Annotated in this window: 30 protein-coding genes, 3 tRNA genes and 1 pseudogene; 23 read left to right on the forward strand and 11 right to left on the reverse strand. The window is 32.4% G+C overall.

Annotation, left to right across the window (positions count from 1 at the left end):
* The first annotated feature begins 162 nt into the window (after positions 1-162).
* The 8 genes from QLS31_RS14150 to QLS31_RS14185 all read left to right on the forward strand — a co-directional run bounded on the left by QLS31_RS14150 (position 163) and on the right by QLS31_RS14185 (position 7,894).
* Entirely contained in the window at positions 163-423 is a 261-nt protein-coding gene (locus tag QLS31_RS14150; RefSeq protein ID WP_282744395.1) for a hypothetical protein, read from the forward strand.
* Position 424: 1 nt separating this feature from the next.
* Entirely contained in the window at positions 425-814 is a 390-nt protein-coding gene (locus tag QLS31_RS14155; protein WP_282712164.1) for a VOC family protein, read from the forward strand.
* Positions 815-943: 129 nt separating this feature from the next.
* Complete coding sequence (locus QLS31_RS14160; protein ID WP_282744396.1) at positions 944-2,224, forward strand: chloride channel protein; 1,281 nt, start codon at positions 944-946, stop codon at positions 2,222-2,224.
* A gap of 6 nt (positions 2,225-2,230) precedes the next feature.
* The gene (locus tag QLS31_RS14165; RefSeq protein ID WP_282744397.1) at positions 2,231-2,836 is read left to right on the forward strand and encodes an HPP family protein; all 606 of its coding nucleotides are present in this window, start codon (positions 2,231-2,233) and stop codon (positions 2,834-2,836) included.
* Positions 2,837-3,028: 192 nt separating this feature from the next.
* Positions 3,029-3,568: a hypothetical protein gene (locus QLS31_RS14170; RefSeq protein WP_099715901.1), complete on the forward strand. Its 540-nt coding sequence runs from the start codon at positions 3,029-3,031 to the stop codon at positions 3,566-3,568.
* Positions 3,569-3,656: 88 nt separating this feature from the next.
* Positions 3,657-4,715, forward strand: a complete 1,059-nt coding sequence (locus tag QLS31_RS14175) for a nucleoid-associated protein (protein ID WP_099715902.1) — start codon at positions 3,657-3,659, stop codon at positions 4,713-4,715.
* Between the two features lie 199 nt (positions 4,716-4,914).
* A complete protein-coding gene (locus tag QLS31_RS14180) occupies positions 4,915-5,154 on the forward strand; it encodes a DUF1660 family phage protein (protein WP_099715903.1) in 240 nt (79 codons plus the stop codon).
* Positions 5,155-5,524: 370 nt separating this feature from the next.
* A complete protein-coding gene (locus QLS31_RS14185) occupies positions 5,525-7,894 on the forward strand; it encodes a GAF domain-containing protein (protein WP_282744398.1) in 2,370 nt (789 codons plus the stop codon).
* Here QLS31_RS14185 and QLS31_RS14190 read toward each other — a convergent pair.
* Positions 7,891-9,075 carry a Pycsar system effector family protein gene (locus QLS31_RS14190; RefSeq protein WP_282712172.1) on the reverse strand — a complete coding sequence of 395 codons (1,185 nt, stop codon included), beginning with the start codon at positions 9,073-9,075 and terminating at the stop codon, positions 7,891-7,893. The two genes, QLS31_RS14185 and QLS31_RS14190, sit on opposite strands and share 4 nt — an antisense overlap.
* A 25-nt stretch (positions 9,076-9,100) precedes the next feature.
* Here QLS31_RS14190 and QLS31_RS14195 point away from each other — a divergent pair, with 25 nt between their 5' ends.
* Positions 9,101-12,835 (forward strand): metallophosphoesterase, encoded by a 3,735-nt coding sequence (locus QLS31_RS14195; protein WP_282744399.1) that lies wholly within the window; start codon positions 9,101-9,103, stop codon positions 12,833-12,835.
* Here QLS31_RS14195 and QLS31_RS14200 read toward each other — a convergent pair.
* Positions 12,818-13,696 carry a hypothetical protein gene (locus QLS31_RS14200; RefSeq protein WP_282744400.1) on the reverse strand — a complete coding sequence of 293 codons (879 nt, stop codon included), beginning with the start codon at positions 13,694-13,696 and terminating at the stop codon, positions 12,818-12,820. The two genes, QLS31_RS14195 and QLS31_RS14200, sit on opposite strands and share 18 nt — an antisense overlap.
* A gap of 36 nt (positions 13,697-13,732) precedes the next feature.
* Positions 13,733-14,800 carry a hypothetical protein gene (locus QLS31_RS14205; RefSeq protein WP_282744401.1) on the reverse strand — a complete coding sequence of 356 codons (1,068 nt, stop codon included), beginning with the start codon at positions 14,798-14,800 and terminating at the stop codon, positions 13,733-13,735.
* Positions 14,801-15,206: 406 nt separating this feature from the next.
* Between QLS31_RS14205 and QLS31_RS14210 the strand changes: the two genes are divergently transcribed.
* The 6 genes from QLS31_RS14210 to QLS31_RS14235 all read left to right on the forward strand — a co-directional run bounded on the left by QLS31_RS14210 (position 15,207) and on the right by QLS31_RS14235 (position 26,139).
* Positions 15,207-17,036, forward strand: a complete 1,830-nt coding sequence (locus QLS31_RS14210; protein WP_099715909.1) for a PAS domain-containing sensor histidine kinase — start codon at positions 15,207-15,209, stop codon at positions 17,034-17,036.
* Positions 17,026-17,427, forward strand: a complete 402-nt coding sequence (locus tag QLS31_RS14215; protein WP_099715910.1) for a response regulator — start codon at positions 17,026-17,028, stop codon at positions 17,425-17,427. Before QLS31_RS14210 ends, QLS31_RS14215 begins: the two co-directional genes overlap by 11 nt.
* A gap of 66 nt (positions 17,428-17,493) precedes the next feature.
* Positions 17,494-18,390 carry an ABC transporter ATP-binding protein gene (locus QLS31_RS14220; RefSeq protein WP_282744413.1) on the forward strand — a complete coding sequence of 299 codons (897 nt, stop codon included), beginning with the start codon at positions 17,494-17,496 and terminating at the stop codon, positions 18,388-18,390.
* 70 nt (positions 18,391-18,460) lie between these two features.
* On the forward strand, positions 18,461-19,297 hold the full coding sequence (locus tag QLS31_RS14225; RefSeq protein WP_282744402.1) for an ABC transporter permease: 837 nt from the start codon (positions 18,461-18,463) through the stop codon (positions 19,295-19,297).
* A gap of 11 nt (positions 19,298-19,308) precedes the next feature.
* On the forward strand, positions 19,309-21,636 hold the full coding sequence (locus QLS31_RS14230) for a choice-of-anchor L domain-containing protein (RefSeq protein ID WP_282744403.1): 2,328 nt from the start codon (positions 19,309-19,311) through the stop codon (positions 21,634-21,636).
* 24 nt (positions 21,637-21,660) lie between these two features.
* Positions 21,661-26,139, forward strand: a complete 4,479-nt coding sequence (locus QLS31_RS14235) for a T9SS type B sorting domain-containing protein (RefSeq protein WP_282744404.1) — start codon at positions 21,661-21,663, stop codon at positions 26,137-26,139.
* A gap of 137 nt (positions 26,140-26,276) precedes the next feature.
* Here the strand turns inward: QLS31_RS14235 and typA are convergent, their stop codons facing one another.
* Positions 26,277-28,073: a translational GTPase TypA gene (gene typA / locus QLS31_RS14240; protein WP_099715914.1), complete on the reverse strand. Its 1,797-nt coding sequence runs from the start codon at positions 28,071-28,073 to the stop codon at positions 26,277-26,279.
* Positions 28,074-28,247: 174 nt separating this feature from the next.
* On the opposite strand from typA, the gene QLS31_RS14245 reads away from it, so the two are divergent.
* Both QLS31_RS14245 and QLS31_RS14250 read left to right on the forward strand, forming a co-directional pair.
* Positions 28,248-29,963, forward strand: coding sequence for a PAS domain-containing protein (locus QLS31_RS14245; RefSeq protein WP_282744405.1), 1,716 nt, complete (start codon positions 28,248-28,250; stop codon positions 29,961-29,963).
* The gene (locus tag QLS31_RS14250) at positions 29,963-30,367 is read left to right on the forward strand and encodes a response regulator (RefSeq protein ID WP_282744406.1); all 405 of its coding nucleotides are present in this window, start codon (positions 29,963-29,965) and stop codon (positions 30,365-30,367) included. The genes QLS31_RS14245 and QLS31_RS14250 overlap by 1 nt, the downstream gene beginning before the upstream one ends.
* A 68-nt stretch (positions 30,368-30,435) precedes the next feature.
* On the opposite strand, the gene rpsT is transcribed toward QLS31_RS14250, so the two are convergent.
* From rpsT to proS, 5 genes are all read right to left on the reverse strand, one after another.
* Positions 30,436-30,687, reverse strand: a complete 252-nt coding sequence (gene rpsT / locus QLS31_RS14255) for a 30S ribosomal protein S20 (RefSeq protein WP_035673520.1) — start codon at positions 30,685-30,687, stop codon at positions 30,436-30,438.
* Between the two features lie 32 nt (positions 30,688-30,719).
* Positions 30,720-30,791 (reverse strand) — tRNA-Glu (locus QLS31_RS14260).
* Positions 30,792-30,832: 41 nt separating this feature from the next.
* Positions 30,833-30,904, reverse strand: a tRNA-Glu gene (locus tag QLS31_RS14265).
* Positions 30,905-30,951: 47 nt separating this feature from the next.
* A tRNA-Glu gene (locus tag QLS31_RS14270) sits at positions 30,952-31,023 on the reverse strand.
* Positions 31,024-31,101: 78 nt separating this feature from the next.
* Positions 31,102-32,580, reverse strand: coding sequence for a proline--tRNA ligase (proS, locus tag QLS31_RS14275; protein WP_282744407.1), 1,479 nt, complete (start codon positions 32,578-32,580; stop codon positions 31,102-31,104).
* Positions 32,581-32,680: 100 nt separating this feature from the next.
* On the opposite strand from proS, the gene QLS31_RS14280 reads away from it, so the two are divergent.
* The 5 genes from QLS31_RS14280 to QLS31_RS14300 all read left to right on the forward strand — a co-directional run bounded on the left by QLS31_RS14280 (position 32,681) and on the right by QLS31_RS14300 (position 38,326).
* The gene (locus QLS31_RS14280) at positions 32,681-33,664 is read left to right on the forward strand and encodes a hypothetical protein (protein ID WP_282744408.1); all 984 of its coding nucleotides are present in this window, start codon (positions 32,681-32,683) and stop codon (positions 33,662-33,664) included.
* 55 nt (positions 33,665-33,719) lie between these two features.
* Positions 33,720-35,300, forward strand: coding sequence for an outer membrane protein transport protein (locus QLS31_RS14285; protein ID WP_282744409.1), 1,581 nt, complete (start codon positions 33,720-33,722; stop codon positions 35,298-35,300).
* 262 nt (positions 35,301-35,562) lie between these two features.
* Positions 35,563-36,876, forward strand: a complete 1,314-nt coding sequence (rimO, locus tag QLS31_RS14290) for a 30S ribosomal protein S12 methylthiotransferase RimO (RefSeq protein WP_099715919.1) — start codon at positions 35,563-35,565, stop codon at positions 36,874-36,876.
* Positions 36,877-36,915: 39 nt separating this feature from the next.
* The gene (locus QLS31_RS14295; RefSeq protein WP_282744410.1) at positions 36,916-37,389 is read left to right on the forward strand and encodes a hypothetical protein; all 474 of its coding nucleotides are present in this window, start codon (positions 36,916-36,918) and stop codon (positions 37,387-37,389) included.
* Positions 37,390-37,423: 34 nt separating this feature from the next.
* A complete protein-coding gene (locus tag QLS31_RS14300; protein ID WP_099716369.1) occupies positions 37,424-38,326 on the forward strand; it encodes an N-acetylmuramoyl-L-alanine amidase in 903 nt (300 codons plus the stop codon).
* A gap of 329 nt (positions 38,327-38,655) precedes the next feature.
* Here QLS31_RS14300 and QLS31_RS14305 read toward each other — a convergent pair whose 3' ends face one another.
* Complete coding sequence (locus tag QLS31_RS14305; RefSeq protein ID WP_099715921.1) at positions 38,656-39,705, reverse strand: porin; 1,050 nt, start codon at positions 39,703-39,705, stop codon at positions 38,656-38,658.
* A gap of 625 nt (positions 39,706-40,330) precedes the next feature.
* On the opposite strand from QLS31_RS14305, the gene QLS31_RS14310 reads away from it, so the two are divergent.
* A complete protein-coding gene (locus QLS31_RS14310; protein WP_282744412.1) occupies positions 40,331-40,636 on the forward strand; it encodes a hypothetical protein in 306 nt (101 codons plus the stop codon).
* A 53-nt stretch (positions 40,637-40,689) separates the two neighbouring features.
* On the opposite strand, the pseudogene QLS31_RS14315 reads toward QLS31_RS14310, so the two are convergent.
* Positions 40,690-40,786, reverse strand: a pseudogene (locus tag QLS31_RS14315) (IS1595 family transposase); the annotation flags it as partial.

Genomic DNA, 40,786 nt, shown 5'->3' on the forward strand with positions numbered 1-40,786 from the left:
ATTACAATAACGATAGAATCAAGTCTAATTTAAACAAAATGAGCCCGATACAATATCGAGCTCATTATTATCAAAATTAATTATAAATTTGTCTAAACTTTTGGGTGCAGTCTATCAACTGATTAGGCTTTCTTCCTTTTACACCTCATCAATTCAATAAAAATGCCACATTTATTAGCAAAACTTAAAAATGTTCCTATTGCGGTCATTAGCGAGATTTTAGAAAAAGACAAAATCTTTCATGCCGAAAATAATATGTTTCTGGAGCATCTTTGGCAAAATGCCGATGATGAAGACGAAGTGTTTTTTCTTTTTCGAATAAATGATATTGATGAAACCAAAGCGCTGATACATCAACTTCATGCTGATGCTTTGACCCAAGATGCCAATGCAAATCTTCCAATAATGACTTATTTAAAATAACATGCTACAACTTAATAAAGTTCACCACATCGCCATTATTTGTTCTGATTATCAGAAATCAAAAACGTTCTACACAAATATTTTAGGACTAACAATTGTTCAAGAAATTTATCGCGCAGAAAGACAATCGTATAAACTGGATTTGGCTTTAAACGGAAATTACATCATTGAGATTTTTTCGTTTCCAAATCCTCCGCAACGCCCTTCAAAACCTGAAGCGGCAGGATTACGCCATTTAGCCTTTGAAGTGGATGACATTCAATTAACCCGCGATTTTTTAGTCAATAACAATATAAGTTCAGAAGAAATCCGTGTTGATGAACACACTAAAAAACGCTTTTTCTTTATTGCAGATCCAGATGATTTACCGATAGAGTTTTATGAAAAATAAGTCATTTTTGTTTATGAAAAAGTAAAAACAATGTATTAATCGCAAAAGAAAATAGTCCAATCCTTTTTTCAATTCAAATCTGATTTTGTTTCTTTAATTTTGTAATACTCAGACACATTACTTTTTCAAATGAACAATACCGCACAAATTAAAAAGAACTATCAATTCATTAAACTTCAAAAACTTGTTGTTGTATCCATTTTAATTGGTTTTCTTTCTGCTTTTTTGGGTGTTATTTTAAAAAACACAACTGAATATTATGAAGAAATCTTTTTTCACCAAACGATTGTAAATCCAATATTTTTTGTTGTTTTCCCCGTTTTTGGATTGTCAATTATTTATTTTCTTAGGGAGTATTTATTTAAGAAAAAGGAAAACAAAGGCATAAAAGAAGTTTTTGAAAGCACTAATTCCAATTCGAAGAATTTACCAAGCTATAAAATTCCTTCCCATTTCATTAACGGTTTATTGACCGTGGTTTTTGGTGGCTCTACAGGAATAGAAGTTTCAACAGTTGTCGCTTCGGCTACTATTGGTTCTGTTGCACAAAGGAAACAAAATGTATTCCGACAATACAAAACCGAGTTAATCTGTGCGGGAGTTGCGGCCGGAATTACGGCATTATTCAGCAGCCCAATAGCCGGAATTTTATTTTCTCTTGAAGTGATTTCAAAAAAAGTAACTCGAGCGTTTGTACTAACAAACCTGATAGCTGTTTCAATCGCTTTTGGACTCATTTATTTGCTGGACGAAAAACCATTGTTTGCAGTGCACATAACTACTTGGCATTTAAGAGCTATTCCCTACTTTATACTATTGGGAATTATTGCAGGAATAAATTCTGTTTATTTAACCCGTTGTGTGTTATTTTTTAAAGAACAATTTTCGAAAATAAAAGTACCCTATTTCAAAATTATCTTCGGGTCTGTGATTTTAAGTATTTCCCTTTTTGTATTCCCTCAGCTTTATGGCGAAGGACATCATGCTATTAAAACTATTTTTATCAATCCAAATGGAATAGTACTTTCACTTTCATTAGTACTAACTTTCATTGGAATTTTAGTTTTGAAACCCATTGTTACTTCAGTTACGCTAGCCTCAGGAGGAGATGGTGGCGTTTTTGCTCCAAGCTTGTTTATTGGTGCTTTTTTAGGACTTTTAGTTGCTTTAGTTTTAAACAGATATTTTAATGCAAATGTAATACCGCTAAACTTCATCATAATAGGAATGGCAGCCGTTTTGAGTGCCAGTATTCATGCACCTTTCACAGCACTATTTCTGGTTTGCGGATTAACCAATGATTATACGTTGTTTCTTCCAATTCTAGTGGTTTGTTTGATTTCAAAATATACGGCTAAAATGATTTATCCGTTCACTGTTTACTCCTATTCCCCAAGTTTAGTAAAATAATTACCTATGCCTGTTCAAAAAATAAAAAGGAGTTATCGCAAAACCAAATACATTCTTTACAAAGAAACTTTAATTGATTTTAAGGAACATTTTTGGGCTTTTCTGGGTTCATTTATCGGCATCGGATTAATCGCTTACATGCAATCTAAAACTTTATTGCATGTAGATGTAGTCTATTTAATTGGGTCTTTTGGAGCTTCAAGCGTACTGGTTTATGGAATTATCCAAAGTCCATTGGCACAACCGCGAAATCTGGTGGGCGGACATATTGTTTCTGCACTTGTAGGCGTTACTGTCGCTAAATTGATACCTGATATTTTATGGATAGCTGCTCCACTGGCCGTTTCGTTATCTATCGTTTTAATGCAAATGACAAAAACGCTTCATCCTCCGGGTGGTGCTACTGCTTTGATTGCCATCATTGGCACACCAAAAATTAAAAATCTTGGCTATTGGTATGTACTTTATCCGGTTTTGACTGGCGTACTAATTCTATTGGTTGTCGCTCTAATTTTCAACAATATGACGCCAGACAGATCTTATCCAAATCATAAGAAGTACAATATCATTAGAAAAAAACTCGTTGGTAAGATTAAAAAAAGTATCTCTTAACATACACCCAAAACAAAGCACAATTAGCACATTTATTTTATACAAAAATCTAAATACTCATAGAATAAATGACAATCAATCACTTATTTCCTTTGAAAGTCATACACAAAAATCTTATCAACAAATCGAAAATCTAAAATCTAAATCTAAAAATTAAATTTTACCTTTGAGCTTTCAATAAAAACAAAGATTATGGTTTATAAATTTAGAGTGATTCTAGACGCGGAAGAAGATGTTTTTAGAGACATTGCAATACTTGAAGACGATACTTTAGAAGATTTGCACAATGCAATTTTCAATTCCTTCGGATTTGACGGAATGGAAGTGGCTTCGTTTTATACTTGCGATGAAACTTGGAATCAAGAAGATGAAATTTCACTTTTTGATACCGGTGATATTCCAGGGGAGCAAAAAATCATGAGCGATTACCAATTGTCAGATATTTTAGATAAGGAAAATACTAAAATCATCTATGTTTATGATTTCATCAATATGTGGACATTCCTTGTAGAACTGGCTGCAATAGAAGATCAACTGGCTGGAAATACCTATCCGGAAACTATTTTTTCTCATGGTGAAATGCCAGATGAAGCGATGGAAAAAAACTTTGAATCAGATAATGCCGATGACTACAATGATGAATTTGAAGACGGATTAGACGACGATGATTTGGATATGTTTGAAGGAGACGATAGTTTTGAAGATTTTGGATTTGAGGAAAACTGGAATTAAAGCATTATACAATTAAGAATCAAGAGCCAAGATAAAAGACCTTTTTGCTGTCTTTCATCTTGGTTCTTTTATCTAAAAAAATAAAAATATGATCAATTTATATAATACACACATCGAAAATTTATCAATTCACAGAGTTGGTAATAAAAGTAGAAATGAAGCGATTTTTTTATCAGAGCAACCTTTTAATCTGAATGATGAGATAGTGCCATTGATGAAAGAATTTTTCTTTAAACCATTTAGAGAAAAAGAAGAGAACTATTTTCAGTTTGCCCATGAAATTGATTTGGATTACAATGACATGTTCAAATTTGCAACAGAAATTTTTGAGAATCCAAATACGATTCATGAAGTTTCTCAAAAAATCACAAAACATTTATTTGAGCAATCTAATCATCCTCACATCAAGAATGGTGAAGTATATGTTACCTATTTAACCAACGTAAGCATTGATAATAATGTCGTGGATGCGATTGGAATTTTCAAAAGTGAGATTCAAGCTGACTTTTTACAATTTGAAGAGAAAGAAACTCACTTAGAAATGATTTTGCAACAAGGTGTGAGTTTGAATAAATTAGATAAAGGGTGTTTAATCTTCAATTATAAGAAAGAAGAAGGTTATAAAATCTTGACGGTAGACAGCAACCGCTATGATGCCAGATATTGGTTAGAGCATTTCTTATCCGTTGATGCCTTTGAAGATGAAAACTTTATCACTAAAAAGTATTTGAAATTCTGTCAGAACTTTGCTAAAGATGTTGTTTTCCCTGCTGAGGACAAGAAAGAAGAAGTGATGTTCATGAACCGTTCTGTAAACTATTTTGCAAAAAATGATCAGTTCGAGGAAACAAATTTCTTAAACGAAGTTTTAGACAATCCAGACTTAATTCCTGAGTTTAAAAACTATAAAGTAGACAAAGGAGAAAAATACAGTATTGAAGATGTTACGTCATTTCCTATTGCAAATGCAGCAGTTTCTGATGCCAGAAAATCAATCAAGAACGTGATTAATTTGGATACACACATCCAAATTAAAATGGACTTCATCAATCCTGAAAGTGCTGAGAAATTTGTAGAAAAAGGCTGGGACGAAGAAAAACAAATGTATTACTACTTAGTTTATTTCAATAAAGAAGAAAAAAGCTAGTTTATAATTTTTACTTCTAAATTTTTAATCCTCAACTACTTAAGTAGTTGAGGATTTTTTTTTTTTAAAATTCATTTTTTATAAGAATTTTATTGTTTTTATTAACTTAAAGTGTATTTCATCGATTTTATTTGATATTTAATCGATTATTAATTAAGTTTAATCCCCTTTAATCCCCAAATCTAAATAACCAAATAGTATGAGTACAACCGAAATCAAAGAAAAATTTCTCAGTAAAAAAATTCTGTGCTCGCTATTTGGTCATAAAATAATTACAACCCGAAATGTCACAAATCATTTCAAAGAATTTAAATGCACTGTTTGTGAACTCGAATTAACTAACGATGAGAAAGGTCGAAAAACGTTTCTTACACCTGAACTAAAAGAAATAAATGAAACCCTCATAGGTTTCTACAATAAAAGAATTCATTCAGTCTAAAATTAATCCCAAAATTTATTACAATTCATTTGATTACCAAAACAACCAATTATTACTTTTTATTCTTGAAAAAAATATACTTACAAGAATAAAGATTCAATTATGTCTAACGTTACAAAAAAACAAAACCATGCTAATTCTTCTATTAATAAAATCAATACTGATATTGAGACAGAAAAACAATCAAAAAAAACTGCTTAGATACAATAGCATTTCTATTAGATAATTTCAAAAAAACACACTCACATTTTGTAACACAAAACATTTGATTTTCTAAATTAAAATCAAAGTAATTCTTTAGAAAAAAGAACCGGAAATTTGTCAATCCAATTTCGTTTATTAGTAATTTTGTATTCTAAATAAACTTCAGATGGATTATCATTTGTTTAAAGAAAGCCCGTTCAAAACTCTAATTTCGTTCCATAAACTCATTGAAGCTTTAGAGAAAATCGCAGTCACTAATGTCGATTACCGCTCAAATTATGCCAAAGCTTTATTGAAAGAAATAGAACCTTTCCCTGAATTCAAAACAGGAATCGAGGATTTGAATTTAATTCCTGAAAACGAAACTCTGATAAACTATTTATTAGCTGATCTTTTCCCTACCGCGCTGACTCAAAACGAAATTAAAGCGGCTACCATTCCTTTTCAGAACTTTACGTTCAATTACTCCGAAAGATTCAAAAAAATACTTCAAAATGCCGGAAGAACATTTGATATGACAATCAGGGATTTTGATCAAAATCAATTCTACATTATGAATTGCATTTTGATTTTGAATACCTTTTATAATCAACATTTTGATTTCAACAGACCTTTATTTTACGATATCCCAGATGCAAATGGCATCATGAAGCATTATAGAATTTTATATAATGCTGATTTTATGGAAATCATCCCTACTGATAAATCGATAACATTATCTGCTGAAGATATTGATTTATTGATGGACAATTATGATAATATCGATTTGTGGAAAGAAAAATTCCCTTCTGAAAGCTGGATTTTAGAAGGCTTTGGTATCGTATCACTATTTGATGCATCTATTGAAAGTGCAATCTCAAATTTGAAAAGCAGTCTTTTAAAATCAGAAAAACATCAGACGGATAGTAGTAATGATTTTGAAACTATTTTTCGTTCTATTTTTAAAGTTTCAGATTTGAAAGTTGGTTTTATCATTTACAATGAAGAAGATGAAAAGTTTGTTAAGCCTCCCTATGATGATAAAAAAATAGACAGTTTTATTCTACACGACATGCAAGAAGTCGATTGTAAAAATGCACTTTTTGGTTGCTCATTGGAAAATATTTTGGAACAAAATAAACCGTTTGTAATTTCAAATGTTGAAAAATTTGCCAAAACATCAGAAAATGAAAAACTGGGAGAACATTTTTTAAAACTCAATATTCAAAGCTGTATTCTTGCTCCGGTGATAAAAAACGGTAAACTTTTGGGCATCATAGAATTAGTTTCGGGAAAACCAAGAGAACTTAACAGCATTAATGTAAACAATCTGGATTTGATTTTACCATACGTGGTAGACACATTAGAGCGTTACAAAAATGATATGCAACACCAAATAGAAGCTATCATTCAAAGAGAATATACAGCCATACACCCAAGTGTTTATTGGAAATTCAGAAGAGAAGCGCTTAAATATTTTCAGACTAATAATCCAAATAAAGACTATATTTTCAAGGAAATCGTGTTTAAGGAAGTATACCCTTTGTATGGTCAAATAGACATTAAAGGTTCATCTAATCATAGAAATGAAACGGTAAAAGAAGATTTAAAAAATCAACTGGGTGCTCTTATAAAAATCTTTGAAAATCAAAATTCAAATACTAATTTGGTTTTATTGGAACAACGAAAATTTGAATTGCAATCATTTTACAATCAACTGGAATTCCCTTTAAAAGCGGATACTGAACAACAAATTCAACTTTACATAGAAAAAGAAATTCATCCTATTTTAAGGAATACAAAAACTAATGCGCTAGGTGAAACGCTGGAGCAAAATTACTTTGAAAGTCTAGATGAAAAAACAGGCATGTTTTACCATTCGAGAAAGAAATTTGACAATGCCATGTCTATTGTCAATAAAAAATTAGCTTCTATTCTGGATAAAAAACAAGTTGAAGCACAAAATATTTTTCCGCATTATTATGAGCGTTTCAAAACCGATGGTGTGGAACACAATCTTTATATAGGTTCATCAATTACGCCAAGCAAAGATTTTGATAGTATGTATCTTCATAATTTGAGATTATGGCAATTGCAAACCTTGTGCGAAATGGAGCTGGAACACCATCAACTCAAATCTACTTTGCCTTATGAACTTGATGTAACTTCGTTGATTTTAGTGTTTAGTTCTGCTATTTCTATCCGATTTAGAATGGATGAAAAACGTTTTGATGTTGACGGTACCTACAATGCCCGTTACGAAGTAGTAAAAAAACGTATTGACAAAGCCAATATCAAAGGAAGCAAAGAGAGAATTACCGAAAAAGAAAAAATTACAATTGTCTATTCCCATAATAATGAGGAAACAGAATATTTGAATTATATCAAATTTCTACAATTTAAAAAAGTATTGGAACCAACCATCGAACAATTTGAAGTGGAAGAATTACAAGGCGTTTCGGGTCTAAGAGCAATCAGGGTAAAAGTGATTAATGATATTAAAGAACAAACGCCCAAAAACTTTTCTTACCAAGATTTACTGGATGAATTGAATTAAGTACCAACCATTTTAAACGCAATTACAAAAGCAATTACCGAGATTATAATTCCTATCATGAAAAAATTATAGGCAACTCTTAATAAACGGTATTTTTTCTCGAGAACTAATCCCAGAAAATATAAATCCTTAATCATGGAGTTATAAAGGTATTCCCTATCTTTCATCATTTCGTTCATAGCCCATTGGTATTCATCCAAAGGCATTTTATAGAAGTTTCCAAAGAATAGTAAATTCACTTTTTTATTTTCAATATCTTGTCGTGTAAAAACTCCTTTCGTCACTTTTGGTCGTGTGGAAAGTATGGCGAAAATAATAGTAATAACACTGGAAATCAGCATGATGAAAGTAGGAACCATCAGATGAACATTTTTTGGACTGTCTAATTTTGGAATCAACGTAGAAAGCGCTATCGAAATAATAATAGCATTTACAGAGAGTAAAATATTGGCTTTACTGTCAGCAATTCCGCTTAAACTGGTATGATTATTCAATGTTACCCTAAATAAAGTATCAACCGCTCGTTCCGGTTTTTCTTCTTTTTCTCTTTTTTTATATTCTTTATCTGGTTCGTTATTCGTTTTCAAGTTCATTTTTTTTATTTTTTTCTGAAGACGTTTTATGTTTTTCTCCTTTAAAGGTTGCCAATTTTCAATGGCATAATCCGTATAAAACCGATGAATATTAGCTAAAAAATTGAAGTTCTCTACAGCCCAATCTTTATCAGTAAAAGATTTTCCTTCTATATTTCTCCATTCGTTTCTTAACCCTTCACAGCTAAAAATATAATCATCACTCAAAATATGGAAATAATCGGCATCTTTTATTATTCTTTCAAAAAGGGTTTTGGGAACATACTCCTTTTCGGTGGCTTTGATTAATCCTGCCACTTTCTCAATATAGTCCGCAGATTTTCCGTTTTTTGTTAAAAAATCAGAAGCTATTACAATGCTTGAATCTTCATGATTACTGCAACCCGTTATATATCCTGTGTCATGAAACCAAGCGGCAACAACTAAAACCTCTTTATCATAAGTAGTTATACCTTCACTATCAGCAAGTGTAACAACAGCATTAACTACATCACGGGTGTGATTAAAATTATGGTAAGTATATGAATGAGAAAGTTTATCTTTGAGTAATTTACTAACAAAATTTTCTACTTGTTCAATAAGGTTCATACAGGAATTTTTACACTACTAAAATATGAAATTGTTTTCGGATAATCGTTTTATAACTTCAAATAAAGCAGTTTTTATATTATTTGCTTCGGGATTCATTTTTCAATCGTGTGCAACACATCACGCACAATTTGGTAAAAAAATCAAAAATCCGGTACTACAAAACGGAACAGATAGCTCAAAAATTGCACATACTTTTTATTTAATTGGTGATGCAGGAAATGCCAATGAAGAAAAAGCACAACAAACAATGGGTTTACTGGAAGATCGATTAAAAAAAGCAAACAATAATACAACTCTTTTATTTCTTGGCGATAATATTTATCCAAAAGGATTACCCAATACGGATCATACAAATGAGCGAATTATTGCTGAAACCAAATTAAAAAATCAACTTCAATTATCTAAAGACTTTAAGGGTAAAACTATTTTTATTCCCGGAAATCACGATTGGTACAGCGGAATAAAAGGTCTGGAACGCCAAGCAAAATTTGTAACGGAATATTTAAACGATAAAAAATCATTTTTGCCCAGAAAAGGCTGTGGGATTGATGATGTAGAAATCAATAAAAACCTAACTTTGATTACTATCGACAGTCAATGGTTTCTGGAAGACTGGGATAACAGCCCCACTATAAACGATGATTGCACTATAAAATCAAGAGAAGCTTTTTTTAATGAGTTAGAAGATATTCTGAATAAAAATCAGGAGAAAACAATAATTCTGGCGTTACATCATCCACTAATGAGTAATGGAACACACGGTGGCCAGTTTTCATTGGAAAAACAACTATTCCCATTAGAACAAAAAATTCCGCTTCCTGTGTTAGGTTCCGTTATCAACTTTGTCCGAAAAACATCTGGAATAAGCCCGCAAGACATTCAAAACAAAGACTATACTGTTTTCATAAAACGCATAAAAACACTATTGCAGAGTCAGGATAATGTTATTGTAGTTTCTGGTCACGACCATAATTTACAATACATTGAAAAAGACAATATCAAACAAATTATAAGTGGTGCCGGATCAAAATCAGAGGCTGCAAAAGCCGTTTATCCAAATGATTTTTCTTATGGTGGAAATGGGTATGCCGCATTAAGCATTTATGAAAATGGAGCTGCAAAAGTTTCTTTTTACGGGAAGGAAAACAACAAAGAAAAACTGATTTTCGAACAATTTATAGTGGCTAAAAAAGATGATTTCAGCACCAAAAATTTTCCTACTTCATTTGCTAAAACTACCTCTGCTACCATCTATTCAGAAAAACAAACAGATAAAAATGCATTTTATAGATTCCTTTTCGGAAAGCATTATCGAAAGTATTACAGCTTACCAATAGAAGTAAAAACAACAACGATTGACACTCTTTTTGGTGGTTTAAAACCAAAACGTGCCGGTGGCGGACATCAATCAAGATCTTTGCAAATTGTTGACAAAAACGGAAAAGAATATGTAATGCGCGCCTTGAAAAAAAGCGCTTCTCGTTTTCTGCAATCGGTAGCATTTAAAGACCAATTTATCGAAAATGAATTTGAAGATACGTATGCCGAGAATTTTTTACTTGATTTCTATACCACTTCACATCCTTACCTGCCTTTTGCTGTTGGGAATTTAGCCGAAAAAATTGGTGTCGCACATTCAAATCCTGTTTTGTATTATATTCCTAAACATAAAGCTTTAAAAGATTTCAATGCAAATTTTGGTGATGAATTGTATATGGTGGAAGAGCGTCCTACTGACAGTCAAATAGACGTAAAAAGCTTTGGGAACCTTACAGCAATAATCAGTACAGAAGATGTATTGAAGAACCTTCATAAAGATGAAAAATATGTCATTGATGAAGAGGAATATATTAAAGCACGATTATTTGATATGCTCATTGGAGATTGGGACAGACATGAAGATCAATGGCGTTGGGGAGAATATAAAGTGGGCAAAAAAATAATTTATAAACCCATTCCTAGAGATCGTGATCAGGCATTTACAAAATATGATGGAGCATTGCTTACTCTTTTGATGAATATGCCGTCATTGCGCCACATGCAAACCTTTAATGAAAAAATTAAAAATGTAAAATGGCTAAATCGTGAACCTTATCCATTGGATCTTGCTTTTCTAAAAACTGCCAATGAAAACGATTGGTTACAACAAGCCAAATACATACAGGAAAACCTTACGGATAGTGCTATAGAAAATGCCTTTGATAATTTGCCAAGAGAAGTTCAGGACGAAACTATAGCAGACATAAAACGTAAATTAAAAATACGAAAAACAGAATTACAGCGCTATGCATCTGACTATTATAGAGTGCTGCAAAAAACAGTTTTAATTGTTGGTACCGATAAAAAAGACAAATTTATAATTCGCCAGACTGCAAAAAATAAGATTGATATTGAAGTGTATCGTTTAAAAAATGAAGGAGATGAATTGCTGTACACAAAAGATTTTGTTGCTGCAAACACAAAAAATATTTGGATTTATGGATTGGATGATGATGATATTTTTGAAGTAAAAGGAAACGCTAAATCAGACATAAATATTCGATTAATTGGAGGACAAAACGAAGATTCCTATACTGTAGAAAATGGAAAAAAGGTAAAAATTCATGATTTTAAATCAAAAACGAATACCTACGCTTTAGATTCAAAAACCAGAGTTCTTTTGTCAGATGATTATGAAGCCAGTCTTTATGATTATGAAAAGCCCAAATACAATGCTTTTTCAGGATTACCAAATATTGGTTTTAATCCTGATGATGGTGTCAAAATAGGTTTTATCACCAACTACACCATCAATAAATTCAATCAAAATCCATACACGCAAAAACACATTTTGAAAGCAAATTACTTTTTTGCCACAGATGGATATGAACTGGTTTACAATGCACATTTCCCAAAATCAATTGGCAAATGGGATTTAGATTTGGGAAGCCAATTCACGAGTCCAAATTTTACAATTAATTATTTTGGCACTGGAAATGAAACCGTAAACAATGATGAAACTTTCGGAATGGATTACAACCGCGTGCGCATCCGAATGCTGAAAGTTCTGCCATCAATCAAAAAAGTGGGTAAATATGGAAGTACAATCCATTTCCAAACTTCCTTTGAGCAAATCAGCGTGGAGGAAACCAATAATCGATTTATAAACATTCCCGGAATCGTAAATCCTGCTATTTTTGACAGTCAACAATTTGCAGGAGCAACACTTAAATACAGTTTCGAAAATTATGACATCCCTTCATTTCCTTCTATCGGAATGGGATTTTCTATAGCTGGAACATGGAAAATGAATTTGAATGATGCAAAAAGAAATTTTCCTTCATTAGAAAGTAAACTGAATTTCAACCATAAAATTGATGCCAATGGCAAAGTAGTTTTGGCGACTATTTTGAAAGGGAAAATGTTGCTAAATAACAATTTCGAATTTTATCAAGCTGCGGTTTTGGGAGGTGATTATGACTTAAGAGGCTTTAGAAACGAACGCTTTTTAGGCAATCAATCCTTCTATCAAAGCAGTGATATCCGATGGAATTTAGGAAAAATCAGAAGAAGCGTTTTGCCTATGACTTACGGAATTCTGGGTGGTTTTGATTATGGAAGAGTTTGGCAAAAAGGCGAAGATTCAGATAAATGGCATCAATCTTTTGGAGGTGGATTATGGCTCAACGGTCTGAATGTAGTTACAGCCAGAATCACCTATTTTAAAACTGCCAATGAGGAAGCCCGAATTGCTTTTGGTTTAGGATTTGGGTTTTAGTTTTTTGACACTTACCTCATAAACATTCCCTCCTATGCTTTTAGATCTTTCATCGGCAATAAAAAGTCTGTCATTATCAATAAAAGAAGCTGCTTCTTTTTGAGAAAAATGGTCTAATTCTAGGATAGTTTTTGTTCCCTTCAGAAAATTATCACCTTCGAAACTTTCGAATAAAAAAACTTTATCATGGGTCAAAACAGCAACTTTGGACTCATCTGGACTTATCGTTGCAGCTGTAATTGCACAATGATTGTAGTTGTCACAGGTTTTGAATTCCCCCATTAAAACCGCCTGATGAAAACCTGCCGTATTGGGGATTTTGTATAAAAAAGCGGTTCCGTCAAAACCTTTGCTTCGATTTTTGGTGAAGAGATAGAAATTATTTTTAAACTCAAAAAAACCTTCTACATCATAGAACATTTCTGTTTTTTTAGGAGGAAAATCTTTTTGTTCCGGATACGCAAATGAAACTTTGTAAGCCGGAATTGCACTTTCAGTAGCTAAAGAATTTTTATCGATTTTATAAATACTCAAATCCTTTCTTTCATTGTCATTGTTTCCAAAATCTCCAATATATAGATTTCCGTCTTTGTCTTTTGTAATATCTTCCCAATCGATATTCTCTGTGTTTTCGATGGTTATCGTTTTTTCAATTTTGCCGTTTTTAAAATTCAGTCCATAAATTTCATTCGCATTGCCGCTGTCTTCAAGTGACCAAAGCAAATTACTTGATGTCAAATAAGTAATTCCCGAAACTTCTTTTAGCTTTTTAGGCAGCGAATAAACTGTTGTCAAAGCACCTGAATCTTGTTGACAAGACAGAAAAGTAAAAACAGATAAGATGAAAATATAGTTTCTCATAGTTGAATTCATGTAAATTATAAATTTATAAAAAGACTAAAATTCCGTTTTAAATAAATTTGTGTTTTTAAAGTTTCTCGTAATAAATTCAAAAGCAGCACTCATGATATTACCCATAGATTTTGCTTTTTTAAAATTCAAATCATTCGTGTAACGGTACAATTCTAACTGCAATTGCTTCAAATGTTCCTCTGGAGCAATAACATCATTTCCCATAATTTGCAATAATCTTTTGATACGATTCTCGGCAGAATGAATTCTTTTGGCAAGAACCGCTCTTTCTTCATCTTTGTATTGCTCGATTGAACTGTTTTGAAGTTTGTCCTTAACTAATTTTACCATTGGATAATTTTCTTTGAAAAATTGAGGTCGGTAGACTTTAAAATTCCCTTCATAACACTGCTGGTCAAAATCGATGGCACGTATTTTATAAACTACGTGGTCAAAATCGTGTGTAGGAACAATTACATAATTATAGGAGCGCATATCTCCCAATAATCGTATCATACAACGCTCGTTGAATTTTACAAACTCTTTTGCAATTTGTGATTTTTCAGTTTCGGTACAATATGCCAAAAGTGTTTTTATAAAAACATCTCCAGGAATTCCCATGATATGCTCCTCTATTAAAGTGTCGTTGTACACTAAAAAATTTATTTTATCCGGAGATAAAATATGCTCTAATTCAAGTCCGTAAATACGGGAAGCATCTGCTTTCTTGACATAAAAATGAGTGTAATTGTCATTCAGAATATTTCGGACTTTTATACGAAATGGCTTCGAGTTTCCAAAAGTGCAGTAGTCAATTGAATCCACATTCAAAAATTTAATAATCCCCAAATTACCATCAGAATGGAGCAAGGAATAGATTTTTTTTAGATTCAAATCAATTTCTTGTCTTTCAAATTCATTATAGTACACTCGAATCCATAAAGTATCCTCCTCGTTTTTATCATAAACGTTCACAGATCCTGAAAAACGCAATAAGTCATCGTAAAAAATAGAAACTTTTGATAAACGGTCAAAACGCTCCAAGTATTCCAAAAGTGATTTATTTATGGGATACGATGGTTTTTTAAAAAGCATTACTGGCTCACTACTCATTTGAAAAATAATTTATTACAAAATTACAATAAATTAAGCCGTTGAAGGGTATTCCTTTTTAAATATGTGTTTTCAAACTACTTAGTAATCAGAAATGAAAAAGGATTTCGAATACCATTTTGATTTTCTGTTTTAAAACCAAAATATTTTTATCTGATAAGACCTAAAAAAGAGTAAAAATTCAAAAATAAATCGCAACTACTTAATTATTAGATAAAAACTGACTTTTTATATTTTTATTGAAATTTAGCATACAAACCTAAAGCACTAAAAACAAGCACATTACTATTATTTAGTAAAAAAAAATTACAAGGAAGCTGTTTTTTATGTTAAAAATAGCTAGCTCCAAGATTTAAATTTTATATTTGGTTGTCCCCAAGACTATTAAAATATTTAAACCCTACTAATGATAGATAAGCTTGAACTCTATTTCAAGGCTGCACAATCAGCTAAAATTGGAATATGGAAAATGAATCTGCAAACCAATGAAGTATATTGGGATGCTGTTACGAAATGTATACTTGAAGTTCCTGAAGATTTTGAACCTGTAAATGGAAACGGCATAAGTTTTTATACAGAAGGCGAAAATAGAGATCGAATTAAAGTACTTATCGAAAGAGCAATCAATGAAGGAATTTCATTTGATGATAAATTTCAGATTACCACAGCTAAAAACAACATCAAGTATATTGAATGTATTTGTCAAGTAGAAATTATTGACGGAAAACCCATGAATTTATTGGGTACATTTCAAGACATCACAAATGAGCAGAATCTAATCAATGAACTACAGTTAAATGTAGAAAAATTTTCTTCGATTTTTTCCAGCGCGAATGATGCAATTTTTATTATTGACACGTCAAATGGGGTAATCACTGACTGTAATCCCCGATCATCAGAACTTACAGGATACAATAATTCTGAATTGAAAGGTTTACATAATTCAAAATTATTTCCGGTTGAGTTAAGGACAGAGCTTCGGTTATTCTTGAAATATAATCTAACCCGAAATGAATATACCGTCAATGAAACGTATATCAAAACAAAATTAGGAGAAACAATTCCTGTTGAAATAGCTTCCGGAAAAATATTTCAAGTCGACAACATAAAGTATTTAGTTTGTTTCATTAGAGACATTAGCGAACGAAAGAACGTTGAAGCTAAATTGAGTTTGCTATCGCTTGCGGCTTCAGAAACTACAGATACCATTGTAATTGCAAATGAAAAAGGAGAAGCAGTTTGGGCAAATCAAGCCTATTTAGATCTTACCGGTTTGAATATGGAGGAAATAATAGGCAAAAAACCAGGTTATTTATCCAAAGGTCCTGAAACTGATTTAAGCGCTTCATCATTAATGAGAAAAGCAATTAAAAACAAAGAAAGTATCAAAATCACAATACTAAATTATAATAAAAATAAAGAGAAGTATTGGTTTGAATTAAATATAACTACCGTATTTGACAGTAATAACAATTTCGTTAATTTTGTTGGTGTTGGTCGAAACGTAACCCAACGAATTGAAAAAGAGTTTGAACTTAAACGATTATTGGATGTAACCAGTAGTCAAAACAATAAATTATATAATTTTACCCATATTGTTTCCCACAACATACGCTCCCACACGAGTAATTTATCAATGGTAGTTGATGTAATTGAAAATACTGATGATATTGATGAGAAGCTTTCCTATTTTGATTTATTCAAAGAAGGAACTGAAAAACTATCAGAATCAATTGAATATTTGAATGAAATTATTACCATTCAACAAAAAACAAATATTGAAAAGACTAAGATTCAGTTAAAGAGTGAAATTGAAAAAACAAGAATGGCTTTGAGTTTAGCCATAAAGGATAGTCAAATAACGATTACGCATACAATTCCAGAAAATTTGATTGTTAATGCAATTCCAGCTTACTTAGATAGTATTTTGCTAAATTTATTTACAAATGCCATTAAATATAAATCTCCCGAACGGAAGGCTACTTTAGAAATTGGTTACAAAATCATAGATGACTATACCGTTATCAACTTTAGAGACAATGGCTTAGGTTTGGATTTGAAAAAGAATAAGCATAAACTTTTTGGAATGTATAAAACCTTTCACGGCAACGAAGATGCAAAAGGAATTGGATTATTTATAACCAAAAACCAACTCGAAGCTATGGATGGAAAAATTGAAGTTGAAAGCGAAGTAGGTCATGGCTCTAATTTTAAAATTTATTTAAATGAAAAATAAATTAACATACATTATCGATGATGACAAACTAACCGTGAAATTGATGAGTATTCTCATCTCTAAAAGTAAGTTTTGCGAAGAAATCCATTCCTTTAATAATGCTCAATTTGCCATTGATAAATTAAAAGAAAATTGGGATGATAGTGAAATTCTACCTGATGCTATTTTACTTGATTTAAATATGCCGGTGATGGATGGATGGCAGTTTTTGGATGAATTTATTCATTTACCTATAAAAAAAGAAATTTCAATTTTTATCATGACCTCGTCAATCGACCCTGCTGATATAGAAATGGCAAAAAAATATGATGTGATAAAAGATTATATCATGAAACCTATCACTGCAAACAAATTAGATATGCTGTGCAAACTAATTTCTAAAATAAACTAATTTAAGTTTAGCGGTAACAATTTCCTATCTTGTTCGTCCTATTATTAAATCAAAAAGATGAACCCATTGGAAACTATACTTTCTATCAAAAATCTCAACAAACGTTATGGCTCACTTCAAGCCTTAAAAAACGTTTCTTTCGACATACATAAAGGCAATGTATACGGAATTCTAGGTCCTAACGGGAGCGGAAAATCAACAACTTTAGGCATAGTTTTAAATGTAGTTAACAAAACGTCCGGAGAATACAGCTGGTTTGGCGGTTCAATGGAAACGCATGAGGCTCTAAAAAAAGTAGGTGCCATTATAGAAAGACCAAATTTCTATCCTTACATGACTGCTAAGGAAAACTTAGAACTGGTTTGTAAAATTAAAGGAATCAACTTTGCAAAAGTCAATGAAAAACTTGAATTAGTAGGTTTAGTTGATCGACAAAACAGTAAATTCAGTACTTTTTCTTTGGGAATGAAACAGCGGTTAGCCATCGCTTCTGCCTTACTGAACGATCCTGAAATTTTAATTCTTGATGAACCTACAAACGGCTTAGATCCTCAAGGGATTCATCAGATAAGAGATATCATCAAACAAATTGCCTCAAAAGGAACTACTATTTTACTCGCTTCTCATTTATTGGACGAAGTAGAAAAAGTATGTACCCATGTTTTGGTTTTAAGAAAAGGCGAAATCCTATACACTGGTTTAGTGGATGGTATGTCAGCAAATGAAGGCTTTTTTGAATTACAAGCTGATGATACTGAAAATTTAATCCTAGCGGTTATAACTCATCCTGCAATTAAAAATGTAGTAAATGAGGAAGGGAAAGTTTTAGTTTATTTAAAAAATGATTTGGAAGCTAAGGAATTGAATCGATTTCTTTTTGAAAAAAATATCGTACTAAATCATTTGGTAAAACGTAAAAACAGCTTAGAGGAACAATTTTTAGAACTGACTAAAAATCAATAACAATTTCAATTAGAATTTCAATACAAATAAATTCTAAAAATCCAATAGTCTAACAATCTAATAATCTAAAATGAAAAGATTACTCTCAATAGAATTACAAAAAATTTGGAAAAACAAAGCCAGTCGTGTTTTAACATTGGCTTATTTTATTCTCTTAACTTTCATAGCTTTAATAGCTTCCATAAAATTTGATCTTGGTATTTTTAAATTTCACCTTGCTGAAATGGGAATCTTTAATTTCCCTTTTATATGGCATTTCAACACCTATATCGCGGCCATATTAAAATTATTTTTAGCGATAGTAATTGTCTCCATGATGGCAAATGAGTATAGTTATGGAACACTAAAACAAAACTTAATTGATGGAATGAGTAAAAAAGAATTTATTCAATCTAAATTTCTAACGGTAGTTTTGTTTGCTACAGTATCCACTATTTTTGTTTTTATAATGTCACTCATTTTAGGGCTTAGCTATTCTTCCTACACTGAATTTAGTATCGTTTTCTCTGATTTAGAATACCTCTTGGCTTATTTTGTCAAACTGGTTGGTTTTTTCTCATTCTGTTTATTTTTAGGAATATTGGTAAAACGTTCTGCTTTTGCACTCGGATTTCTTTTGCTTTGGAATATCATAGAAGGAATTATCAATGGCGTTTTGACTTTTAAAGTATTCCCAAATAGTACAACGGCAGCATCAATTACTCAGTTTTTGCCTTTGCAATCCATGTCGAATTTAATAGTAGAACCTTTTAGCAGATTATCAGTCGTAAAAAATCTGGGGACACAAATTGGTTTGGATAATATTAAAGAATACGATGTGAGTATATCGTCTATTATTATTGTATTATTTTGGACTGCGATTTTTATTTTCCTTTCCCATCGATTATTAAAAAATAGAGATTTGTAGTATCTTTACACATGATGAAATGTGTAAAAATAATATTATTTTATATTTTTATTAGTTGCGCTGTATGTGATGCAACCGCACAATCTATTTCAGTAAATGACTCTTTTACAGCGCAACAACTTGTTGAAAATATTTTAGTTAATAGTTCTTGCGCCAATGTTTCTAATATTAATGTAAAAGGAGATACATTTTTCGGCAGTCAAAACAGCTACGGGTATTTTAATTCCGGAGCAAGTAGTTTTCCTTTTACACAAGGCGTTCTTTTGAGTACTTGGAGTAGCAAGAATTCTGAAGGGCCTTATGTTTCCACTCGAGGAGGAGGAAATAAATCGTGGTTAGGTGATTCGGATTTAGAGCAAGCATTAGGAATAACAAATACAATAAATGCCACAATTTTAGAATTTGATTTCGTTCCATTAACTAATTTTATAAGTTTTAATTACATCTTTGCATCTAATGAGTATCAATCTTATTTTCCTTGTGAGTATTCTGATGGATTTGCCTTTTTAATCAAAGAAATTGGCACAAGCACTTATCAAAATTTAGCCGTGCTACCCAATACTACAACTCCTGTTTCATCCGTAAATGTTCACCCCTTAATAAATCCAATTACTGATACTCAAGGAAACGTTAGACCTGGTTGTCCATCAATAAACGAAACTTACTTTAACGGATTTAACAATCTCTCCAGTCCTATAAATTACAGTGGGCAAACTAAGGTATTAACAGCGCAAACAAATGTTGTAGCAGGAAAAACATACCATATAAAACTAGTAATTGCTGATGATGAAAATGAGGATTATGACTCAGCAGTTTTTCTTGAAGCAGGTAGTTTTTTACCAAAAATTGATTTGGGACCAGACCGATTATTAGCGACAAACAATCCTATTTGTTTTGGCGAAAGCTATATTATAAACCCTAATTTACCATCTGGCTATACTTATAAATGGTTTAAAGACAATGTTGAATTGACAGATACTTCTCCTACTTATACCGTTACAAGTCCCGGTATTTATAGAGTTGAAGTACTATTGACACCCAGCTGTATTGCTACCGAAGACATAAAATTTGAATTTACTTCAGAAATTGATTTGAATGACACCTCGCTTTCGCAATGCGACATTGATAATGACGGAATATCTATTTTTAACTTAACTAAAGTCGATGCCATTGTAAAAAACAATAATAGCAATTTAAGTCCTGTTGTTTATTATGAGACTTTGGTCGATGCTCAAGGACAAATTAATCCAATTGCTAATCCCACAACATATAGCAACAAATTAGTTAACCAGTCTGTATTTGCAAGAGTGAGCAATTCATTTAAATGCGCAAATTATGCCGAGGTAAGGCTGATTATTTCCAATAACGCTATTGCAGTTCAAAATCCAATTTCAACTTGTGACACTGATGGTACAAATGATGGTTTATCACAATTTGATTTAAACACTCAAGTAACGCCACAAGTAGTTATGGGTTTACCAGCCGGCTTAATTGTAGAGTATTATTTAAACCCAACGGATGCCATAGCCCAACAAAATCAGTTATCAAATATTTTTAAAAACACTGTGGAAACCCAACAAATTATTTATGCCCGAATCGTAAATGGTCCTGACTGTCATGCAATTACTCCCATTACACTTGTAGTAAACACCTTTGACCCTCCAAATTTTCAAGATGAAACTTTTGTTTTGTGCGAGACTAGCTCGATTAACCTAACCGTAAATTCTGGGTTTTCAAGCTATTTGTGGAATACTGGAGCGACTTCAAACACCATAACAGTTAATACTCCGGGCGATTATTCAGTAACCGTTACGAGTTTTGATGGTTGCCAAAAAACAAAAAAATATGATGTAGCTGTTTCGGGAATTGCTACAATTATCGGAGCAACAGTGAATGATTTTGAAAGAAATGAAAATTCAATATCAATTGAATATACTGGAATTGGAGATTATGAATTTTCTATAGATGGATCTTATTTTCAGAATAGTCCAATGTTTAACGGAGTTGCACCCGGAGAATATTTAGTTTATGCCAGAGATAAAAATGGCTGTGGTTTATCAATTCCGTTTGTGGCATATGTTTTAGATTACCCACGTTATTTTACGCCTAACAATGATGGTTATAATGATATTTGGCAAATTAAAAATCTGGATAATTTACCCCAATCAACTTTATTTATTTTTGACCGTTACGGAAAATTATTAAAACAATTAGTCTCTTCAGATATGGGATGGAATGGTACTTTTAATGGATTTGCATTACCCACAGATGATTATTGGTTTCATTTGAATTTAGAAAACGGCAAAATAATAAAAGGTCATTTTTCATTAAAAAGATAATCTAAATTTTGCTATTTTTAGCAAATGAAAAAAATATTACTATTACTCATTACCCTTTTTTCCATAAGTTGTTTTTCGCAGTTTAGCAAAACACACTATATACCGCCATTGACTTGTGCAACAAATTTAGCAGGTGATCATTATTTATATATATCAACACCAAGCACTTCCGATGTTAATTTTAAAATTATAGAAAACGGAGGTAGCATAATTACTGGTGTAGTCAAAAATACTACTCCGTATATCTATTCTATTGGTCAAGGACAAAACACACAGTTGTTCACTCCAAAAACTAATATTGGAATTGTAACTAACAAAGGATATATAGTTGAGGCCGAAGATTTAATTTATGTAAGTGTGAGGGTTAATGCCGGTTTTAGTTCTCAGAACAATTCCTATAATCATGCTGGTGGACTCGTTTCAAAAGGAAATAGCGCCTTGGGTAAAGAATTTAGATTAGGAGCTATGTTAAATCCGGTTTACGATCAAAGTGTATTAAATTTTGCTTCAATACTATCAACCGAGAATAATACTAAAGTAACTATTTCAAACATTCCAATAGGATCTGTACTATCAAACGGAACTATTATTACTGGACCCATAACTGTCACTTTAGGCAAAAATGAAAGTTATGTTTTGGCTTTGGAAAATTACAATAATACAGTTTCTAACAGTTCAACTATGATTGGTGCCTTAGTAGAATCTGATAAACCTGTAGTTGTCAATTCGGGTTCTTTTGGAGGTAGTAACAGTACTATTGTTAATACTCAAGGAAATCCCATTGGCAGAGATGTAGGTTTTGACCAAATTGTTCCAACCGAAAAAACCGGTACAGAATATATATTTGTAAAAGGACTTGGAACTGATGAATTAGAGCGAGTTTTATTAATTGCTAATGTTGACAATACCAAAGTTTTCGTTAATGGATCAGCGATAGCTTTTGCCACTATTAATAAAGGACAATATACCGTTATTGACGGAAGCCAATTTATAGATGGCAATTTACACGTCTTAACCTCTGAAAACGCATCTGCTTATCAGAGTATTGGTGGAGATTTTTCATCAGCAAATCAAAATTTATTTTTTGTACCGCCCTTAAATTGTGCTACGCCAAGCATTGTTGATAATATCCCTTCTATTGAATCGATAGGAAATACACTTTATAATGGTGGATTAAATATTGTAACCGAAGCAGGTGCAACTGTAACCATAAACAACATTGCTATCTCAAGCCCTCCTGTAGCTGTAACAGGAAATACAAATTATGTGAGGTATACCGTTTTTAATCAAACTGGGAATATTGCTGTAAAATCTACTAGGCAAGTTTATGTTTCTTACTTTGGAACAAATGGCGCGGCTACTTATGGCGGTTATTATTCAGGTTTTGATACGAAACCAGAAATAGTAACTGATAAAATTACAGTCTCTAATTCAGCATGTATCCCAAATGTTGTTTTAAAAATTAGTACTTTATCATCATACGATACTTTTCAGTGGTATTTTAATGACAATCCAATTATGGGTGCAAATTTAAATTCATACACCCCTACTCAACCTGGTTATTATCAGGTAAAAGGAAGTATTGTGGGTTGCCCGACTACAGTTCCTATTTTCTCTGACAAGATTCCGGTCAGCGACTGCCCATTAGATTCAGATAATGATGGAACTAATAATAATATTGATATCGACTTAGATAATGATGGTATCCTAAACAATCTTGAAGCCAATATTTCGCTGTTAAACCAGTCAAATACTACCTCAAGTTCTGATTATACTGCTACAATTACGGGAAGCGGAACCATTACGGGAAAACCATTTTACGGATTTGTTTCAGAAGTTCCTGCTGGTATAACAAATAATGTTACTTACAATCTGAATCTCACAAAAAATGAGACTATCAACATTAGCTATATAGCACAAGACAGTCCTACGCAAACTACCGCTATTACAGAATATATAAACGCAGATGGTGATTTTATTTTACAAGTGCAGGCAGATAAAACCATTACTTTGACTAATCCGCAAAATCAATTGCTTGTAGATACTAATTATGATGGGATTTTTGAAAGTGGCGTAACTGAATTTTCTTCCTTCGAAATAAGATTTCGATTAAATAGTACAACACCATTAACACCTGGTTTGGGGAGTTTTCAGTTTTCATCTTATCTCACTAATTCAGTGAAATTAACTCATAATAATCTATCCGAAACAGCTGTTAATAAAGCTATTTTCATGATAAACCGTACAGAAACTTTTGATTCTGATTCTGATACAATTCCAGATTTATTAGACATAGACAGTGATAATGATGGAATTCCTGACACTATTGAAGCACAAGGAAAAGGCTTTAAAATCTTTTCTGGAATTGATTCCAATAAAGATGGTCTTGACAATGCTTTTGAACCCGGACTAACACGAATTAATACAGACAATGATATTTTCAATACTTTTCCTGTTGTTTATGATTTATTGGACTTAGACAGTGATAACGATGGGATTTTTGACTTAATTGAATCTGGCAGTACTGCAATTGATCTTAATAACGATGGAATTATAGATGGTCCAGCTGCTGTTTTTGGTGCAAATGGTTTATTTGACGGACTTGAAACGAGTCCGGATAGTGGCAAACTAAATTATACCGTTACTGACACCGATTCAGATGGAACTTTTAATTACATCGATTTGGATAGTGATAATGATGTTTGTTTTGATGTTATCGAGGCAGGTTTTAATGACCCTGACAATGATGGAATATTAGGGAACAATCCCGTTACTGTTAACGCTAAAGGAATAGTTATGAGCGGTGTGGGTTATACAACTCCAAATAACAATTATGTAATTGCGGCACCAATAGAAATCACATCTCAACCTCAGGCAAAACCAACTTGTGAGCTAGAAAACACAACAATTACAGTTCTTGACAATGGTGGAAATACCTATCAATGGCAGTTGTCAACTGACGGAATAACTTGGAATAATATTATAAATAATGCTACTTATCAGAATGCAACAGCACAAACCTTAACACTGATAAAAGTGACTAACGCAATGAATGGTTATAAATACAGAGTGAAATTGGATAAAATTGGAAATTCATGTGGTTTGATTTCTTCCGAAACTACTTTGACAATTTATACTTTACCTGTTGTCAATACAGTCACAATAGTTCAATGTGATGACGATACAGATGGTTTCTCTGATTTTAATTTAACGGTAAAAAACAATGAGATATCGACTAATTATACTTCCGAGAATTTTACCTATTATACTTCGCTTTCGGGAGCTGAAACAGCTGATACAGGAAAATTAATATCTAATCCTTTAGCTTTTACAAATACAATATCAGGTGGCATGCCAATTTGGGCAAGAGTAAAAAACACTAATGAATGTAGTAGTATAGTTCAAATTAACTTAATAGTTTCTACTACTCAAATTCCAGCTTCATTCAGTCGTACTTTTTCTACTTGTGATGACTTAGGAGCTACTAATGACGATACTGATGGAATTGCAACTTTCGATTTTAGTAGTGTAACCACTGATATTTTAGATATTCTTCCTTCATCGAGTTCTTCTTATTCAATAAAATTTTATAAAAATGAAGCCGATGCCTTGTCAGAGAATGATGAAATAACAAATACATCAAATTATAGAAATACCGGATATCCAAACGAACAAAAAATTTGGGTTCGTGTGGAAAGCACATCAGACAATGCGTGTTATGGTTTGAGTCCAAGAGTAACTTTAACAGTAAATCCAAAACCTAATATTGATACAAACGCTGATTTTGAAGAAAATGAATTAGTATGCTCTAACCTTCCTACTTTCTTTGTGAGATTAGATTCCGGAATTCAAGATGGCACTTCCAGTACTGACTATACGTATGTTTGGACAAAAGACAATGTGGTTTTAACGAATGAGACTGGAGCAACATTGAATGTAAACTCAGAAGGTAATTATACCGTAGAAGTTAGTTCACTAGCCGGTTGTAGTAGAATCCGAACAATAAAAGTGACGGCCTCTGATATAGCAGTAATAACAAGTATTTCAATTATTGATTTATCAGATGTAAACTCAGTTACAATAAATGTAACCGGACAAGGACAATATGAATACAGTCTGGACGCTCCATCTGGACCTTTTCAAGATTCTAATTTCTTTGATAATGTAACTGCCGGAATTCATGAAATATACATTAATGATAAAAATGGTTGTGGAACTGTAAGCCAAACAATTGCAGTAATTGGTGTTCCAAAATTTTTCACACCAAATGGAGATGGTTACAATGACTATTGGAATGTAAAAGGAGTAAATGAAAATTTCAATGAAAATTCAATCATTTATATTTTTGATCGTTACGGTAAACTATTAAAACAAATTCTTGCTTCTAGTCAAGGTTGGGATGGTACCTTTTTAGGTTTGCCTTTATCTTCAGACGATTATTGGTACTCCATAAAATTAGATGATGGAAGAGAAGCGAAGGGACATTTTAGTTTGAAAAGATAATAAGAATTTCATTTATTACCTTAACTACTTTTTTAATCACATTTCTAATAATAAATTCGACAGAAGAAGTTACTAAACAAACATAAAAAAAGCCATTCAAATAAATGAATGACTTTTTCAATCTTATAAAGATAAAATTAGATTTTAAATCTTTTTCTATCAGTTTCTGTCAAATATATTTTTCTCAAACGAATAGATTTTGGTGTAACCTCTACATATTCATCTTTTTGAATGTATTCTAATGCTTCTTCAAGAGAGAAAATAATCGGAGGGATAATTCTAGCTTTTTCATCATTCCCAGAAGAACGAACGTTAGATTGTTTTTTCTCTTTAGTTACGTTTACACACATGTCATCGCCACGAGAGTTTTCACCAATAACCTGACCTTCATAGATTTCAGCATTTGGCTCAACGAAAAATTTACCACGATCTTGCAATTTATCAATAGAATAAGGAATAGCTTTTCCTTTTTCCATAGAGATTAATGAACCTTTGTTACGTCCAGCAATTTCTCCTTTGAAAGGCTCATACCCAATAAAACGATGTGCCATAATAGCCTCACCAGCAGTAGCAGTCAACAATTGGTTACGCAATCCAATAATTCCACGAGATGGAATATTAAATTTGATAATCATACGCTCCCCTTTAGTTTCCATAGAAAGCATTTCTCCTTTACGCAAAGTAACAAATTCCACTGCTCTTCCAGAAAGATTCTCAGGTAAGTCGATTGTTAACTCTTCAATTGGTTCACATTTTTTACCATCAATTTCTTTGATGATAACCTGTGGTTGACCGATTTGTAATTCATATCCTTCTCTTCTCATTGTTTCAATAAGAACAGATAAGTGAAGTACTCCACGACCAAAAACCATAAACTTATCAGCAGAATCAGTTTCACCCAATTTCATTGCTAAATTTTTCTCTAATTCTTTTGTCAAACGGTCTCTAATATGACGAGAAGTTACAAACTTACCCTCTTTACCAAAGAAAGGAGAGTCATTAATTGTAAACAACATACTCATCGTAGGCTCGTCAATATCAATTGTTTTCAACGCTTCTGGGTTTTCAAAATCAGCGATAGTATCTCCAATTTCAAATCCTTCAACACCAATAATTGCACAAATATCTCCAGCAATTACTTGTTGTACTTTTTTACGACCAAGTCCTTCAAAAGTATGAAGTTCTTTAATTCTAGATTTCATTACAGTACCATCTCTTTTTACTAATGAGATTGGCATACCTTCATTCAAAACACCTCTTTCAAGACGACCAATAGCGATACGACCTGTAAATGCTGAGAAATCTAATGATGTAATCAACATTTGTGGTGTTCCTTCAGAAACTTTAGGAGCTGGTACATTTTCAATAACCATATCCAATAATGCTTCAACATTATCAGTTACGTTTTCCCAATGGTCAGACATCCAGTTATTTTTAGCAGAACCGTAAACAGTTGGAAAATCCAATTGCCACTCTTCAGCACCTAATTCAAACATTAAGTCAAAAACTTTTTCATGAACTTCTTCAGGAGTACAGTTTTCTTTATCAACTTTATTGATTACTACGCAAGGTTTAAGACCTAAGTCAATAGCTTTTTGTAGTACAAAACGAGTTTGAGGCATTGGACCTTCAAAAGCATCTACAAGTAGACAAACTCCATCAGCCATGTTCAATACACGCTCTACTTCTCCTCCAAAATCGGCGTGACCAGGAGTGTCAATAATGTTGATTTTTGTTCCTTTGTATACTACAGAAACATTCTTTGAAGTAATGGTAATACCTCTTTCACGCTCTAAGTCGTTGTTATCAAGGATTAAGTCACCTGTGTTTTCGTTATCACGAAATAACTGACAGTGATACATAATTTTATCAACCAAAGTTGTTTTACCGTGATCGACGTGGGCAATAATTGCAATGTTTCTAATAGATTCCATCTGTGATTTTTAATGGGTGCAAAGGTACACTTTATTTTGATATAAAAAATATTTATGTAATAGTTTACATATTCTTAACCCATTAGACACAAAAATTAGGCCTTTAAAAAAAACTCGAAAAATAAGTTACAAATGTTGTTTAATAATTCAGCAATAATTAATTATATTTGAGTAATGAAAAGCAAAACCAATCAAGTAATCATCATCTACATTCTAATCTCAATGTTTGTAGCCATTGTTAGTCATAAATTATTAGCTCAATATATTTCTGATTCAAACTATCAATTTTACAATTTTACCAAAGACATTTTATTTATATTTTTGACTGGAATAATTTTCAAACTTATTTTATCAAAAAACGACAACCGAAATATATCCATTTTTGAAAAACTTAAGAATACAAATGACGAAATCAAGGAGTCGAATGAAAAATACGACATTGTAGCCAAAGCTACCAGCGATACTATCTGGGATTGGAAAATACAAGAAGACAGCTTTTCTTGGAATAAAGGAATTGAAAATGTTTTTGGTTATACTGAAGATGAAGTTGGAAATAGCTCAAAATGGTGGTTTGATAAAATTCACCCTGAGGATAGTATTAAAATGTCCATCAGACTCTACTCCTTTATAGAACAAAAAACTGAAAACTGGCAAGATCAATACCGCTTTAAATGTGCCAATAACTCCTATAAATACGTTTTAGACAGAGGTTTTCTATTGAAAGATGAAAATGGAAAAGCCATTAGAATGATTGGAGCTATACAAGATATCACAAAACAAAAAGAGGAAGAACAAAGGCTAAAATTACTGGAAACCGTATTTACACAGTCAAAAGATTCAATTATCATTACCGAAGCCAGCTCCTTTGACGGAAAAATCCCTAACGTCATTTATGCTAACCCCGCTTTCTCCGCTATGTCAGGATATGAGTTTGAAGAAATTTCAGGAAAATCGGCAGATCCTTTCAACAGTCCAAATTCCGACATCAATGAACTTGAAAAACTTTTAAGCTCCATTAAAAACAAACAGGAATGCCTAATAGAAACAATCAGCCTAAACAAAAACAGAGAAGAATATTGGGTTCGCTTCTCTATGATACCAATTTACAATTCTGAAAATGAACTTTCTCACTGGATCTCCATTCAAAGAGACATAACCGATGAAAAGAAGCAAGAAAAGGAAAAAGAGCAGCTTATTAGAGAATTAACCCAAAACAATAAAGACTTAAAGCAATTTTCTTATATAACCTCCCACAACCTTAGAGCTCCACTATCAAACTTAACTGGTCTACTAAATCTACTAGAGGACATTCCTGTTGAAAACCAAGAATTAAAAGAAATCTTGAATGGTTTTAATAAATCCACTCATTTATTAAATGACACTATCAATGATTTAGTAAAAGTTATTATCATTAAAGACAATCCTTCGATTCAAAAAGAAGTTGTTTTAATAAAAGAAATCTTTGAAAATGTTTTTAGCCAACTTAATTTTCAAATCGAATTATATAAACCAATCATAAAGCTTAATTTTGAAAAAGTTTCTATTATAAACATTAATAAAGCGTATATAGAAAGTATATTGTTGAATCTTTTGACAAATGCAATAAAATACAAATCCGAAAACAGAAAGCTTAAAATAACTATTACTACCCGTGAAATCAACGATACTGTTGTATTAATATTTACAGACAACGGAATAGGCATCGATTTAGAAAGAAATAGAGATAAAGTATTTGGACTTTATCAACGTTTCCATAATTACCCTGACAGCAAAGGACTTGGCCTCTATTTAGTAAAATCACAAGTTGAAACGATGGGAGGAACAATTGAAATTGAAAGCGAGGTAAACAAAGGAACTACATTTACATTAACATTTAAAAATAAAGAATAATGTTAGATCAAATTTTATGTATTGATGACGACCCGATAACACTTATGTTATGCAAAAAAGTAATAATCAAATCATCATTTTCTAATGAAATAATAACGGCTCAAAATGGCGAAGAAGCGCTAAGCTACTTCAACACTATGAGATACGCTAAAAACAAACCAGACGAACAACCACAATTAATTTTTTTAGATTTAAATATGCCTGTAATGGGTGGATGGGAATTTTTAGACCATTTCAATAGGCCAGAATTTTCAGAATTTAATACTATAAAAGTTGTCGTCCTTTCCTCAACTATAGACCCCGAAGACTTAGAAAAAGCAAAACAATACTCAATGGTTATTGACTTCCTATCTAAACCAATTACCCGCTCAATGCTTGAATACTTAAAGAACAAGATGGAATAGGAAAATATAAGACATAAAAAAAACTCTCATAAAATGAGAGTTTTTTTATGTCTTAACAATTGTATTAATTACAATTTAGCAACGTGCTTAGTTAATTTAGATTTTAAATTAGAAGCTTTATTATCATGAATGATATTCTTTTTAGCTAATTTATCAATCATAGATATCACGCTTGATAATTTAGAAGTAGCATCTGTTTTATCAGTAGCTATTCTCAAGGCTTTGATAGCGTTACGAGTAGTTTTATGTTGGTATCTGTTTAATACTCTTCTCTTTTCGTTACTTCTAATTCTCTTTAAAGCTGATTTATGATTTGCCATTTTATTATTTTTTTATCTTTTACTAATTTTTGTAGTCCGTAAGGGAATCGAACCCCTGTTACCAAGACGAAATCTTGGCGTCCTAACCCCTAGACGAACGGACCATTATCCCCTAAGTTTTTATCAATCTAAAATATTGAAATTGTAGCCCGTAGCGGAATCGAACCGCTCTTACATGGATGAAAACCATGCGTCCTAACCGATAGACGAACGGGCCATACTTCCCTCTAAGTTCAGGAAAACTTTAATCTGCAATAAAAATAGTAGCCCGTAGCGGAATCGAACCGCTCTTACATGGATGAAAACCATGCGTCCTAACCGATAGACGAACGGGCCCTGCTTCTCTAATGCGGATGCAAAAATACAACTATTTTTGAAACGTACAATAGTCCATGCAAAAAAAATTATTTTTTTTTAATACGCCTTTGCAAACAACACCCTTCCTACTGAGCTTTCCCCAGTAAAAACACAGCTTCCCGCCTCTTCTACTCTATCCAAAGGAATACATCTGATAGTAGCTTTAGTCAAGTCTTTAATCTTCTCTTCCGTTGCTGCAGTTCCATCCCAATGTGCTGATACAAAACCTCCTTTAGTATCTAAAACCTCTTTAAACTCTTCAAAACTATTTACTTCAGTAATATGCGTATTTCTGTAATTTAATGCTTTTTCGAACAATTCTTTTTGAATTTGCTCTAATAAATCACCTATGTAAGCTGTAATTCCATCTTTAGAAACTACTTCTTTAGTCAATGTATCTCTTCTTGCCACCTCGAAAGTTCCATTTTCTAAATCTTTTGGACCAACTGCTATCCTAACAGGTACTCCTTTTAATTCCCATTCAGCAAATTTAAAACCAGGTTTCTGAGTCGTTCTATCATCAAATTTCACAGAGATATGTAATTTTCGTAAAGCTGCTATCAAAACATTTACTTCAGCAGTTATAACAGCCAATTGCTCGTCTGTTTTGTAAATAGGAACAATCACTACCTGAATAGGTGCTAAACTAGGAGGCAATACCAATCCTTGATCATCTGAATGTGTCATTACTAATGCACCCATCAAACGAGTAGAAACCCCCCATGAAGTTCCCCAAACATATTCTTGTTTTCCTTCGGCATTTGCAAATTTAACGTCAAAGGCTTTGGCAAAATTCTGACCTAAAAAGTGTGATGTTCCAGCTTGCAAAGCTTTTCCATCCTGCATTAAAGCTTCGATACAATAGGTCTCTTCAGCTCCTGCAAAACGTTCGGTTTCAGTTTTCATCCCTTTTATAACTGGAATTGCCATGAAATTCTCGGCAAAATCAGCATATACATTCATCATTTTTTCTGATTCTTCAACTGCTTCTGCTTTTGTAGCATGAGCCGTATGCCCTTCTTGCCATAAAAATTCTGCAGTTCGCAAAAATAACCTGGTTCTCATTTCCCAACGCACTACATTCGCCCATTGATTAATTAATAAAGGTAAATCTCTGTAAGACTGAACCCATCCTTTGTAAGTGGACCAAATAATAGCCTCACTTGTAGGACGAACGATTAATTCCTCTTCTAATTTCGCATTAGGATCAACCATAAGTTTCCCCGGTTTGTCTGGATCGTTTTTTAATCTATAATGAGTCACAATTGCACATTCTTTTGCAAATCCTTCTGCATTTTTCTCTTCAGCCTCAAACATGCTTTTGGGAACAAATAGTGGAAAATAGGCGTTTTGATGACCTGTTTCTTTAAACATTCGATCCAATTCAGCTTGCATTTTTTCCCATATTGCATATCCGTATGGTTTGATAACCATACAACCTCTAACTCCTGAATTTTCGGCTAAATCGGCTTTAACAACCAATTCGTTATACCATTTTGAATAATCTTCTGATCTTGTAGTTAAGTTCTTACTCATATTGAATAATTTGGCACAAATTTTGCATTAATAATTTTAAGTAAATAGTTCAGCAAAACTAACTATTTTTGTAATGTGCAACAATAAAAACTCCATATATATGAAAACTAGTACTCTTTCCTTCCGAAACCCAACAATATATTACTTTGTTGGATTTTTGAGCGTCCTGTTGACATCCTGTGGCTCCTACCAAAACAGTTCTTACTATGATTCTGACGGAATATATGGTAACGCTCCAAGAAGAGCTGTAGAAGTAGAGACGCAAAATGCTCCAAATAATCAATACAAAGACTACTTTGGGTCTTTGCAGAACAACAACCAACCTGTAGAAATTTTTACAGATGTAGACAATTACAATGATTATAATATAGAAAACGACAGTATAGAGTATAACAACTATCCTGGATGGGGCAGTAATTCTCAAACTGTAAGCATAAACGTTTATGACAATGGATGGGGAATGAATAATTGGTATGGAAATAACTGGGGTTGGAATACTGGTTATGGATGGGGATGGAACGTTGGTTTTGGATGGAATAATTGGTACGGAAACAATTGGTACGGAAATAATTGGGGTTGGAATAGTTGGTATGGAAACAACTGGGGCTGGAATAACTGGTATGGTAATAATTGGGGATATCCAAATTACTACAACAATAGAGCCTATTCCTACAACGCAAGCAGAAGAGGTTCTTCTTATACCACCAATACAAGTAGCAATAGAAATTACAGTACCCGAAGTTCCGCAAATTACTCTAGAAACCAGAGCAATACCGTTAGTCGCAGAACTAATTCAAATTACAGAGGAAATACGAATACTGAATTCAGAAGAAGTACTACAAACGGATTCAATAGAACAAGTCCAACATTTTCAAGAAATCAAAACAATTCCAACAGTACACCTAGCAGAAGATCAAATACAAGTAGCACACGTAGTGAAAACAACTCTCCTGCAAGATCATATACTCCAAGTTCAAGAAACGATGACAATTCCAGATCATACACACCTAGCTCAAATAGTTCGGGAAATTCTGGTGGCGGCGGTAGATCATCTGGCGGTGGCGGAAGAGGTGGCAGAGGATAATAATTCTTTCTATACCTTCCAATTTTGATATTAAATTAAAACCTACGAATTAAAAATGAAAAAATATATATTTTTATTAGCTTTAGGCTTCACTGCAAGCGTTGCACAATCACAAGAAATATCAGATGCCATGCATTACGCACAGGACAACCTGAACGGAACAGCTCGTTTTAGAGCAATGGGTGGTGCTTTTGGAGCTCTTGGTGGAGATTTATCCTCCCTAAATGTAAATCCTGCAGGTTCAGCAGTGTTTACAAACAACCAAATGACCCTTACCTTAAGTAATTTTGATACAAAAAATAAATCCAATTATTTTGGCAGCACAACAAGCGAGAAAAACAATTCCTTTGATTTGAATCAAGCGGGTGCCGTTTTTGTTTTTAATAACAAAAACCCAAACAGCAATTGGAAAAAGATTTCATTGGGCGTTAATTACGAAAACATTAAAAATTTTGACAATGGCTTTTTCTCTGCCGGAACCAACCCAAACAATTCTATAGGCGATTATTTTTTAAGTTATGCCAACAATTCTAATAATGGAGCTCCCGTACCTCAAGAATTTGTAAATACAAATCCTGGAGAATCTATATCTGATTTATATTCGTTTTTAGGAAGCAATCTCCCTAATAACCAGTATCCAAATTTAAATGGATTTGCAGCGCAACAAGCATTTTTAGGTTACCAAGGTTTTATTATTGATGCAGTTGACGAAACTAATAATAATTCCCCTTACATATCAAATGTTCCAACTGGAGGTAATTATTACCAAGAAAATTCTATTTACAGCACTGGATATAACGGAAAATTATCTTTTAATGCAGCGACATCATATAATGACAAACTGTATATAGGTCTGAATTTGAACTCTCATTTTACCGACTTTCACAAGTCATCTACTTTTTTCGAAGAGAACAATGCCCCATTAACATCGGATTATACAGTAACTCGATTGAGTTTTGAAAATGACTTATACACTTACGGAACAGGATTCTCTTTTCAATTGGGTGCAATCGCAAAGGTTTCTGATGAAATTCGTTTAGGTCTGGCTTACGAATCATCAACCTGGTACAAATTAAATGATGAGTTATCGCAAAGACTATTTGCAGTAAGCAGCGCAACAAATGCTGACGACACCAATGATGTTGTAAATCCACAAATCGTTAATATTTACGAGCCTTATAAATTACAAACGCCAAGCAAACTAACAGGAAGTTTTGCTTATGTTTTTGGGAAATCTGGTTTAATAAGTGTTGATTACGCTATTAAGGATTATAGTAATACTAAATTCAAACCTGAAAATGATCCTTATTTTAATGATTTAAACAGCGATATGAATTCAATCTTAGATACAACAGGCGAACTACGAATAGGTGCTGAATATAAAATTGATGCTTTGAGTCTAAGAGCAGGATATCGTTACGAACAAAGTCCTTACAAAAACTCCGTAACAATAGGAGATTTAACTGGATATTCAGCAGGTTTAGGGTACAGTTTTGGTTCTACCAAAGTAGATTTGGCCTATTCATACGCCAAAAGAAACTCACAACAAGCATTTTTCAATCAAGGATTTACTGATGGTGCTAGTATTGAGGCGATAAACAACAATGTATCAGTAACATTATTATTTGAATTGTAATCAATCTGAAAAATAAAATTTAAAATCCGTTTCGTTATCATGGAACGGATTTTTTTTAGCCCTGATAGTCCCGAAGCATCGGGAGAAATCCTCCCGTTTTTTCGGGAGATTACTTCACTATACTTTTATTTTTATTGGAGTTCACTGAACTTCGTTTGCAACGTACAGCAGGAATAGTTCCATAAAAAACACAAAGATTTATGGTCCTAAAAATAAAAATTGTAATTTTGCAAAATTCCCAAATTATCGGGATTCTAATGTTATGAGAACTAAGTCGTTAAAAAAGAATAAAATCAACGTAATCACTCTTGGGTGTTCGAAAAATGTGTATGACAGTGAAGTGTTAATGGGACAACTTCGCGCAAGCGGAAAAGATGTTACGCACGAAGCTCCGGAAGCTGAAGAGGGAAATATTATTGTAATAAATACTTGTGGATTTATTGATAATGCTAAAGCAGAATCAGTAAATATGATTTTGGAATATGCTGACAAGAAAGAAAGAGGATTGGTCGATAAAGTATTCGTTACAGGATGTTTATCTGAACGTTACAGACCCGATTTAGAAAAAGAGATACCAAATGTAGATCAGTTTTTTGGTACTACAGAATTACCACAATTATTGAAAGCTTTAGGAGCGGATTATAAGCATGAATTATTAGGGGAACGATTGACTACGACTCCAAAAAATTATGCCTATTTAAAAATTTCAGAAGGTTGCGACAGACCGTGCAGTTTTTGTGCGATTCCGTTAATGCGAGGAAAAAACGTTTCACAAACTATTGAAAAACTGGTTAAAGAAGCGGAAGGATTAGCTAAAAACGGCGTAAAAGAATTGATATTGATTGCTCAGGATTTAACGTATTACGGTTTAGATCTTTACAAAAAAAGAGCACTGGGAGAATTATTGGAAGCATTAGTAAAAGTAGAAGGAATTGAGTGGATTCGTCTGCATTACGCCTTCCCTACCGGTTTCCCAATGGATGTTCTGGAAATCATGAAGCGCGAGCCTAAAATTTGTAATTATATTGATATTCCGTTGCAACACATTTCAGATTCTATCTTGAAATCAATGCGTCGTGGAACAACTCAAGCAAAAACAACAAAATTATTGAAAGATTTCCGCGCTGCAGTTCCCGGAATGGCTATTCGTACTACTTTGATTGTAGGATATCCTGGAGAAACACAAGAGGATTTCAATATATTAAAAGATTTTGTTCAAGAAATGAAGTTTGACAGAATGGGTTGTTTTGCTTATTCTCACGAAGAAAATACGCATGCTTACGCACTGGAAGATGATGTTCCAGATACCGTAAAACAAGAACGTGCAAACGAAATCATGGAATTGCAATCGCAAATTTCCTGGGATTTAAACCAAGAGAAAGTAGGACAAACATTCAAATGTATCATTGACAGAAAAGAAGGTGGACATTTTGTAGGAAGAACTGAATTTGACAGCCCCGATGTAGATAACGAAGTCTTGATTGACGCATCAAAACATTATGTAAAAACGGGTGAGTTTGTAATGATAAAAATTATTGAAGCAACAGAATTTGATTTATACGGAGAACCAGCATAATTTTCTTAAGACGATTTTAATCCATTTTAAAAACTAAATATGAAATCATTTCAATCACTATTAATCATCGCATTTGTATTATTATCAACAAATATAATTTCGGCGCAATACGGTAATGGCGGATATGGAAACGGTTACGGTAATGGTTATGGAAGTAATCGTAGAATGAACAGTGCAATGGATCAATCCAGAACTCAAGACAAACCAAAAGAAATTCCTGTTGAAGTAACGGTTGGAAAAATCATGAAGCGAATACAACCGGAACTTGTTCTGGACGAACTTCAGGTAATTGCAATCTCAAATATTTTGACCGAAAGCATAAAAACTCAAGGTATGCTTATAAAAGCAGAAGTCAGCCAAGATGAAAAAATAAAAAACATAACAGTTCTTTCAGAAACTACTGATAGAAAAATAATGGAATTATTAAACAAAGACCAAAAGGAGAAATATATAGCTATGAATGAAGAAGCTAAAAATCCTAAAAAATCGAAATCTAAAAAGAAATCTAATTAATCGATTTTTAGTCTGTTGCTAAATGAAAACCTACATGAGAAAAATTTTTTATTACCTTATTTTGGCAGTTATTGCTGCATCCTGCTCAACAAATCCTTATAAAAAGAGTGAAAAAATTTATGACTCTAAACTCAAAACATTAAAAGAGACTATTTCTAATAAAGATCCGCAGCCATTACCTGTTATTCCTCATGTAGAAATAAACATTGACACACTATACACAAAACAGTTGCACACCTATAAGGATACTCTTTTCAAAATGGGATCAACTCCTTTGCAAAACGGTGTCAATACAGAATGGATAGGAACCGTAAATTTTAATTTAAGAAAGCCGAATTTCATTATTATTCATCATACCGCACAGGATTCATTACAACAAACACTAAAAACATTCACCAAAATAGAATCTCAAGTGAGTTCCCATTATCTAATTTCGGATGACGGCAAAGTGGTTCAAATGTTGAATGATTATTTAAGAGCCTGGCATGCAGGTGCTGGTACTTGGGGAAAAAATACAGATATTAATTCTACATCAATAGGAATTGAACTAGACAATAATGGATCTGAAGTTTTTTCTGAATTACAAATCAACAGTTTACTGGCGCTTTTGACGAAGCTAAAAAAAGATTACAATATTCCTGCTCAAAACATTATTGGTCACGCAGATATTGCACCAACCAGAAAAAAAGATCCCAGCCAATTGTTTCCTTGGAAAATATTAGCCGACAAAGGTTTTGGTATTTGGTCAGATGAGTTTTTAGAAACTGCTCCTATTAATTTCAATATAGAACAAGGATTGCGAATTATAGGATATGACACAAAAAATTTACCCGCAGCAATAACTGCTTTTAAACTACATTATATTCAAACAGAAGTCAATGATGTATTAGATGAAAAAACAATAAACACCATTTATTCTATTTACAAAAAACAGTAAATAGTTTATATTATGCAAACACCTATAAAAACGGTTTTTTGAATCATTCAAAGAACCGTTTTTTATTTAAATACTTTTTCAAACTCTTCTCGTAGTTTATCCTAATGTAGACTTCTTTTACTTTTAAAAGCTAAACAAACAGGCTAACATAAACCCGGAAGCATAATAACAACTCCATACAAGATGAACAAGTTGTTGCAAGTAATACATAAACCCTTGAAGTTTTTATGACTGCATAACAAATCCAACTGTAATATCTAAACAAAAAAAAAGCTGCCAAAATACTTAAAAGCATCTTGGCAGCTAAAAAAAAAAATATTATTTCAATACTAGAATGAGTATGTTGTTGCAAGTAATGCATAAGCTGTTAAACCTTTTGGCGCAGCATCACTGTTTGTAAAGATATCTTCTGAAGCTGTGTCAACACGGAATTCAGGAATAATAGTCAAGTTTCCTACTTTATAGTTTAGTGATAAAGTATTACCTACAACACTAGTTCCAGCAAGTGAACCAAGTCCAGCAGTTGCATCTTTAGCATCCAAATACTCTAATCTGTAAGCTAAACTTAATGATTCTTTCAATGCAAAATTTGCATATCCTACTAAAGCAAACCATTCACCATCTAATGTACTATCAAAGTCATTGTTAGTCATTGCATAAGTACCGTTGAATCCTAAAGAGAATGAATCACTCACTTTCTTTGAACCTACAAAATCAAATTGTGTTTTGTTCTCATCAGAAGAAGGATTACTACTTCCAGAAGTAACATTGAAATACGCACTTCCAGTATCACCAACATAGCCTAATTGACCTATGAACGTTTTTTGACTTGAACCTGCTTCAATTGTTGTTTTAAAATCTGTTGGATTTGAAACTCCAGCCATGAAGCTGAATTTTCCAGAAGTATATTGTGCTTTTACCCCAGTATTAAAGAATGGACCATAAGTAAATGCATAAGACATACTGTAGTTTTTATTATCTACTGCATCTAGAAGTTCATATCCTACATGGGTTCCAAAACTACCTGCAGTAACTTTAAATTTATCTGAAAATTCATAAGTGAAATTCAATTGTTTGATCATGAAAGTTGAAGCGGCATCATTATAAGTAAATTGAGCAGCTCTGTTTCCAAACCCCAAATCAACAAAAACAGATGCTTTCCCCATTTTATGAGATGCTTCGATGGAAGCCATCCCTAATTCAAATGAATTGTGAGAATTTGTAAAACTGGTCAAACTGTTGTCTACACCAGAAAAATCATATTTATAATATGCATCAGCAGATCCTGCAAAAGTAGTTGAAGGTGCAACTGGAGCGTCTTGTGCGAAAGTTAAACTTGTTGTTAGCATTAATGCTAAAATAGCTAGGTTTTTTTTCATCTTTAATTGGTTTTAATTAGTAATCTAGTTTGGTTATTATTTTGGTCTTAGTTTATACGGTTTAAAAAATTCTAGTACTTATAATCCAGAAAACTGCTTTGAAATACACTTTTTTTAATGTGAAATTTTCTTGTTTCTGAAGCGAATTTATTAACTTTTATTTCACTTGAATTACTATTTGGCACTTTTTTGCCTTGTTTTGAGAAGAATTATTAATAACGAAAAATCAACAAAAAATAATAGATATTCCGTATTTTAAAGCATCAATTTTAAAAATTTAATAATCAGTTTTTAAACACATACCCCTATTTTTTTGAATTATAAAGTACAAATAAATTTTAAAAATCGTTTTTTACAGATGTTTTTACATAAAATAAAATCAAACCCCCCCATAAAAAATACATATAAAAATAAATATTAAATTTTAAGAATAGAGACTTGATGTGCTGATTTTTTTATACAAAGACACATGAATATAAAATTTTCATCGTTAGAAACACAATTTAGACTACATTGAAAAAGCGGCTAAATCAAAAGTTATAAAAAACTAAATCACCCTATTATTAACACTAATTTTATGAAAATTTTAATTGTGAACAGATTCCTTTTTTAGTACTTTTAAACCATGTTTCGTTTAGCACTTAAAATTTCTGTTTTACTTGCATTCCTCACTTTTTCCCTTATTTGGGTAAGTGATAAACTTTCAATACTTATTCATGAGAAGCAATATGATTTTTATGAACTAGCCGAAAATAACACCGAAGAAAACAATTTTGAGAGTAAGCTAAAAGTACTGTTCATGGATTCAATTGAACTTTTTAATTGTTTCGAATATTACTCTTCCAATAAAGCCCGAATTAATTCTTTCGATTTATTTGTAGTCAAAGAGTTTGCTTTAAAAAATTTCACTCCTCCGCCAGAAATAGTTTAATCCCTATTTTTTACTAAAAAAACATTATTAATATATTGATTGTCCGTTTTTAGTCATAATCCTGTAATACTTGCTATTACTAGCCTATCGAATAATTTTTCCTCAAAATACCGTCTGTTAAGCTTGTAAACGAACTCGTTTAGGTATAAT

The sequence above is a fragment of the Flavobacterium sp. XS2P24 genome (genome assembly GCF_030010285.1).
GTDB classification, from domain to species: domain Bacteria; phylum Bacteroidota; class Bacteroidia; order Flavobacteriales; family Flavobacteriaceae; genus Flavobacterium; species Flavobacterium algoritolerans.

Bases quoted from the DNA above. Each gene is read 5' to 3' on its own strand.
- proS (WP_282744407.1), bottom strand. From the start codon at position 32,580: ATGAGTAAGAACTTAACTACAAGATCAGAAGATTATTCAAAATGGTAT.
- QLS31_RS14190 (WP_282712172.1), bottom strand. From the start codon at position 9,075: ATGAACCTTATTGAACAAGTAGAAAATTTTGTTAGTAAATTACTCAAA.
- rimO (WP_099715919.1), top strand. From the start codon at position 35,563: ATGAGAACTAAGTCGTTAAAAAAGAATAAAATCAACGTAATCACTCTT.
- QLS31_RS14285 (WP_282744409.1), top strand. From the start codon at position 33,720: ATGAAAAAATATATATTTTTATTAGCTTTAGGCTTCACTGCAAGCGTT.
- QLS31_RS14150 (WP_282744395.1), top strand. From the start codon at position 163: ATGCCACATTTATTAGCAAAACTTAAAAATGTTCCTATTGCGGTCATT.
- QLS31_RS14165 (WP_282744397.1), top strand. From the start codon at position 2,231: ATGCCTGTTCAAAAAATAAAAAGGAGTTATCGCAAAACCAAATACATT.
- typA (WP_099715914.1), bottom strand. From the start codon at position 28,073: ATGGAATCTATTAGAAACATTGCAATTATTGCCCACGTCGATCACGGT.
- QLS31_RS14300 (WP_099716369.1), top strand. From the start codon at position 37,424: ATGAGAAAAATTTTTTATTACCTTATTTTGGCAGTTATTGCTGCATCC.
- QLS31_RS14215 (WP_099715910.1), top strand. From the start codon at position 17,026: ATGAAAAATAAATTAACATACATTATCGATGATGACAAACTAACCGTG.
- QLS31_RS14235 (WP_282744404.1), top strand. From the start codon at position 21,661: ATGAAAAAAATATTACTATTACTCATTACCCTTTTTTCCATAAGTTGT.
- QLS31_RS14180 (WP_099715903.1), top strand. From the start codon at position 4,915: ATGAGTACAACCGAAATCAAAGAAAAATTTCTCAGTAAAAAAATTCTG.
- QLS31_RS14185 (WP_282744398.1), top strand. From the start codon at position 5,525: ATGGATTATCATTTGTTTAAAGAAAGCCCGTTCAAAACTCTAATTTCG.
- QLS31_RS14230 (WP_282744403.1), top strand. From the start codon at position 19,309: ATGATGAAATGTGTAAAAATAATATTATTTTATATTTTTATTAGTTGC.
- QLS31_RS14305 (WP_099715921.1), bottom strand. From the start codon at position 39,705: ATGAAAAAAAACCTAGCTATTTTAGCATTAATGCTAACAACAAGTTTA.
- QLS31_RS14205 (WP_282744401.1), bottom strand. From the start codon at position 14,800: ATGAGTAGTGAGCCAGTAATGCTTTTTAAAAAACCATCGTATCCCATA.
- QLS31_RS14250 (WP_282744406.1), top strand. From the start codon at position 29,963: ATGTTAGATCAAATTTTATGTATTGATGACGACCCGATAACACTTATG.
- QLS31_RS14195 (WP_282744399.1), top strand. From the start codon at position 9,101: ATGAAATTGTTTTCGGATAATCGTTTTATAACTTCAAATAAAGCAGTT.
- QLS31_RS14225 (WP_282744402.1), top strand. From the start codon at position 18,461: ATGAAAAGATTACTCTCAATAGAATTACAAAAAATTTGGAAAAACAAA.
- QLS31_RS14280 (WP_282744408.1), top strand. From the start codon at position 32,681: ATGAAAACTAGTACTCTTTCCTTCCGAAACCCAACAATATATTACTTT.
- QLS31_RS14155 (WP_282712164.1), top strand. From the start codon at position 425: ATGCTACAACTTAATAAAGTTCACCACATCGCCATTATTTGTTCTGAT.
- QLS31_RS14160 (WP_282744396.1), top strand. From the start codon at position 944: ATGAACAATACCGCACAAATTAAAAAGAACTATCAATTCATTAAACTT.
- QLS31_RS14200 (WP_282744400.1), bottom strand. From the start codon at position 13,696: ATGAGAAACTATATTTTCATCTTATCTGTTTTTACTTTTCTGTCTTGT.
- QLS31_RS14175 (WP_099715902.1), top strand. From the start codon at position 3,657: ATGATCAATTTATATAATACACACATCGAAAATTTATCAATTCACAGA.
- QLS31_RS14245 (WP_282744405.1), top strand. From the start codon at position 28,248: ATGAAAAGCAAAACCAATCAAGTAATCATCATCTACATTCTAATCTCA.
- QLS31_RS14210 (WP_099715909.1), top strand. From the start codon at position 15,207: ATGATAGATAAGCTTGAACTCTATTTCAAGGCTGCACAATCAGCTAAA.
- QLS31_RS14295 (WP_282744410.1), top strand. From the start codon at position 36,916: ATGAAATCATTTCAATCACTATTAATCATCGCATTTGTATTATTATCA.
- rpsT (WP_035673520.1), bottom strand. From the start codon at position 30,687: ATGGCAAATCATAAATCAGCTTTAAAGAGAATTAGAAGTAACGAAAAG.
- QLS31_RS14170 (WP_099715901.1), top strand. From the start codon at position 3,029: ATGGTTTATAAATTTAGAGTGATTCTAGACGCGGAAGAAGATGTTTTT.
- QLS31_RS14310 (WP_282744412.1), top strand. From the start codon at position 40,331: ATGTTTCGTTTAGCACTTAAAATTTCTGTTTTACTTGCATTCCTCACT.